Origin of the sequence: Shewanella sp. MM_2022_3, assembly GCF_022557375.1 — a bacterium.
GTDB classification, from domain to species: Bacteria; Pseudomonadota; Gammaproteobacteria; order Enterobacterales; family Shewanellaceae; genus Shewanella; species Shewanella xiamenensis.
On the sequence record NZ_JAKZGV010000033.1, the window covers coordinates 1 to 48,052 of the forward strand.

Here is a 48,052-nt window from a genome sequence, read left to right on the forward strand (position 1 = left end):
AAATTACACAATGAAAATTAATATATACACCACTTTTACCTTATTCGACCTAAGTAGAAAACAGACAGCGTTTTGAACTCCACCTTAAGGAAAGCGAGTAAAACCAACAAAAACAACAAGTTAACAAAATTGAAACACCACGCAAATTTAAACACTCGTTTAAATGTTACGTTTACGTAAACAGTAATTAGGATAGGATGAGAGTGATAGGGATCACGGGTTATGTTTCTCGATCAAAAAGCCGAGTCGATGTGGTTAACCCAAAAAATAAATCACTTTTTTATAAAAAAAATGAAACAAATTAGAAATCTGGCTAAGAGTTGCTTCAAGTTGCGCGCCTAGTGGCGGCAAAACTCACCACAGGATTAATCCACAAACCGTTAATCATACGTAAAGATGACAAACATTTAACTCCCAAGACCTATCAATCAAAGGTTGCAATGGTTATGAAAATCATTATCATTCGCGACCATTCTGTTTGGGGGAACTTTATATGTCAGTATCACAACCTATATTTCGTTTATCACTTATTGCACTCGCCTGCCTCAGTGCTTTACCACATACCGCTTTTGCCGATGACACACCCTCTGCTCGCGATCAAAACATCGAACGCATAACGGTCTACGGCAGACAAAACTCCGTAGTGAAAAACTCTGGGCTTGCGACTAAGTCAGATATGTCCTTGATGGAAACCCCTGCGGCGGTAGTTATCGTTGACCAAGAGCTGATTAACAGCCAAGGAGTCGACAATCTTCAAGACTTAATTCGTAATATCAGCGGGGTGACTCAAGCAGGCAATAACTACGGCATTGGGGATAACTTGGTGATTCGCGGCCTCGGTGCAAACTACACCTATGACGGCATGTATGGCGGAGCTGGCCTTGGTAACACCTTTAACCCCACTCGCTCTTTAACCAATGTGGAATCCGTTGAGGTCTTAAAAGGCCCAGCAACAGGACTCTACGGCATGGGCAGCGCGGGCGGTGTGATCAACCTGATTGAAAAGAAACCGCAATTTGAGTCCAAACACAAATTCACCACTGAAGTTGGCCAGTGGGATACTTACTCGCTCGCCATCGATAGCACGGGTGGAATCACCGATGATCTTGCTTATCGTTTAGTTGCCAAAACCGCCCGCAGTGAAGGCTACCGTGATTTAGGCGCCGATCGTGATGAAGTGTTCGGCTCACTCAAGTGGGTATTAAGTGATAGCCAAGATCTGATGCTATCCGGCGCGTATATCAAAGACGCCATTGCCGTTGACTCCATCGGCCATCCAATTCGCATCTACAATGCCGATTCAGTCGGCGGCAAAACCGCAGGCGAAGTCACTTGGCAAGATTTGATAAACGATCCTAAAGGGCTGGGCATACAACTGACTGACGAGCAGCGTCAGCAATTGGCGGCATCACTCGCCAGTGGTGATGGCTTAACTCCCTATTCGTTCGGTGACGCGGGATTAATTTCTCCCATGGCAAAAGATAATGAAGGTGAAGAATTAAGATTCAAGCTAACCCACAATATCTACTTTACCGATAATCTGTTCCTCAACCAGCAGTTGCAATATCGCGACTACACCACAGGTTTTGCCCGCCAAACAGGGGCTTATAACTATGTGTATTGGAAGCGTAAAATCAAGATTGGTGGCGTACCGACTGATGTGATTAACGAAGATCCCCGCGCGCCACTGGTTGAAAATGGTGTGCTCTATCCCTTTGCCGCCAGACGTCAGGAATACCGCCAACTCGATGCCGAAGAAACCTCATGGCAGTATTTTGCTGATCTGCGCTATGACTTCCAAATCGGCAATATCGACAACGAATTGCTGGTGAATGCTAACTACGAAGACCGCGATATTCGCCTCGAGCAATTCTCGATTTACGATGCGGACCAAGTCATTAAAAACAAACAAGGCGAAGTGATTTATCGTGGTTCGCTACCGTACATTTACGATATCCGCAATCCAAATTGGGGAACGGGTAAATTTGAGGACTACGATCCGCTCAAAACCGCCAACTACAATAAAAAAGTCAGCGCTTGGGGCTTAGGCGTGCAACATGTAGGCTATTTAGGTTATGGCTTTACCACCCGTGTTGGCGTGGCCTTTAACGAAATCAAACAGAGCTATGAGCACTTAGGTGTGGATGAGCGCTACAGCGCGAGTCAAGCGAGCCCCACTCCAGAGGAAGATAGCAAAGATAACGGCGTGACCTACAACTTGGGCTTAACTTATATGCCCATTGATGATTTATCATTTTTCGTCAATCACTCAAAGGGCCGCACCGCCTATAGCATTTTAGGTTCTATCACGGGGGAAAATACCGACCGCGAAGACTCAGAATCCGTTAGTAACGATCTCGGCATGCGCTTTAAAGCCTTTGATGATCAAATGTTGGCATCACTAGTGTTCTTTAAAAGCTCACGCACTAATGTGCCTTACAACAACCCAGACTATAACGCTGGCGTGTCAGGTGCCGATGTGCCCGTGTACTTTTACGATGGTAGCGAAGATACCCAAGGGGTCGAGTTAGATCTCAATGCCCACTTAAACGATAACTGGCGCATCAACCTCAACGGCATGTATCAGGATGCGAGGGATAAACAAAACCCGAATGACAAAGCCAACTACGACACCCGCCAAAAAGGTGTACCCTATGTTACCGCCAGTGCTTGGGTAACCTATGGTGCAGACTGGTTTGCCTTATCCAGCCCAATTGAGCTGAGTTTAGGCGCCAAGTATGTGGATGATAGAAGCACGCACTCAAGCTCATTTGGTATCCCAGATGGTTATGTGCCTAGCTACACCTTAGTGGATTCTGCCATCAGCTATGCCACCGACTCCTGGAAGTTACAATTGAATATCAACAACCTATTCAATAAAGACTATTACAGCAAAGCCATGTTCCTCGGCGGCATGCCAGGCGAAGAGCGTAATGTGAAACTGCAATATAGCTACAGTTTCTAAGCGTTTTCCTTAAGCCCATAAACAACAAGAGAGCCCATCGGCTCTCTTGTTGTTTTAGCTGGCAGGCTTAACTGACATTCTCCCGGTCGCCACGCATCAGCGACTCCAGCTCAGCTTTACCCTTATTGGATAAATCAATCAGTTTTGCTAAATCATGCTGATGGGCAGCACTGGCGATCACCAGCTTTTTATCGTGCTCGGCAAAAATCTTCACCCTTTCATTGGCTTGTACCTGTGATAAGCCTAAGCCCTGCAAAATCTTCTCACTGGCAGACAAAGCCGAACCAAAGGTTTCACGGAACACATCGGTCACCCCAAGGCTCATTAATCGATAGGCATGGTTACGGTCCCGCGCCCGAGCGACGATATTGATATGGGGGAAATGGGTTTTCACCTGCTGGGCAATTTCAATCGAATCCTCAACATTATCAACAGCCAGCAGCAACAGGCGCGAGCGTGCAATCCCCGCCGACATCAACATATCTAAACGTCTGGCATCGCCAAAATAGACCTCACCACCGTATTTGCGGATCACATCCACATGGCTGGCATCCTTATCTAACGCCACAAATGGAATACCCGATGACGCTAAAATCCGCCCAGTGATCTGCCCTACCCGCCCAAATCCGGCAATGACCACCTCGGATTCAGTCACATTAATGGTATCGGGTAAACGAGTATCCACCACCTTAGGTTTAGTGGCTCTAAAAAGCGTGAAAATCATCGGTGTGACTGCCATGGATAAACCGATGGCGAGCACTAAGATTTGGGCGATTTTATCATCCACTATGCTGGATAATTGCGCCTGCGATAACAGCACAAAGGCAAACTCACCGCCCTCTGCCAAGATAAGCCCTAGGGCAATACTCGGGCGCCATGTATGGTGCCGTAAACGGCCTAGCAGCATTAGCACGAGAGTCTTAATCAGCAGCATGCCCAGCAAAATCGCGAGGATAAGTAAGGGATCGGTTAAAAACAGCTTGAGATCCATACTCATGCCGACCGCCATAAAAAACAGCCCAAGCAGTAAGCCCTTAAAAGGCTCGATATCGGTTTCGAGCTGATGTCGGTAGCTGGAGTTCGCCAGCATAATCCCAGCTAAAAATGCCCCCATACCCGCCGATAGCCCCAGCCACTCCATCAATTCGGCGCTGCCCATCACCAGCAATAATGCAAAGGCGGTTAACACTTCACGAACCCCGCTGCTGGCGACAAGCTTAAGTACCCGCGGCAACAGATATTTGCCCACTAACACAAAGCCAACTAAGGCCACACAGGTCCAATACCATGGCACCGCATGGTGCTCAATCTGGGCCGAATTAGGTGCAAGGTAAGCGGTCAAGAGCAACATGGGGATCACGGCCAGATCTTGCATTAACAACACACCAAAGGCATCGCGGCCCAGCGGGGTGGTCAGTAGTCTATGTTCGCTCATCAACTGCACCGCAAAAGCCGTCGATGACAAGGATAACGCCGCGCCAACCACTAATGCTGCCTGAATGGATAAGCCAAATCCCCAGGCTAAACCGCCTATTGCCGCCCAAGAAAGGAGTAACTGACCACTACCGAGACCAAAGATGGCGCTGCGCAGCTCCCATAACTTACTCGGATTGAGTTCAAGCCCAAGCACAAACAGCATCAGTACCACACCCAGCTCGGCAAAATGCAGCACGGCGGCGGGATCAGACACCAGCGCCATGCCGCCAGGCCCTAAAATCACCCCAGCAGCGAGATAAGACAGAATCGGTCCTGCGCCAAAACGTTTGCCCAAGGGTACAAAAATCACCGCGGCCAATAAAAATAACAGTACAGAAGTGAGCAGACTCGACTCTTCCATTAGGGCTCCACAACGTTAACGAAAGGCAAAAATAGGGGTATAGCCTTAAGCAAAAAAGCTTCGGCTACCGCTGGCAATCATACTCTAGTTAGGCAGGAAAAAGTGTGAAAAATTGACCTAAAAATCATCGAGAAAACGCAAGAAATAACCGAAAAAGCGAAAGAGGAAAACCGTGTTACATTAACCTAAACAGTCAGTTACATAGGCAATACAACTCGTATCCTACTGCCTTGCCAACTGACTGGTAATATTGGTGGCGCGTTTATCGGAGGCTAAAGCGTCCTCATAACAGAATACACTGTTACGACCATTCGATTTTGCGGCATACAGTGCCATATCGGCACGGTGTAGTAGAGGGTCTAGGCTTAAGTCTTCTGTTGTCATGCCGCTAACCCCAAAGCTCGCGGTGATAGTAAATTTATGCCCTGACAGATGCGTATCAATGGCTTCAATTCGGCTTCGGCATTGTTCGGCAACTTCCATCCCCTTAGATTCATTGGCGTAAGGCAAGAATAGTGCAAATTCCTCACCGCCAATCCGGGCAAACACATCACCATTGCGAACATGGGGTTTTAATACTTCCACGACTTTTTTCAGCGCCCAGTCACCCGTTCCATGGCCGTAGGAATCATTAATCCGTTTAAAATGGTCCAAGTCGAATAAAATCACACAAAAATCGCCCCCTCGGGCAGCGGCTTGCACAAACAAGTTTTCGCCAAGATCTTGCCCCGCACCACGGTTAAGCACGCCCGTCAGCGCATCCATTCTGGCCATGCGCATAAAACGCCGTTTTTGCAAATTGCCCACGACTAACAAAATCGCGAGGAAAAACAGCCCGCCAACTAATATGGTGATAAACATCAGCATATTAGTGTACTCACGCTCTTTTACCGTTTGCTGGGCGATATAAAGTTCACGCTCTTTATTCAGCAAGTTGATTTCACGCGCCTGCTCATCGGCATTAAACTTAGCCGCTTGATAAGCAAGGGTTTTCATCCTCGACTCATCAAAAATCAGTTGATTATAATGTTGCTCTTTTCTGGAGTATTCATAGGCTTGCTCAAATTGCTGTTTTTGAGCATAAATCTTAGCGAGTACACCTGATGCACCGTGCTTAAGCTCTGTATTGCTAGAATCATCTAAAAGATTCATCACATATTGAGCATGTAACTCAGCTTTCGTAAAATCTTGCAACAACAAATAAGCTTCACTGAGCAACTCATGTACACTATTAATCTCCAGCTCAAAATTAAATGATTCATACCCCTTTAGAGAATCTAATAAGTAAGAAATAGCAAGCTGTGGCTCATTCAATCTAAGACTCGATTCTCCCATACCTTTTAATGCAATATTCGCAATTAGTGGGTAACCACTGGATTCACAATAACTACGAGTAAACTTAAATTCATCAAATGCTTGCGAATAAGACTTTGACTCTAACTGATGAACGGATAAATATAGTTTAGATATACAAACATCTTTAGCATCACTTGGAGAGGCGAGAGCAAGCGCTTTAGCTGCATATTTAGCAACCTCTTCAGTGACCCCCATCGCAGTATATAAACTAGCCAAACGCAAATATGAAGCGCGCTTAAGGTTAATATCATCAATTCGATCGATTAGCCCAAGACTCTTTCCCATCACTTTAAATGCATCATTGAAATGGTGCAGAGCAATATAGGCTGTTGCCTCATAACTATATGCAGAAAATAACATTTCAGAGTCTTTGAGTAAGGCTTCTGCTTGGCCCAATAACTCAATAGCAGTTTGATATTGTCCTGAATAAATAGAAGCTGCACCTTTAAAGAGCAAAACTCGTCCCTGCTGTAAGCGAGACATAGAACCAAATTCAGATTCAATTGTTTTAATTAGGTTTATAGCAGCAGGTAAATCAGAATGTTGTAATGTTTCAATCTTAGTTAGCGTTTCATCATAATTTGTAGTTGAAGCAATCAAGGGCATACAAAGTATGCTCAAGATTGCCAAAATGAAAACACTAAAAAACTTCAATTAATCACCATTACCATGTGAAATAACAAGGTAAGATTGATAGCTACTATCACCACTTAACGTTTTGAGCTTTTCCATATCACCAGTCATTACAGCATTAATTTCTACATCAGTTAATCCATGAGCACGCATCACTGCCTCTGGATTCTGTTTATAGTCTTCCATTAACAGCGCATCTTGACTGAGTTGGGTAAAAAAATCCGATAATGCAGACATGCTTACTCCTTTATTAGCTTAAATAATACCGACTCTAGAAAGACCTAACTTTGAGTCAACAGAACTTATAACATTTTCGTGGTATTCAGAACGGTTACCATGGTTAACTAACACGAAGAATTGATAATCTCCATCTCCGTTCAGACTTTTGAGTTTTTTCATATCCCCCGTCATGACAGCAGTAATTTCATCAATACTTAAACCATAGGCAAGCATAATCACCTGTGGATTCTGTTTATAGTCTTCCATTAACTGCGCATCTTGGCCTAACTGGGTAAAAAAATCCGATAATGCAGACATGTTTTCTCCTTATTGTTAATAATGACTCAGTATCACACTTCAATTTAGCCCAAATCTTCGGGACCGATCCCTAACTTAGCCAAAATAGCATAGTTGTACTCCAGCTTTTTTGCTGGCGGAATTAACAACGTACTAATCGGCGTTAAGTGTGCTTGGGGTAAATTCGCTAAAGGTAAACGCTCGATACGCGGGGCTTGGATTGGCAAATTGGCCGCTTCGTATATGACCACCTCATGCTCGAGCGGATACCATTGGTTTAGCTGCTCCACGAGGATCTGCAACCTATCACTCGAGGTATGAAATTGGGTTAAGGTATGCTCGCCCGCAATCGCGATTTGCCAGAGTAATAAGTGGGTCGTGGGATCCGGCACATGGTTGAAAAACATGAACTGGCTCGCTTCAAAGCTTTGATGCCCAGAGTTGCCAGGGTCAATCCCTAAGTCTGCCCACAGGCAAGCTTCGGCCGAAATCCCCGGCTCCATTTTAGCCGAAAACCCTTCGGCCTTGGCACGAGTGATCGCCATATGGGATACACAGGCAAATACCCCCGGATGACCATAGAGTGCACACACGGTTTTTTTACCCGCTCTCACCGCATCTAGAATGGCATTAACCATTTGCTCGTAGGTGTCTCGGCGATTTTTAACTTCCCCATTTTGGGCATAAAACTGCTGCAAATTGATGACATTCTGGTTGAGCTTCGTCAACCAACGCTGCGAGAAACCGTCGGGTAAGAGTGAAAATACAATATCGGCATGTTCAATATAGCTGCGGCTTAATACGCTAATTTGCCCCGCGAGCTGTAACCCCGTACCCACACAAACGAGTGATCCCAATGGTCTCTCCTAAAAAGGCGATCTCGGCGGATTAATACATAAATTCAAGCGCTGAAATAACGCTCTCTAAAACCAATACCATCGCTAAGATCATCAACACAAAAAACTTTCACAACTCTACCCACATTCAGCTAACAATGCCACAGCACAATACTGCATTTGGTAAAATTTTCTGACCTAATTAACGCCCTACACGGTACATATAAAACAAAAAGCGATACAGGTAACAATCGCCGTAAATCAGTGTTCATTATAAAAATCTTCACACACAGAGAACTAAAGCTAGCCGCTTAGGTCGAAAACTCACACAATTGCAACGATAAGCGCCGCAACGCCCAATTACCCTTGTCATAGGGGGGACAGCTTGGGTATGATGGCCGCCAGATTTTCAGAAGTAGCGCATACAATGATCAATAAAAAGCAAAGTCTTACCCTGCTGAGTGCCATTGCGCTCTCAGTTTCGCTCAGTGCCTGTAGCGTGTTTGATTGGCTGATCTATAAGCCCGATATTCCGCAAGGCAACTACATGGAACCGCAACAGGTTGAAAAGTTGCGTATCGACATGACCAAAGAGCAGGCCGAATACATTCTTGGTCGCCCAGTATTGCGCGACAGCTTTGCCGATGACACTTGGTATTATGTGTACCACTATAAGAGTGGCCGTGATGCGAGCATTACCCACAAAGAACTGATCCTGCACTTTACTGGCAACAAATTAAGCTTAGTGAAGGGCGACTATGAATTAAGCCCAGAGTTTAATACGCCGCTTGAGCAAAGTAAGTTGCCGATGGTAAACACCGCAGAATCTGCGCCGCAGGTGCCAGCACAGCGCCCAGATGAAAAGCCATTAGTGAAAGAAAATCAAACAGAAGCGCAAGTTCAAAAGCCAATCAAGTAAGTACACTGGTTTAACACTTGCCTTAAAAACAAAAAGCGCCCATGGCGCTTTTTTTGTGTGCTGGTGTTGCAGACAGATTAAGACACCCGTCCACCGGTCACTTTATTGGCACGACCTTCATCCTTGGCCTTATCGGCACGGCGACGGCGCACATCCTTAGGATCGGCAATCAACGGGCGATAAATCTCCACTCGCTGCCCAGGTAAAATCACTTGGTCATGCTTAATCACATTGCTAAACACCCCAAGCTTTACCGTTTCTAAATCAATCTCAGGGAAAAAACTCACCATATTGCTCTGACGCACTATGTCAATCGCGCTCGTGCCGGGCAATACGCTAACCGAAATCACCTTCTGCTGAGTCGGCAGCGCATAAATAACATCGACGACGAACTTATCTGCTTCATTTGTCACTGTAAATTACCTTAGCGCGGCTGGTAAATGCCGTCACCATTGACACCATAAGATCATTAAACACTTTACCAAAAGCCATATCGACCAATGAGCTGGAAAACTCGAAATTTAAATCGAACTCCACCTTACAGGCATCTTCAGTCAACTCGGTAAAACGCCACTGGCCGAATAAGTGTTTAAAAGGCCCATTTTCAAGTCTTAACTCGATACTCTTTCCCGGCACCACCTGATTGCGCGTGGTAAAGGTCTTACGGATCCCCGCCTTACTCACATCGACCGAGGCCACCATGGTTTTACCATCAAACTCAAGCACTTTACCGCCAACACAACCGGGTAAAAACTCTTTGTACGACTCAACATCATTGACTAAATCATACATTTGCATCGCACTAAAACGAACTAACACACTTCGAGAAATTTGCGGCATAAAGCTTGGCACTCTCAATCTAAGTAAACACGCTGTCTCAAGCGAACTCCGCGCGCCCTAATCTCTAGGGAAGCTAACAAAAATTGGTTTGGATTCTACCACGATACTTAAAAAACGCACCCCTCACATATCCCTATGATGACACCGCCAAAACCGTATAAAAAACCAGCAACAAACTAATGAAGGCTTGAAATAGCTCAAATAAACCCTTATATCCATTTCAAATTGATTCACCGTGCGTATAATGGCGCCACTATGGTAAAGAAAAACTCAAAAAAAGCCGCGCCTGCGACAATCGCACGTAATAAGCGCGCAACCTTCGAATACCGTTTCGAAGAAAAAATGGAAGCCGGCCTGTCCCTCATGGGATGGGAAGTGAAGTCTATCCGCATGGGCAAAGTGAACCTATCGGACTGCTACGTCTTCTTAAAAAATGGCGAAGCCTTTATGCACGGCTGTACCATTATTCCGCTCAATACTGCCTCCACTCATGTGGTGTGCGACCCGATTAGACTGAAGAAATTGCTCTTAAGTCGTAAAGAGTTAGACAAATTAGCCGGTCTTGTTGAGCGCCAAGGCTACTCGATTATCCCTATCTCCATGTACTGGCGTAAAGGGGCTTGGGTCAAAGTGGAAATCGGCCTAGGTAAAGGTAAAAAAGACCACGACAAGCGTGAAGATACTAAAGCGCGCGAATGGGAAGTCGAAAAAGCCCGCGTAATGAAAAAGGAAAAAACGCGCGGATAATGAACAAACGATTGAACTTGCAGCAAATGATACTAGGTTATCTTTACGCTACGAGTTACAATCTACTTTCTTGGGGGCGATTCTGGATTCGACAGGATTCACGAAACCCTGGGAGCATGCCGAGGGGCGGTTGGCCTCGTTAAAAGCCGCAAAGTTATAGTTGCAAACGACGATAACTACGCTCTAGCCGCTTAATGCCGCTAGCCATCTACCACACGCTTCGCACATGGGCAGTGGATTTGATGGTCATCTCACATCGTGCTAGCGAGGGAACCCTGTCCGGGGGTGAACCGCGAAACAGTACCGGACTCACCGTTTGGGATCCTGTCTTTCGGAGTTCAAACGGTTAAACAATAGAAAGACTAAGCATGTAGCGCCTTGGATGTAGGTTTTCTGGACGCGGGTTCAAGTCCCGCCGCCTCCACCAAATATAAGAACGAAGACGTCTCAGGACGTCTTTTTTCTTGCCTTTAGTAAATTAAAATCAATAAGTTACAATCCGTTACTATCCATAGACGTCCATTAACTGCCATATACTCTGGTATTCCAAATGGTATTCCAAGCGAAATATCGCTATTATTTGGAATACCAAAACGGTTTGGAGATAGTCTATGTGTGCCAGAGCGACTCGTCTTAGTGATAAGGAAATCAAATCGATCAAACCCGATGACAAGGATAAGGTCTTATCGGATGGGGACGGACTGCAACTCAGAGTCAGATGTAATGGGTCTAAACTCTGGAACTTTAACTATCGTCATCCCACTACCAAAGCGCGTATCAATATTGGATTGGGTACTTACCCCGAAATATCTTTAGCTCAAGCAAGGCAATTGACTCTCGAAAATCGAGCATTGGTTGCTCAAGGAATTGATCCCAAAGAGCATCGAAGCCAAAAGCGATTAGAAGAACAAAGTATTACCGAACATACCTTGTTTAATGTCGCATCTCAGTGGATTGAGACCAAAAAACACAGTGTAACAGCTGATTACGCAACAGATATATGGCGCTCATTTGAGCGTCACGTATTCCCCAAACTAAAAGATATGCCCATATCAAAAATCACATCACCGATGATTATTGAGCTTTTTCGCCCTATTGAGGCTTCAGGCAGTTTGGAAACAGTGAAAAGGCTCACTCAACGCCTAAATGAAGTCATGGTATTTGCTGTTAACTGCGGCCTAATTTTTGCCAATCCGCTTGTTGGAGTAAAAGCCGGTTTCAAAAAACCGGTAAAAGAAAATATGGCAACCCTAAAACCTGAAGAATTACCTGAGCTCATGTTAGCCCTAGCAAATGCCTCTATCAAACGCACTACTCGTTGCCTAATTGAATGGCAATTACACACTATGACTAGACCTTCTGAAGCCGCTTCGACACGTTGGGATGAGTTTAATTTCGAAGAAAAAACTTGGACTATTCCAGCTGAGAAAATGAAAAAAAGACGAGTTCACACAATCCCACTGACAGAGCAAATGTTGGCACTTCTTGAGACAATGAAGCCCATTAGTGGACATCGGCCTTATGTTTTCCCTTCAGATCGCAATCCTCTAGAGCACTGCAATAGCCAAACTGCAAATATGGCATTAAAACGTATGGGGTTTGCAAACCGGCTTGTCAGTCATGGCTTACGATCTCTAGCCAGTACAACATTAAATGAACAGGGTTTTGAACCAGATTTGATTGAATCGGCATTAGCACACGTAGACTCAAATCAAGTTAGAACTGCATATAACAGGACAGACTTTTTGGAAAGAAGACGCCCGATGATGAGCTGGTGGAGTGGACATATAGAAGAAGCCTCGAAAGGGTCTCTATCTGCATCAAGCTTTAAAGGATTTAAAGTTGTAAATAGCTAAATAAAAACACCGCGAGCTCGGTTAACAAAAACATCAATCGAGCTCATAAATGCTATGAGCATTGCTTACATTAAATAGTATAAAAATATCTTAGCGTTCTAATCTCAAAAAACTACAAAATTATGACATCAAACTCATTAAGACTTAACTGATTTAGCAAAACCCAAAATGGTTTGATATAGCTTAAATGTTGATTCATCCTGCATATGCTCATAAGTACTGACAAGATGATAAGCGGGAGATTTATGTTTTGGCATATATATATCAAATGGCTTAATCAAACGTCCATTAGCCAACTCTTTTGAGACTAAAATTCGATTCACATAAGCAATACCAGCACCTTGAATTGCAGCTTCTATTGCTTGAATAGAGTTTTGAAAGATAAGTTTACTCTGGCTCGATTTTCGCTCTACTCCAAAATACTGCATGACAATATCCCATTGAACTAAACGGTTGTTGGTAAAAATCAAAGTATGTTTATCGACAATCTCCTGATTAAAGCTAAGAACATCAGAATTAAAATAATTAGGATGGCATACCGGGATCATTTCTTCATGAAATAAAAAAACTGAGTAGAGATTATCCCAAGAGTCGTAGCCATAACGTATTGCCAGATCTAAATCACACTTAGAAAATTCAAGGTAATCTAATGTATCAATAAATTCAACACTACGATTAAGCTCTTTTAGCTTGTTATCTACTAACCTTGGTAGAAGCCAATTCTTTAATAATGATGGAGGTATAGCTATTTTGATTTTTGGCTTACTCCCTTCAATACCCAGGTCAACCGTAGCTTCTTCCATATTTTGCAAAATCATGGATATTCTAGAATAATATCTTAAACCACAATAAGTTAGAGTAACCTTCCTACTACCTCTTTCAAATACTTTTTTACCAATAAAATCTTCTAACGTACTTATCTGATGGCTAATTGCACCAGGCGTAACATTCAGTTCCATTGCAGCAAGTTTAAAACTTTGCAGTCTAGCTGCTGCCTCAAAATAAATAATCGATTTTATCGGAGGTATAACTCTCATGCCATCTCCTTGTGTTAAGTGAATTTTTCTATTCTGACAAATTAATTTTTTTGCTTTGTCAACATGCACCCCTGAAGCAATGATGAATGTGAATTAAAACACTAGAGAGGTAAGAGTAATGTTTAACACCAAGTTATTACCGTTAGCTATATCTGCTTTTTTTATATCAACATTTAGTTATGGACAAACGTTATCAGAATTCCATATTGATAATGGCAATAATTGCCAATCATGTCACACAAAGCCTATAAAGGTTGATGATGCAGAAAGTTATGAAAATAAGTCCTGTGAAAGTTGTCATGGTACTATGGATAAATTAGCTACTAAATCAAAAACAAAACTATCCCCACACCATAGCCACCTTATTGATGTGTCATGTACTAGTTGCCACTCAGGCCATAAACAACCGGTATTCGTCTGCCAAACTTGTCACGACTCTTTTAAAAATGAGTTCAAAATTCCCTTTTCTGATGACAAGCCCATTCTTGATAGTTATCAATTCCCTAAAGTTACTCAAGAAATGATTGATACAGCCCTTGCAAAAGCTCCAGTTGAACAACACCAAGTTGTTGTTATTGGAGGAGGCGCAGCAGGACATGCTGCGGCTATTTCAGCGAGGCAACATGGTGTTTCAGATGTCGTTATTCTTGAAAAGCAACCCTATATAGGTGGGAATAGCATGTTAGCCGCAGGCGGAATGTCTGCCGCAGAAACAATCACACAAGCCCTTAAAAATTATCCTGACAGTAAAGCACTGTGGTACGAAGATACAATGAAAGGTGGACATAACATAAACAACCCCGATCTCGTTAAAATCTTGACAGAAAACGGCAGCGCTGGGGTTGATTGGCTACAAGCAATGGGAGCAGATTTAACGTCTGCATCAAGTGCTGGAGGGCATAATGCTGAGCGTTTACATAGGCCTACAGGTGGGGCGAAATCAGGTCCTGAAATTGTTAACACCCTAAAGGAAACAGCAAAGAAACTCGGGATTGAAACGCGTACAAATAGTAAAGTCATCCAGCTAGTACAAGATAAACAAGGGGTTGTCACTGGCGTCCTTGTTCAAGGAAAACACTCGAAACTACATATACTTGGAGCTAAAGCAGTCATTATTGCTTCAGGCGGTTTTGCTCGAAATAATGAACTAGTGGCAAAATATCGCCCAGATTTGAAAGGAGTCGATGCAACAAACAATCCTGGTAACGTAGGAGATGCGCTAACTTTTGCCCCCAAAGCAGGTGCAGAGGTTGTTGATATAAAAGAAATTCAAGCCTTTCCAACGGCAGCAGCAGGGAAAATGGTTATTTCAGGGACTGCACGAGGTGCCGGAGCAATCATGTTAAATAATGATGGTGACCGGTTCTGTGATGAAATGGGGCCAAGAGATAAGGTGTCTGAATGTATTTGGGCACAAGAAGGTAAGGATGCTTGGTTAGTTTTTGATGAAACCGTCTTGGATAGACTAGGCCAACTACGTGGAATGTTGGATTTAGGTATTATTTTTAAAGGCAACTCAGCAGATGAAATAGCTAAAGCAACTAAAATGAATGCTCAAAAATTTGACCACGCAATTAAACGTTATAACGATTTTAAAATGAAGGGAAAAGATGCAGACTTTGGCCGTAAAAATATGGCAGATGATCTTCAATACCCAATTTATGCGGTCAAAATTAAACCCGCCGTCCATCACACTATGGGAGGCTTAAAAATTAACGCGAAAACTGAAGTCATCGATCACAATGGCTTACCAATAAAAGGTCTCTTTGCTGCGGGAGAAGTGACAGGAGGAGTTCATGGTGCAAATAGATTGGCAGGGAATGCAATTGCTGACACCATAGTATTTGGACGAATAGCAGGTGAGCAAGTAGCCAATTCGATTAAGTAATCAACCTTGTTTTAATGCCCCCTTCTCTTAGAAGGGGGTTATTGTCCTTATTATACCTTCCTATTTCTCGAATATAGCTTCTGACCTAGATTTAAGTAGACCATAACTACCATCAGACTTAGGTAGTAAGTTTTTTATTTTTAATCTTCTCTTCGTGTGCCATAAAGTCTTTCAGCCGTTATCCAAAGGTCTGAGGGGTGACAATTTAGCGCTTGGGCAAGTTTCCACACTGAAGCGATAGATGCCTTAGCCACACCACGCTCAACACTTGATACAAATGATCTGGCAAGTTCAGCTTTATCAGCTAGTTCCTCTTGGTTAAACCCCACCTCAACACGACGTAACTTAACCGCTCGGCCGAAGGCCATCCCCATCTTTAACACTTCATCATCATTCACTTGAGAACTCCAGGGCATTGAATACTGGATAATTCTCAAGCACAGGCTATAGACAAACCACGCCATAAAGAATACATTTAGACCTGTATAGTTGTCATTTTGATATTTAAGGTCTAAAAAATGCTTCTATTATAAGTAAGCATATTCTTTCAAGACCGGTGATGTCGTTAAACACAATTTTTAAAAGGAGTTATACATGTCTGTCGTAAAAACCATGTCAATCATAGGAATGGTGTTTTTCCCTTTATGCCTCATTCTAGCCTCTGCATTTGCAGAAGTTGATTTAGAAGCTTCTGCCGGATGGGGGATATTTTCAGCATTATACGGGATTGGATACTCAATCACCGTTTTCGTCCAAACCAAAAAGCTCACTAATAGTGCCACGTAATGATTCATCTACTCCCGTTGAAAAAGCAAAGGGCGTGAGTCTAGAACATTGAAAATCAAAAAGGTTTAAAACAAATTGATAGAGTTCAACGATACTCTGACATACAGTAAAAAGTGTGGTTTATATGATAAAAACATTGGTTATTTTAGCTTTAACTTTGATGATTTTTGGCTGTGGAAACTCGCAGCCTAACATTGAAATTACTTACGAATATCAAACAACATTTGGCTATACGTATCCAAGTATCAACGTCAAAGCGATTAGCGATACTGTAACGATAAACAAAGTCATCATTAACAGGGGAAATTGTGGCGGCACCGTAATGTCGGGACTCCCTAAATTACTTAAATTTGGAGAATCGATTTCAGTGATAGCCAATGGTGATTGTGATGTAAAACAAGTCGATGTGCTTACCGATGATGGCGATTGGTCTGTTACTTTTTGATTTGGATTATAAAAATGCATTACAACACCATATGTCCCCCGTAAGAGCATTTACTAATTGAAGAGCCAGGAAGTTGCACACCTTCGTAGCTTCCTATCTATCAGTGACATAAAGATGTGTTTGGCAGTCTGGACAGGGGTTAACCTTATTACGAATACCCATAAACATTTTGCCGCAACCCAGGCACTGGCATTTGAGCTGTTGATGTGCAGGGATAGATAAAACATGGCTTTCGGTAGTTAATTCTTTCAGTGCCTTATTGATATCTTCATCTCTCTTAGCAATACACGCCTTCTCTCGGGGATGATAATACCAATCTTTAGCCTTGATACTTGTTTGAAGCCAGCCTAATAACTGGGCTCTGGCGGTTCCAAGTTTCCCTGCTTCGACCATCGGCTGATGATAAAAAAACGTTGATAAAGCATCGATATTGAGTGTTGCTACACCAGTATTCAACTCATGTAATAATCGTCTTTCGAGTTGGCATTTGCGCCCTCGGTATTCCAAATAGATCACTAGAGAGGCTTTATTGAATTCATATAAAGCATCAACTTTATGCCCGCAAAAATCAGCGTCTACCGTAAGATTTACATCCGCAGTGAATTTTAACTCCTGCTCTTTAGATACCTTAACTTCGGGAGGATACTTTTCTCGCAAAACCTTTGGCACACTAACAGGCTTAAGATATTCAGGTAACTTGAGCGATGCGCCTTCCCGCAGCAATTGATGGATCATCATTCTCACTGAAACTTCAAAAGAAAATTCGCAATCAACAATGTCTGCTTTAGGTGTATTTCTGGTGTGGTGGGTAAAGTGCCATTCTCGCTCATCTCCCTGATGGGCGGACAAAGGCAAATGACAAGAAGGGCAAATACAACCACAGGCAAGCCCCCGCTCGACCTCTGCAACATCTTTCCACTCGCCAGTGGTTTTATCCTGCCCGAAAGGTACACCTAATTTCATCTCAGCCATCCTTGTTTAAATCAGCCCAATCCGCTAACACTGACTTGCATCAAAAAAACATTGAATCAATATATGTAGACGTATAAAAAGCCCTCACCCAAAAGGCTTAATGTTGTTAGGCTACATCAACGAAGAACAAATCAAATTTTTGCTGTTATTGATTTCTAAGCTGCCTGTAAGGCAGTGAACTGGCAAAAAATGCTGAATTTGCCTCACGTACTTTTCTAAGCTGCCTGTAAGGCAGTGAACATAGACGCGATCGCTCGCCGCACCTTTCAAGTTTTCTAAGCTGCCTGTAAGGCAGTGAACATGGCCCAATCGGCCAAGGATGCGGGATTGACTTTCTAAGCTGCCTGTAAGGCAGTGAACCTTTTGAAGATGATATTACCCGCTTCTTGGAATTTCTAAGCTGCCTGTAAGGCAGTGAACTGGGCTTTTAAGGTGTCACGTTCGCGCTGTACTTTCTAAGCTGCCTGTAAGGCAGTGAACCGCACCATCAACTAGCTCAACTGGCTTTTTGTTTTCTAAGCTGCCTGTAAGGCAGTGAACTTGCGCCTGAAACAGTTGTGCAATCAGTTATGTTTCTAAGCTGCCTGTAAGGCAGTGAACTGATTGGCGTTGCGGCTTACTTTACGGCCAAATTTCTAAGCTGCCTGTAAGGCAGTGAACACAACAACGTCTGTTGTAAGTTTTCCTTGGGCTTTCTAAGCTGCCTGTAAGGCAGTGAACTGCTGCATCGAGCTTGAAACGGTATTGGCGGTTTTCTAAGCTGCCTGTAAGGCAGTGAACTTGCCCAAGTATCGGCGCGGGTCGCTTTCGTTTTTCTAAGCTGCCTGTAAGGCAGTGAACAATATCTCAAGTTTTCTTCTAATGTTTCATTATTTCTAAGCTGCCTGTAAGGCAGTGAACTTGAGAATATTAAGTTAGTTACATTGTTAACTTTTCTAAGCTGCCTGTAAGGCAGTGAACGCAGCATTAAGACCCTTGAACGACTCTGACAATTTCTAAGCTGCCTGTAAGGCAGTGAACATGATAATCATCAAGGGGGAGTGAACGTAGATTTTCTAAGCTGCCTGTAAGGCAGTGAACTACCCAATCGCGGCGCAATCACCCAGCACACTTTTCTAAGCTGCCTGTGCGGCAGTGAACGCTTCTATATCGTCGGCAATTGAACTAGCCAATTTCTAAGCTGCCTGTGCGGCAGTGAACAAAAGCCGTCGGCGGCGCCCGCATCCTCGCGTTTTCTAAGCTGCCTGTGCGGCAGTGAACCATGGCCCAGGCTAAGGCGTGGGCATCGGTATTTTCTAAGCTGCCTGTGCGGCAGTGAACAACTCAGAAGATATCGATATCACTATCAACGTTTTCTAAGCTGCCTGTGCGGCAGTGAACAGCACAATGGTTGAGTTTAAATAAGACAGAGTTTTCTAAGCTGCCTGTGCGGCAGTGAACTTAACTAAGCGACCTGATTGGATTCGCCAATATTTCTAAGCTGCCTGTGCGGCAGTGAACACCACAGTGTGATGCTTAGCCATCAACGCATTTTTCTAAGCTGCCTGTGCGGCAGTGAACTACTATGTCAAATATCACTAGCTCACAATACTTTTCTAAGCTGCCTGTGCGGCAGTGAACGACTGACGACTTAATACTGACCTTACGCTTAATTTCTAAGCTGCCTGTGCGGCAGTGAACCATGTTTGCTGTCATTTTAGCAATCGCATCAATTTCTAAGCTGCCTGTGCGGCAGTGAACTCTTGATGCTGCTTGTTAAGCATATCTTCAATTTTCTAAGCTGCCTGTAAGGCAGTGAACTGGGAGCCAATAGCCACAGGGACTTTGAGCTTTTTCTAAGCTGCCTGTAAGGCAGTGAACTTGGAACGGCCTCGGATTGCGGCACCTGACTATTTCTAAGCTGCCTGTGCGGCAGTGAACAACGCTGGGAGGACAAATACTGGCGCTATGAATTTCTAAGCTGCCTGTAAGGCAGTGAACTATTGACTGCAACTACCTTCATAATTGCCCTATTTCTAAGCTGCCTGTAAGGCAGTGAACGAAGCCGGCAGCGAAGAAGTTTTTGCCCGCGCTTTCTAAGCTGCCTGTAAGGCAGTGAACTTTTGACGGTCTTTCCAAGTGCGTACGTAGTATTTCTAAGCTGCCTGTAAGGCAGTGAACGACGATAGTAAATACTCTGCTGGCGACTTCATTTTCTAAGCTGCCTGTAAGGCAGTGAACGGCTCTTAGATTCCCGCGCCGATACCGTGATTTTTCTAAGCTGCCTGTAAGGCAGTGAACCCTTTGTGGTGCACCGATGATAATTTTCATACTTTCTAAGCTGCCTGTAAGGCAGTGAACGCTTATAAATTGGCATTGAGGATTTGCCGTAATTTCTAAGCTGCCTGTAAGGCAGTGAACATGAAAGCTTACGATCCAGTTATTGCGGTAAATTTCTAAGCTGCCTGTAAGGCAGTGAACGAATACGCATATACCAAACACTAGGCTCAGCATTTCTAAGCTGCCTGTAAGGCAGTGAACTCCAGTATCAAATCGTTATATCGAAATTTAACTTTCTAAGCTGCCTGTAAGGCAGTGAACTGGGAGCCAATAGCCACAGGGACTTTGAGCTTTTTCTAAGCTGCCTGTAAGGCAGTGAACTGGCCGCTGGTGCTGATTCTGCTTTGGCTGCTTTTCTAAGCTGCCTGTAAGGCAGTGAACTCACAAGCTGACGTTATTCGCCGCTTAATTGATTTCTAAGCTGCCTGTAAGGCAGTGAACCTACGCGGTAAGTTACTTCTATGTCCCACTCTTTTCTAAGCTGCCTGTAAGGCAGTGAACATTGCGCTCATCGATGGCCAAAGGACTCTGACTTTCTAAGCTGCCTGTAAGGCAGTGAACTATCTCGATAGATGCGTATCACGAAAAGACTGTTTCTAAGCTGCCTGTAAGGCAGTGAACGACGGGCTGTTGATAGCTGAGCTACTGGTGTTTTTCTAAGCTGCCTGTAAGGCAGTGAACTTTGGTGCTTGCGTGTAAAAGACCTTTATCCATTTCTAAGCTGCCTGTAAGGCAGTGAACTTACGCAAAGGAGTATAGATATAAAAGTGGCATTTCTAAGCTGCCTGTAAGGCAGTGAACGCTGGCCGAGATCCGCGATTCCCGCGCTGATGTTTCTAAGCTGCCTGTAAGGCAGTGAACTAGCGAAGGGGATCTTCTTGAACTTCTCGACTTTTCTAAGCTGCCTGTAAGGCAGTGAACCAGTAAAGAAAAATATCACGGGGGCTTGTCATTTTCTAAGCTGCCTGTAAGGCAGTGAACAACGATTATTGAAACGGGTGATTCTTGGGTATTTTCTAAGCTGCCTGTAAGGCAGTGAACATCCTCGTTAGCTGAATTGGCTTTTTTCAATATTTCTAAGCTGCCTGTAAGGCAGTGAACCCTTGGCCGCAGCGTTAGCTGTGGCGGTTTTATTTCTAAGCTGCCTGTAAGGCAGTGAACCATGGGATCTTGCTATTGTCTTGGTCGCGAACTTTCTAAGCTGCCTGTAAGGCAGTGAACAACTTAATGGCATCTTTCTTGTCATTCTTATTTTTCTAAGCTGCCTGTAAGGCAGTGAACTTTCACCGGCTACACTTGATCAATGGCTCACTTTTCTAAGCTGCCTGTAAGGCAGTGAACTTGCTTTGTGACAGTGCCAGTTAGGCCAAGTATTTCTAAGCTGCCTGTAAGGCAGTGAACTACCACACTATAGAACCACCTATGTCATAGAGTTTCTAAGCTGCCTGTAAGGCAGTGAACCTAAGTTTGTTTATCCAGATGGCAGGGAGGTTTTTCTAAGCTGCCTGTAAGGCAGTGAACTGTAACCACTTCTTCCTGTCTTAAGGATAATTTTTCTAAGCTGCCTGTAAGGCAGTGAACTTACACCACTTTTAATCAGACTTTACCTAGGATTTCTAAGCTGCCTGTAAGGCAGTGAACAAGAAGTCCTCTTGATCCTTGGTGAGCTTCTTTTTCTAAGCTGCCTGTAAGGCAGTGAACAACTTACTCAGAATGCGTTGTTTGTGATGAGTTTTCTAAGCTGCCTGTAAGGCAGTGAACTGACGCCCGGAAGTGCGATCCGTCTTTCTTTATTTCTAAGCTGCCTGTAAGGCAGTGAACGGCCGAGTACCGAACCTGTAGCTACGCGCATTTTTCTAAGCTGCCTGTAAGGCAGTGAACCAGTCACCCGTTAAACACTCGGTTAGCGCACTTTTCTAAGCTGCCTGTAAGGCAGTGAACTTAAAGCGCTCTTTCGCCATGATAATAGTGTATTTCTAAGCTGCCTGTAAGGCAGTGAACATCAACTGTACCTCTTATCTAGCTAGATAAGATTTCTAAGCTGCCTGTAAGGCAGTGAACTTAATCATCGAGCCAATATTGCCCATTTGCGTTTTCTAAGCTGCCTGTAAGGCAGTGAACTGGTGCGTAAAGACACTGGTGAGTGCCAAGATTTTCTAAGCTGCCTGTAAGGCAGTGAACCTTTCACCGCATTTGCAACTGGCGCTATGACTTTTCTAAGCTGCCTGTAAGGCAGTGAACTTGGAAAGCAAACAGCAAAGAGCGAATCTAAATTTCTAAGCTGCCTGTAAGGCAGTGAACAATCACCCATTTCACAAACCGTTTTTGGTAATTTTCTAAGCTGCCTGTAAGGCAGTGAACCGTTTTGATGCGGTGAGCAGCCAGTTTAATACTTTCTAAGCTGCCTGTAAGGCAGTGAACGGCGACACGACTATTCGCACAGGCCAACGAATTTTCTAAGCTGCCTGTAAGGCAGTGAACAAAACTGGCCTCTGAAAAAGACGGTGATAAATTTTCTAAGCTGCCTGTAAGGCAGTGAACAATCCGTATTGTAACCACAGTCTCCTATTGGTTTTCTAAGCTGCCTGTAAGGCAGTGAACAGCAGCGGCGGCATCGTCGTCAGCTTTCTTAGTTTCTAAGCTGCCTGTAAGGCAGTGAACGCTTTGGCATATGCAGGAATGTTAGCAGGGTATTTCTAAGCTGCCTGTAAGGCAGTGAACCGCAAGGGCGGTAGTGATGGCCATTCTTGGAATTTCTAAGCTGCCTGTAAGGCAGTGAACGATTAAAGCCCCAAGTGATGGATCCACAATGTTTTCTAAGCTGCCTGTAAGGCAGTGAACTTTATGAAACGTTTAGCGCTGATAGCTTTAATTTTCTAAGCTGCCTGTAAGGCAGTGAACTATGTAGCCCGCGCGTTTATGTGGCTGGCATATTTCTAAGCTGCCTGTAAGGCAGTGAACAATAGACTAAATCAATAAAAATAAGTTACAACAGGCAGTTAGGATAAAAATCACTTTTTTACCTTATTAAAAACCACCCATTGTAACTTGTTGTATTTAAGCTATATTTTTAAAGAGCAAAAAATAAAAGGTTAAAGCTTACCTTTTCGTTCAATTTAAAAGTGCGGTACGGTAGCCAATACTGACTGTCCATTCGCTTTGCTACTCAAGCCATAGCAATCGAAGCACCCATCTTGTGATGTGCTTTGCTGCTGCATCTGAATAAACAGCGGAAACTTGTTGTTTTTTTCTGGTGAGCGTTGCTTGGTTTGCTGGCTATGCAAGTAAATAAACGGCAAAGAGCACAATGCTGTCGGCTTGCTTTGTTGCAAATCCGCTAAACATTCCACCAGCGGTTTACCGGATTTTGCTGCCCATAGTGCGGCTTTTTGCTGCATATCCCGCTCTATTCGTTCGGGCGATTTCACCTGCTTGCGTACAAAGCTTACGTAAGTTACATCGCTTGGTACAGGTTTGATCCCTTTGATGTGCACATAGTCTTCTAAGCGAGTTAGCCATCGGTGGATATCCAACTTTTCCAATGTCGTTTGCTCTTTAGCAAATAGGCGTAACTTATTGCCGAGCGGAAATTGCGCTTGGCGATAATCAGGAAAACCGACCGCAACGAGCGATTGATTGCTCGCCACTTTGTGCTCCACCAAAGCAATGTGCACTTGTTGAAAGACGTTTTGCCAAATGTAGCCAAGGTTAACTTCTTGGTCTGGCAAAAGTTGAAGCTCAGTATAAAAATTCATAGTGGCTCCTTAATTGTCTGCATCGCCATCGCCTGCACTTTCACCAAACACACCGCCACGGATTAACATTGCTGCTACAAAGTGCTTATTATATGACACCGGTTGAACACTATCGTCAGCTTCGTTCAACCAGGCTAACAATAAGGTTTTGAAGTCATTACGACTCGAACGATATGCAACACCACGTTGTGTCACTGTCCCATACGCTTCAACTGCGATAGGGCTAGTTGCATTTGGATACCAGTCGTCAATAGTTCTAAGTGCGTTACCTATTTTCTCGCAGTGCATTGCTGCTTGGCCATTCAAGTTGAACAAATGTCGACTCTTAGAACCTTTGGGTGAATTCAAAACCATTTCTTGAGAAGGCCAAACTCGTTGCTGATCACCTAATTGAACAAACGCATTTATTTTTAATAATATATTTTGAGCGCCACTCAAACCTTGGTGAATTAAATTTGCTAGCACTGCTAGTTGGGGGTTATCGCTGGTTGTTTGATGTAATGAAAAGTCATAAGCGTTAAATACAAGCGGATTTTCAAGACTTGGATGAGAAACAATTATTTTAACCCCTAAAGCGCCTACACGATTACGCCATAAAAATCGACCATTAGCGATGTTATAAGCATAACGGTTTGCCAGTTCACCTAACCCTGTTTCTACATAAGCAGAAATCTTTTCTCTGTATCTAGCTTCAAAATTTGTATCATTACAAACTGATGGTTTCGTGAGCCCGGCTATAACGCGTAAACTAAAACTGACCTTTAACGTATCTTGATTTTCATTTAACGCGGCATCATCTCCCCACGATAGATTTGCTTCTGTTATTTGTTTTTGTAATTCTTCTTCATCATTTAGCACTTCCTGACTAAAGTTACTTTTTACTGCTCGATTACGGCGCTCAAAAAGCTTTATCGGAGCCCACTTTTTGTCATCACCCGTGTCACACCAACACCCAGAAAACATCAACGCATCAGAGGGTTCTAATTTACGATCAAAAGCTAAAACGCTGGGTACATTTGAAATTGTCATTTTGTATTCCTTACCAATTATTTAGTGCATCTTCAAAATTAAGAGTTTGAATTACTTCACTAGTTTGAGTTAAATCAGTAGCTTGATTATCTGTCGCGACTACGTTTGAACCTTGCCGACAAAGATACCACTGCCCATCATGGTGGTACCTCCACATAGCAGAACTTATTGAGGTTAGAGAATGCACGCCTTTCCATTCTCCGACTGAATGAATAGCTTCGACAAAACAGCATGGCGTAGTGTTGTCTCGCGTATTTGCAACTTCACCAGCTTCATAAACTTGGCTAATTGCCTTATAGCCTGTCATTAATGGCACTAAGTAGCCATTTTTTGGTTTAGGCTGATAATACCAGTCTGCATCAGTCTCCATATCTGGTTCGGTTTGACCTTCAGCCAGTTTTGGTACCGCTTTACTTTTTAATGCGCAAAAATCTAACCAAGCATCAAACAAAGTAGGTTGTTCATCATCTGAACAATCGTTAGTAGCTAACAAGTGTTGATACTGTTCTTCTAAATCAGCACTACTGTCAAGCAATACAAACCCTGGCATAGTTAGGCGTTTGATTTTTTTTAGCAGCATGGCTTGCTGTTCGCTTGTACTTGCCGACAACAATTTAGCCTGCTTGATATTCAAAATAGAACCACCAGCCAAACGCAGCTGATAAGAATAATCTAAAGCCGTCTGCTCAAATTGTTTAACTAGTTCGTCAGTTAGTAATAACTGCTTATCTAATTCAATAACCAGACTGACGGTTAGATTCATTTTTCCTTCTTCGATAACAGGAACTTTCTTTCCATTTTTATTTTTTTCAAGAACTGGGGGGTTACGGCTTTGTATAAATTCAAAGTCAGCATATTGCTTGGGTTGACAAACTTTATTTTGGCATGCGTTTGATATCACTACACAACCGCTTAGAGCGGTATCATATTCTCCACCAAACTTCTGTGAAATTTTCCTGCTTAACGCATGTGTAAAACCTAAAAATCCAGTTATTGCTGGAAAGCCCCATGTAAATCCCGCGATAGAATTAGCATTCTGCACTTCAATATGGCTTAACACTAAATATTGGCTCATAGTTCAACCTCCTTTATTGCAAAAAATTCCTTGAGGTCAAGAAAAAAGCAATCAGACCACAATGCAGCCTGAATGGGTGTAAGCTTTAGTTGCTTATTTTTATTGAGCTGTTGATTGAGCCAACGACCAAAATCTTGACTAATTTTATTTAGCCAATCGTTATTTTTTTTGAGGCCTAAAGCAGCGTCATCATCACGCCAAGGTTCAAACAATACTTGATACTCAATGTCTAATTTGCTAGTTAGCGTCCAACCTACCTGTGATTCAGAATTATTAATTGACTCAATAAAGTTGAAAAATTGATCATTAATTGCACTCAGCTTTGCTAATACTGCAGCATTTCGTTTAGGTTCACTCACACTCAGTTCTTTGTTCTTAAGCAAGTGTAAGTAGCTAGATAACTCGCTTATTTCGTCCCTTAACTCATAGGCGAGTGACCGAGTAAATATCGATTGATGTTCTGCATAGGAAGGTAGCTTTGCATTCCATTGTGGCGGTAATGCAGCCATTAATGAAATACGCCCCCCTCGCTTACCGTTTAACGAAGAAGCATTTGAGTGGTTCGAGCCAGTAACATGCAAACTAGCTTTATTAGGATAAGTAGCAACTACTTGATCGGAATATTTTTTACTACCTTTCTGTTCAAAGGCCTTTTTGTAAGGTTCATCCCAACGTTTCTTATGCTCTAAATGTAATTCATGAGCCAATGACGATGAGGTTAATGGTAGCAATAGGTGATACTCATCATGAGCAATTGGAAAATAAACTTGCTTGGATAGGAAATAACTTTGTTTACTAGAACTATCAAACGCCTGTTTAAATTGAATGAGCCAATTTTCAATTAAACTTTGATTTTCCGTAAATAACCTAAAAAATGAACCATCTCCCTCTTTAATCCGGTCTAGTAAACTCACACCCGCTACACTTAAATTTAATACATCCGCCACAGGAAGTGACGCTGCATTAGATGAAGCGGTATCAATCGCAAGTGACTTAAGTGTGTTAGTAGATAAATATCTGTTATCTATATCGGTCGTAGTATCAAATATACTAGAACTTTTACTACTTGAATGTGTGAGCTTACCAACATGTGTTGCAAAACTAATATCTTTAGCTTTTTGCGCCCAATTATTCAACCACTCAACAGGTTCGTGATCTTTTGAATTTTTAATGACAAATTCAAAAAGCTCTTGTTTTAAATTAATCAATAATGGATCGGTTAGAACTTCACCACTCCATTTTAAAAGATCTTCTAGTTTTTTCCTTTGAAACTCTAAAGCTGTTTGTTCCTTAGATTTTTTTATCTTTTTTATCTCTGCTTTTAATGTTTTAACCTTATCTTCTGGCAGCACCTTTTCAAGTTGAATAATGACGCGCTCAACTATTGCTCCATTGGTAACTTTTCCTTGTTTATTTCTTTTAATCTTCGATTTTAAAAATGCTTCTTCTTTTGAATCTCTGCGTTCTGCCAAATAAACTATGAATTTATCAGCAAGTGCACTCGAAATGTCTTGCTCACTCAACTCCATATTCATCTCCTTTTAAATTTTGATAAACGCCCAACACTGGGTGACATTGCCATTGATCCCCGTTATCAGCATTTAATATTCTTAACGACAAATGCGTAAATTTTTCCAATACTGTACTGTCAACCATGTTTAGCCGTTCACTTAATAATCCTACCTCTTCTTTTAAATCAAAGTTTCCCCAAAAATTATTACCTAATGCCATATTTATTTTTTCAGGCTGCTTGGCAAAATCATCGGTATTTATAAATTCTGCGGGTGAAGATTTAGCGACTTTTTTTTGCCAAACAGGTTTACCACTTCTGTTAAACGTGATTTTGTAATCCGCTGTTGGTTCGGATTTACGAAAAGGTTGAATTCGCTGAATTTCACCACACCAGGTCGCTTCATTTTTCCACCACTGGGCCGCACAATTTTGCTCATTTGCACTCCCTTCTAACCGCAAACTCTGTGAAAAATGCTCTAATTCATTAAACACTCTAAATTTAGGTTTATCGCCTGTTTGTTTAGGTTTTTCAAAAAGTGGAGCGCTCGTCAGCGTTTTAATTCTGGAGATTGCTGTGACCTGTTTTAATTCAGCCTCGCAGTTCAATTCCAATAAATCCCGATGCGCATATAACAAGGGTTTAGCTTCAAAACCTGGTTTTTCGAAACAAGGAGTTTTCCCTTTTAAGCCCTTATAGTTTTTTGACAAGATATGAATGTTTTCAGTGTTTGGAATGTTTTGTCGATGTCGTTGCACACGCCCTGCTAATTGAATAATTGAACGCATTGAACTTGGCTCGACGACTGCCCAATCATAATCATGATCACGCCCTACCTCAGCAACCGCAGTTGCTAGCACAACAAAAATATGATTATTTTCGACCGATGACTCGACTAATTCTTTAATACCACTGTTATTGAGCCAATCGGCTTCGTCATGTCGTGTCAATGCCTTATCAAGTTGATGTTCAATTTTTGAGCGCTGCAACAATGGAAATTGACTGTGATAGACACAGTAGTGGATAACGTAATCACTTGGCGCATCTTGTGCGAATAACCATTTTGCTACTGCGGCCAAGGGCGAAATATTGGCCAAACGAACTAAGCCAATTGATACATTTTTGCACTCAACCTTCACGGAATGTTGATCATGTAGTGCGATAATGGATTGCCTGACTTGCTTTGCTATAAATTGACTTGGCAACAATTCTTGAATTGGTTGCATTGGAATGATTGCAGACTTACGCAGCGGTTTTGTTTCAGTGGTCAGATTCTTTATACGCTTTTCAACAAATTTATTATGTGTTTCTTGATACGCTTTTACATCTGAAATGATTGCAGAACTTGGCTTATTAAATTCATCAAACCAAGCACAGCAAATTTCAGCTGTTTCTCCTTGCTCGCCATTCACTTGTGTGTAATGTTTGCGGCCCGCTTGATAAGCTGTAAAAAGTGATTTTGCTAAGGCGGGTGAAATGGTGGCAGTAGATAATAACACTCTTGCGCCGAGCATACCGGCCCAATTAACTAATCTGCATAAAGCGGGTAAATCCTCTAAACCAAAATCATCAGGCTCATCTAGCACTAAATCTGAAGATAACAACCGTAGCATTGGTGCAATTTGGCGACCACCTCGGAGACCTTCGGTTGCTGGCATTAAATAGTCGATCGTACTGACCAATACAGGTGCTTGAATAAGTTTGAGAATTTTAGGGTCATGTTCAAGCCATTTCGCTAATACTCCAGTGTATTCTGGTAAATTTTCTTTAAGTGCAACTTCATCTTTTAACAAAGGTTCGGCTGAGCCGCTACCATAGCTTTCCTCAATACTCATTTCTGGTTGGCGAGATTGCTGGTGTAATTCTTTAACAGCTTGAGAGCCAATTAACACTGCAAGTTCCTCTTTGTTAAGTTTTAAGTCCTTCTCTAAAGAATCACCTGTTTGTAGGGTCAGTGTTCTTAAACCTAGCGCAATGCTAAACCTGCAATTCGTTTCTCCTGCCACGCCATACATAATCCGAGCATTAGCACGTGTCTTCCCCTTACCCGTGGAGGCCATGCTAACACCAAAAAAGCCATACTTTTTAGAATCTTCATGCAATGATTTAGAAAGTTCATAAGCATAATCTTGCCAACCAAAACTAGCTTTATATTCTTTCGGCACTTTGCTTGATAGCTCTTTATTCCTGCTCAATGCAGGCAAATCATCACGTAGTTGAGGCAAAGCTTTTGCAATTCGCTTAGCGTGATGTCCGACGGCTATATTATGCTCGTCAAGCTTCTGTTTTCGATACTTTTGACCGTTTTCATCTTTATCTGTGTTGGCATATGCATGATAGTTACGGTCTTGCCATTCTGGCGTTGTGTCTTTGAGGGATGAATAATAATGATCGGCCAACATGAGTGAGAGCCTAGATAAGTGCATCGTATAGTGCTGGCCAAACCAATCTGTAAAACAACGGTCGTCTTTTAATATTTCTTTAGCAACAATACTGACTTGTGTTTGCCATTGAGCACTTTTAAATGGTGTCCCATATGGAAAACGCCAATTTTCTTCGATGTTTGCTTTAGACCAATCAGTGTTTAAGCATTGAGGTGAATTCCAGCAGGCTTCAAATAACTTTGATAACCATAATTGCGAATTTTCAAATACTGGCGGGTTATCCCCTCCCTTTGGGTACTGGGGCAACTTGTGATGTGAGACTATTAGCCATGCAACCAACTTTGCCAAAGGCGGTAGGTATTCAAAAGGATTCTTAGGGTTCTTAGCAATTCCATCACTTAGCCCATGTAAATTTTCAAGTACAAACGACTCGGTACTGAGATCAACATCTGCAAGCCTAGATAACCAATTCTGGTCGCTATCCTCGTTAACAAATGCCTGAAAAATTCTTAATGATACCCATTCATGTCGATATGGCTCATAAATTTTTCCATACCTGTCTGGCATGAGCTTCTGTTGAAACAAAGCGATTGCTTTTCCCACATCATGAAAATAGCCTGCTAATTGAGCCAACAGCGCTATGACATTGGTATTTAAATAAAAATGTTGTTTTATGTTCAAATCAGTAGCAGTACTATTGACCGGCACATATCCCTCTGCATTAAATTTCTTCTTGTTACCCACTACCCATAAAAACTGACTACGCGAACGGGAGCGCAGCCAGTGGCAACTGACGGCGGTGCTGCGGCTGGCGGTTTGACGTAGCATTTTTTTCACGGTCAACAAACCATCTTCGGTGATGAGGGTTTGCCAGGTGTTATCGCCAATCCGGTTGGCGAAGGCATCGAGTACACGGCGGGTTTTGTGGAGAGCGTTTTTCTCGCATTGACTGACAAAGGTGACCATCATCGTGGATTCACCTCACTCTCTTGCTCGATCTTTGAGTTGCTCTCTAGGTGCTTTTCTGGCTTGTTCTCAGGGTCATTCTCTCGCTGATTTTCGAGCTCTGTCTGGCCTTGCAGAGCAATACTTTTCACCGTATCGAACATAAAATCGAGTGCTTTATGCTCGATAAAAGCTTGCAGTATTTGTTGGCGAAACTCTTGTTCGGTGGCGTTTTCTTTAGCGCAAACAAACGCCCACGGCAGCACAATGGCATCTTTGATTAAGTCCGCCACATCGAACACTAAAGCTCCCCTTCGGGTTTTGCCATGCATGACGGCAAAGCCGTGCGGAATGCCAAGCACCCATAAGCAGCTTGCCGCAAGCCCATAGGCTAAGTAGTTGCCATGATTCAAAAAATCATTGGCTTTGTCGGTGCATTTTTTATCCGGCTGATGCTGACGCGTAAAGCCTTGTTTGCCTGTGTTATTGGCGGCGTATTTGTATAAGGCTTTGGTCAGCTGCGCTTCCGTAAGCAGCAGTTCGGCTGGTTTACTCGCAGCTTCAGTACGTTGGTGAAAGGTATCAAGGGATTGCTTTATCACTTCATCTTGCAGATTAAATTTCTCAAGCGTTAATTCTCGGTCTGATCGCCAGACGCGCTGCAAGTAATCAATCCGTGCATTTTGAAATTGTTTAGCGGCGGCCAAGCGCTTTTCATCATCAAACCAGAATGAAAGCCAGCCATGTAAATATTCTGTTGGGCGATATTCGCTCTGAGGCGTGAACCATTCCACCTCACAAGCCATGTGCAGTGGCGTGCCACCTCCACCACAAAACCCAACCAATACCCCAGCCTGTGAGAGCATGCGCATCGCGGCTTGAGTAATTGAAGTACCGTTGCCGAGCATGAGTACGGTGGTGTTGGCAATCGGAATATTGAAGTAGAGGTTTTCTTTATCGGCTTCGGTCAAGTAGAGCACTCGGCCATCTTTTTGCATCACACGGCAATATTCCAAGTAATACATGTTGGCGCGCTTTGAGTGCAGAATTGTTTTTAGATCAGAAGGTGAAAAATCATCCATAAAAAACCTTACTATGCTCTCCGTTTCAAATACATACTACATTCATAAACGCTTACTCACCATAACCTTGTTGTGACACCTACGTCATATTTAGCAACTAAATCATCTCTAAACGGATATTCATAATCGCTAATTCCATTTAAGACTTAACTTATTAAGTAGTGCATTCAAACTCTTTAAGTTAACAATCTCTTGCTTCTATCCTTTCTAAAATCCACTCCTGCACTTCACTTTCTACCCATGCAACTGCTCTATCGCCTAGCGAGACCGACTTAGGGAAAGTGCCTTCATCAATGTATTTGTAGATGGTTGAACGGGCAAGGCCTGTGCAGTCGATAACTTCTTTTAGTCTGATTAATCTCATTTTTTGAATCCTCTGGTTTAGTTCAAACCATGAGGAGTGGCGGTTATCTTTAACTGTGAAATTTAGCGGTCTCCAACCTTTTTCACATCTATATCACTGACATGCAGTAACCCTTTTACTGTCACATCCGGCTACCAGAAGCGATTGCAACCAGTGGCCAATCTATCTATTTAAACTAAGGAGGCTTTATGCCTATCGCATTTATCGCCGGCTTTATGCTTGGCGTTGGAATTTACCGCAGCCTAAAGGAGAAGGATTATGTTTAGCCTGCTCATCAATAGGCCCGTAGCTGAGTTATTTATTCTCGGCGTGATTGCTGGTTACGACTGGGCGAAAAACAAAGGTATGTAGCCTAGGTTACTCATGTCCTCACAAAGCCAAGGTGCCCACAAGCACCTTGGCTTTTATGTCTGTTTCGAACATTTTTTAGCTATATATCACTCCAGTGCATAAGCCCATTAACGCTTTCAAGGAGCCTGATATGTCAACAAAACCTATGCACACCAGAACAACCATTCGACCTGTAACGCTATGGCCGCCCTCGGATGACGTCATCCTCGCCTCTGCCGCCAATATCATTGCCGAGCGTTATGTGAAGAAATACGCCTATACCAATCCACAGGCCACTAAGGATTTTTTAACTTACAAACTCGGTGGTTATGAGCGGGAGGTATTTGCGGTGATGCTGCTCGATAATCAGCATCAATTACTCGAGTTTAAAGAGCTATTCTTTGGTACGTTAGATGCTGCCAGTGTTTACCCAAGAGAAGTGGTTAAGGCGGTATTGGCCGTTAATGCGGCTGCGGTGATTTTTGCCCATAACCATCCATCCGGCGAGTCTGAACCCTCAATGGCAGATAAGCACATCACTCAACGGTTAACCGACGCACTAGCCCTTATCGATGTGCGCGTGCTTGACCATATCGTGGTTGGCCGCACGCCAGTGTCCTTTGCTGAGCGCGGCCTACTCTAGCCAGCGTTTAAACCTGCCACACCAAATCAAGGAGTCCATCATGATTGAATTTACCGATAGCTTTTCACAGGCCTGCGTTGCCGAAGCCTGCGCCGCGTTTCCTGAACTGCGTAACCGTTTAGCGGTTGAACTCATTTTGCCTATGTTTGTGCGGCCACTTAATGCCATGGGCCAAGTGATTGGCAAGCCAATTGTCGCACCTAATCCACTGTTACATAAAACCGTATTGAGTGTGTTTCACCGTGATGTGGTTGAGCACTTGCCCAAGGAGATTGCCTTTTGCCGCTATGTTTGCCCCTGTAACAGTTATGGTGTACCTACAGGTGAATGGCAGCGGGTCATCAATGGTGTGTACTTTAACCATGGCAGTAATGAACAGCCTAATTGGAGTGTGCATACTTAAAGACCTTTACCTGCTGGATATACAGCGGTATTCACCACTTGTACTCAACTAGATATTCATCACCGCTCTCGCTAGTCCACTAACAAGCAAGCCATTCCCTTAGTTTCATCCTTCAACCATTGAGGTCACTATGACAACCCTAAAACTTTTCGATATTGAGCACGCCTGGGGCCTACCCCGTAAAGTGTCTCCCCGCTTTGGTGCGAGACTAATTTTGCGCGGTCTGCACTTGGATTATCTCCATGACCGCGCAAGCTTTGTCGGTGAATTTCCACCAGCAATTAAACAACAATTTGTCGAAGCCTTTCCCGCTATGGTTAAACAGCTTGAACGGCTGGTGGCCACTGGCGAGATTGATGCCACCAAGCAGCACTGCGTGAGCATTGAACACGCCGGCTTTACCTGTGAGGCTGATACCTTAGGTAGCCACGGCTATTTGTATATTGCGATTTATCAAACCGAAGCTAAACCAAAGCTAAGCCACTGACCACCAGCAACTTCGCCCTCACTCGATAACTTGTTCGAGTTCGTAAGCCTGCACCAATTCCCTAACCGTAAGCACCTTTTCCTAAACCCTAGCTTTAGAGCTCTATCAAGCAGCCCTTAGCGACTCACCTTAAACAGCTCGACCAACCACTGTTTTATTAACCCAACCGCATAGACAACAAGAGCCAAGGCGTGACTGCGCCTTGGCTCTTGCGTATGCACGTTTTTAAATAAGGAATATTCCATGACATTAACTATCAAGCGTAACCAACTGCCAGCGATGCCCGATCGTTTTTACCAAGTGATTGAAAAGGAGCTGGCTAACGTCACACCAAAAGACGCTAACGCCATCACCCTTAATTTTCGAGACCCAGATTACAGCGCCGAAGATGGTGGCTTTCATCCCGTCGAAGTACGGCTTGAGAAACAGCAAGATCACTGGCGTTTCGTCTACATCACCGACTTTGCTTTTCGCGGCCATCCTTTCCCTGAACTGGTTAAAGACATCGATATCTGCTTTAACAGCAAGCAAGTCTATAGCCTGTTTAGCGGTTGGATTGGAGAGCGGGAATCACAGGGACTGATTAAGTTGTTCAGCGATAACTTTGTCAGTTACTACCAGATGGAAGTCTATCAAGTAGAAGTGAGCTTGGATTAACCCACATCGTTACTTCAATGTTATTGAACGCCCGCAAGTTCCCGTAACCATAAAACGGGAACACTCAACCCCTTGCCCCATAAGGCTTTCAATAACGCAAGTACCCAAAAACACGCTATAGCAAAAAAGAGGAACATGACCATGCCTGAAGTTCAAGCGGTTAAAGATCAAGACACCGTTAAGCTTATCAGCTATCTACTCGAAAGACAGTTTAGCCAGCAACTGGCCGATGTGTGGAATATCGGCCTTAATCTCGCCCTGAGGATTTCTGACTTACTCTCGATTAAGTTCAGTGATATCCACGGCGATAGGCTTATCATTAAGGAATCCAAAACCGGCAAAATCGCCAATATCAAACTCAACTCAAAAACGCTGGAACGGATACAGCGTATTGCGCGCGAGCATCCTAACCATATCTATCTATTTCAGTCCTACCGTAATCAACGAGCGAAAAACACCAAACCCGCGCCTTTGTCACGCCGCTATATTTGCCGAGCACTAGCAATGATTGGAGAAGAGCTCAAAATCGCCTTAGGCACCCACTCAATGCGTAAGACGCGAGGCTATCTGCTGTATCAACAAACCAAAGATATTGGTCGAGTAATGAAGATGCTCAGACACAGCGCCGAAGAAACTACCCTGCGGTATATAGGTATTGAGCAAGACGATATCGATAAGGACTTTGTCGAGCTAGAAATCTAACAATAAGGAGGGATTACCCTCCTTATTTTTTTGTCTTTGCAGGGAAATTATCTAAGGTGTATCAATGAGGTCCTTGGAACTTGGAATGTTTATTCTGGCATTCATCTTTTTTAAAGCTTCAATACACTCAATCGGATCAAGCTCCAGCGCCTGGCAGTATACAACAAACTCCGCCACATCCATTCTACGAGACATATTTTCAACATTACCAATGATGGAATGATGGCGGCCTATAAGTTTGCCCACATCACGAAGAGTCAGCCCTTTAGCTTCCCGAGCATTTTTCAGCCAAGAAACAAATGCCTCGTTGATAGGTGAATATAGTTGTTTTTGCATAGTGTTTAAATGATAGATGCAAAAACACTTGTCTCGATTATCGAGACAAACTATACTCAACTCCGAGCTTGGATTTCCATGCTATTGCATAAAAAGCCTTTGATATTTTACCCAATGGTTTAAGAAAGCATCTACTAGGTAGGTACAAGGCAAATTGATTGAACAGGAACGTCTCGGCTAAATAAAAGCTTACTAAGGAGAAGTAAATGAAGTTTTTAAGATTTATCCCTATCAAAACAGCCTCAATGCTCAAATGCCCAAATTGTGGTTCATCTGATGACATCATCCGTTATGATGGTGGTTGGTGCTGCCGTGACTGTGGGTATGAATGGGACTAGTGTTTTACGCAATAACGTCATCGTTTTAAAACCACATTTTTAACAGCCAATGAGTTTGGCAAAATTTGATGACACAGGAGGGTTACCCCCTCCTGTCAATTCATTTTAAATTTTATTGCCAACCAAAAATGTTATCCGCCTACACTTTGCTACACCCAAATGAATACATCCTATCTTCATAGTGCTTAGTCCCTAGTTTGGCTAAATAGCTTAGGTGAAAGAATGCTTTGTCAAAAGTCAGAGGGAATTTTTTAGCATTACGATTGAGGTAGTAAACAGGTGTATCCTCAGGGTAATCCACTAGAAACTTAGTACTAGCGCTATCTAGCTCCAATGCGCAGGCCCAAGCTTCAACAATCTTAGTATTCAGGTTATATCCATGGACACTGAAATCCCCCAAGTGACTGCAAACATCATGATTAAGGAAAATGACAACATGATAATGGTCTGTATCTGCATCTGAATAGTGTTTTGACCATGCATAGAACATTTTACTGGGATAAGTTTGCTTACCCTTGCAGCCCTGTGGAAAACTTCCCTTTTGAATAGTGCCTTTTAGGTAGTCAATAAACCGGTCTATTATAGCTGAATCATAAATTTTTGGTGAATATTTTAAATTCAACCCTGGTAAATGCACATCAAACCGGACCATAAAAACTCTTGAATACTTATTTAGAGCGGCTCTCATGGTTTGTGAAATTAAGTCGAGTTTATCTAGCGCCAAGCAATAATATTGGCTATTTAGATGTAGTTGTAACTCTCTGTGACCTATATCCATTTTGACATTCCTTGTGGGTTAATTTCATAACCTTAGAGTCCTATGTAAATTTTAACCGCAAACTATAGTTATTGCTGCGTGAGAGTGAGGCTAAGGGATTGCTCACGCAGCAATAATCCACCAACTCAAATCTATTGCCTATTCGCTATGAATATTCGTCTAATAAACATACTGACACTTTTTCTGCTGGTGGGTAACATACTTTGGTATGAATACCGCCAATGATAATGGAGCTAAATCAAATATAATTTTTGGCTAGAACCAAAATTTCGGTATCCATCATTAATGTCTTTCGTTTTATCTTTAGCAAGATAACTAAATCGTTCCATTGCCAAGGCTAGCTGTGAAGGAAAATCCGCTGAACGCTGATCAAGCCAGTACACCCCGTTCTTACATATATGAACTAAACCTATAGCCTGTTCTACAGGAATGGGAATTGCACTCGCCCATGAGTCTAAAATTCGATTGTAGATACTGTCATCACCAAAAGTATTACTTCCAAAGCCACATACGGCATCTTTATTAAACAAAAAGATCAAATGGTAATGCCAGTTTGGTGAGCGATCTCTTTCGCGACACCAGACATAACTAAAGCCGATGCTATGAGAGCCCAAGCGTTGACTCATTTAAGGCTCGTAAATGAGCCTTAAATGAGTCAATAAAACGCGAGATCACTTTAGGGTCTTGATAAAACATGTTGTCAGGAAATCTCAAATCAAAGCGCATTGCACAAACTCGATTGAAGTTACTAAGTTCTAATTCAAGTGTGCGTTGTATGATAGCTTGATACTCTGGTACTAGCGGATATTCGCTAGTCATCTGTAAGAAGCTTGGATTGAATGGTGTCATGGTGATACTCCTGTGATTAATTCACAAGATGTACCCTGTATGTTTATTTCTACACGACATCACAGTATGGCAATCGCAGCCTACAACTGGTCAAACAGCAACAGACCTACCCTATATTACTAATCCGAAATCCTGTTAGGCTTGAAAGCTAACCTTTTCCAATAAAATTAACCTTTTTATACGCTGAATTCGCACATCTTCAACTCTGGAGTTAACCGTAAGCAACTTACGCCCTAAAATCATACAATCATCATCTTTAACTTGTTTTGGAATGCTCACACTCAAAACACAAAAAACTATCGTATTGATATCGTTCACAATATCTTGTTGAACATCCTGGTCATCCTTACACTGCTGATGAGCTACCATTTCGTTGATTTCGGTGGCTATTGCGACCATTTGATGATTCGGAAGATAATCGATTAGTTTTGCGCTATCGCCGTAAACATTCTTAAAAAGCAACCATGACTTTGAAAGCTCTAGTATTAGATTAACTACTTCTTCGGTTAACGCATGGAAGGTAAAGTCTTTTAAGGTATCAATATCCTTCTGTTTGCTATTCCTGACTTTAGGCACTGCCTGTGGCTCATATAAAAATCCTTCGGACAGCAGCAGCGTAACTCGAGCCTTCAACGCATCAATTGCTTCTGGTTTAGCTAGCCCTTTTGACAAAGAGCCTGATACATACAAAGGTACCAAAGATAAAACCGTGGACATGCACATATGATGAATCGAGTCGGTCAATTCTTTATTGTTAAATCTTTTGGATAGTGCCCAATATTGCTCATTAGACAGTAATGAATTTTGATTTGGATATCTATTTTTTTTAGTTTGCTTAAGAGCAAGTACGCGACGGTGAAACAAAGCTAAATTTTCAGTGAACTGCAGAGGTAGTAGACGTAACCTAGATAGACTCACCCCAAGCTTAATAGTACACATGGCGGGGATTTTAGGACGAATTTGATAGATTGGTAATATGCGGTTCAGTAGTTCTGAACGAGCCGCGCCCTTGGTAGCGATTGTAATTGAATTAGCTTTAGCCAGTTTGTCGATCGTCTGGCGTAATTTCGCCTCACTCATACCTAACTTTTTGCATAAAACCTTACTGTTACACCCAATGACGTATCCTGCATTATTCGACATTATGAGCAAAGCAGCCCTTACCAAGCGCATAGATTCACTAATAACAGTCAGTTGGCCAGATTGATAGGTACCATCCTTACCTGCATCAAGAAGAGCAAAGCGTAGTTCATCCATCCATTTGCAAGACGCAGCAAGTTCACTCCACATCTTCCAACATTCGTCAGTTAAGCCACAATCAAAACGTAATTTAGACTTTTTCACGCCATGTTGTTCAACAATACTCTTACACTTCCAGATATATCCCTCCCGCACGAGATATTTAAGCGCAGACCTAATATGTCGCTTAGAGACTTTTAGAGTACTTGCAAATTCATTCATTTCTCCCGATTGGTAACTGTTCCCGAAGTGCGCAGCCCAGGCGAGCAATACTAACCGAATCTCAGGAGTCGCCCCCGTCATTGAATTCAAAAGTAACATATCAGACCTTATATGAACTTGGGTAATACACTACTTTTTACCACAAAATACACGCCATACCATGGCTTATGAAGAATTAAAAAACATGTTACATTACATGTAATGATAAAATAGAGCACTTATTTTATGTCTAAAAATTATTCAATTTCTCCTGACGTCATCGCAAACCTATTCGATTTCCTAGACTCAGAAACGATAACTGAGCGCCAGTGGATGACGAATTACTTACACAAGAAGGCAATTCCAACTCCTCACCTTTTCTCTTCAATAGGAGGATTAAAATGCCACTTAGTCGATTTTTTTATTGAGCATCATACTGACCTAGCAACAATCAAGTTATTAGCTGGTGCAATGAGGAATGCATGGAGAGTGAGAAAACATCGTCAAATAAACGGTAAAACTTCATTATCGATTAGTCTCGACAAAGCGACGGCTGTTAAATTCTCGCAAATGTGCAGCAAACAAACACAAGCAGAAGTCGTAACGCAGCTTATAACAGGAGATTATGTGGAGTTTTCAAAACATAAAAATGACTTGGAAGCTCGGTTGAAACAAGAGAGACTCGCTCTGAAAGCTGCTCAGGTCGCTTTAAAATTCGAAAAAATGCAAAGTAAGTTAACTACAAGCATTAAAGAGCCTAATGCAACGGTAGATAACAAACTAATAGAAGAGCTCCAAAACGGTATAGCGACTTTGTACGACTTGATAGTTACCACTCATGATCAGAGCGGCAAGGTAGATGACAAGCTTTTGCTCCAAGCGACAAAAATCTACAACGACACGTTCTCTAGATGATAATGAAATCAGTAAGAGTCAAGAACGTCATATTTTGGTATTCCAAAAGGTATTCCAATAAAAAGTCAAATCAATAAAAATAATTTAAATACAAAAACTTAAAACACAGATTCAAATGACGCCGCCCCACCAAATATAAGAACGAAGACGTCTAAGGACGTCTTTTTTCTTGCCTTGAACAACGCAAAATCAATGACTTACGGCACATTAACGTCTAATTACCTCCAACTACAGCTTTGATTTTTGGGTACACCTGAGGGTACACGGCCTTGACTTCGAAACTACAGTGTACCCATCATGACCATTGTCACTACTCGCCTAACAGATAAAGAAATCAAAACGGCAAAACCAAGGGATAAAGAATATAACCTATTTGACGGTGACGGACTCCGCTTAAGAATTATCCAAACAATGGATTTTGAACTATTACAATCCCCCCATGTTTCGGGTATTTGTGCGCAATTGTAGACGATGCATCATAAGCTGTTTAGATAAACGCTCAATCATTGAACAAATGGATTCAGAAACACTATCAACCTCTTGTGTCTTGATATATTTACTCCGCCAAACCTCAGCTAAAGTGAAAATAAGTTGTTCCGCTTGACTTAGAGATTGATGTGATAACTCTCTGATAAATAAAACTCTACAGCATTCAAAAAAGCAATGTAGCACAATATTATCCGGTAGTTTCTGCTCATTCATTGTTTTATCGAGAACTAACCATTGTGGCTGACCTTCAATAAAAATAATCGCAGACATAATATTAGTGACTGACGCTAATGACGTACCGCCACAACATAAGTCGTGAATATTTTCACAAGCAGCCAAACTCAATTGAAGTCGGTAGGCAAGCTGGGCTTTTAACCATTGATGACTCACTGCTGTCACAAACGTCATGAACTAACCTTTAGCGATAGAGTTTTACGGTTTGAGGTATCACGTTAAACTTCGTACCTAAATGTGCAAAAAACACTTGAGCAAGCATAGATATGCCACGATAAAAATCCGTCTTTGCATGAAGCTCTGCTAATGCCAAACAGCGCCCCGCCCAAGGTAAAGTATGTTGTTGCAACAATAGCGTGCAGACTCTCACCTTTTGTGTGTCATTGGGGTTTAACGCTAATTCATCAAACAAGTATTGCAACACTAATAAAATCAAGCCTAAATGGTCTACGGGTTCATTTCGCGTCAGGGATAACTCGATACCATGGGTGTTATAAAAGCTAGCCAGATTTTGAGTCGAAGCCTCATTCAGTAACTGCCCCTCACTGGTGTATACCGATCCCCAGGGGGCAGCTTTAGGATCGCCAGGGCCAAAAAATAGCTGCCCATAATCTAATTGAAGCTCGATTAATTGCGATTCATCATCCTGCCATTGAGTCAAATAGCTACTTAGCAAAGCTTTTCCTGACTGTTCACCTATCGAGAGTTCAAGCTCTGGCCACTGTGTTGCTAACTCATCTCGCTTAAATTGTGTCAGTAACGGCATATTAGGGTACGAGTACAAAATGTTATGTAGCACTTTTGCCATTGCACCCCAGGTTTGGTAATCATTCGTGTTGATTGTTGACATAGTGTTCCTTTTACAAACGAAGAAAAATGAGGGGACTAAGCCCCCCATTTTCACTATTACACTTCTGCGGGGTTTAATAATTGCCCACTACCACCAACTGGTTGACCATTTCGATTGGCCTTAATAATCAAGTTTGGTGAAGTAATTGAGGGCGATGGTAAGGGGGCAATATGACCATCACCCTCTCCATATTTCGCTCGTAAATTATCCATAGTGTCAAAGTCGAGTGCCCGTAAAGGACAAGAATCAACGCAAATAGGCTTTTTACCTTCCGCGAGTCTATCGCTGCAACCATCACATTTAGTCATCACCTTACGCTCAATATCTAGCTGTGGAGCATCATATGGGCAGGCTCTCGCGCAACTTTCACAACCAATACAAAGTTCAGTGGCAACTTGGACTAATCCATCTTCACGGCGCTTATGCATTGCACCTGTTGGACAGGCTTTAACACACACAGGCTCACTGCAATGGTTACAACCAATAGACATGTAGTAAGCAAAGACATTTTGCTCAAAACTACCATCGACGTTTTGCGACCAATTACCACCACCATATTCATAAACACGGCGCCAAATAATACCGGGCAAATTAGCGACACCATTATTCATCACATCATCTTTTGCGCGAACCAAGCCAGTCATGCGATCCTTACAGGCAATATGACAGGTTTTACAGCCAGTACATTTGCTGCTATCGAAATAGAAACCATATTGTGTTTGTTGAGTCATTTTCATCTACCCCTTATGCCTTGACGATCTGCACGCGATTGGTGTGTTGTGGGTTTCCCTTTGCGAAAGGGCTTGGTTGGTAACGAGTTAACGTATTTATACAGCCACCAACATCAATTGGGTGCCCGCTCCTTCCAATCCGAGCGATATCAGGTTGATACCAAGCACCCTGACCTAAAGCCACAACACCTGGGGCAACCCTTGGGGTAATCCGTACAGGTAATTCAACTGTGCCACGATCGTTCCACATCTGTACTTTATCGCCACTTCTTAAACCACGACCTAAGGCATCAGTTGGGTTCATCCATACGGCATCTTCTGCGGCTTCGCGCAGCCACGGCACGTTATGATAACTTGAGTGTGTACGCCCCTTGGTGTGATAACCCATTAATTGCAGAGGATAATCATCCTTAGTATCTTCATCGTCGTAGCCTTCCCATGTGGGTTGATACATGGGGATTGCAGTGATGTAGTCGCCTTTAACATTAGGATTAAAGATCCAGTCTTTACCCTTTTGCGCCATCGACAATGAGTAGATCTCTACCTTACCTGACGGTGTGCTCACCGCTTTACCACCATTGATATAGCTATCGAGTGCAAGTACTGGCGTCTTACTAAACGCACGGAACACACCAATCCTTTGTGCTTCAGCGTAACTATTAGGGAAGGCAGGTTGAGCATTGGTATTCGCGCTGTTTGTTCGAGTCTTTTGGTATAGTTCCTCTAACCAAGCGGCTTCATCTTTACCTTCTGTGTACTCAGCTTCTTTACCCATTTTGGCAGCAATTAAGCGTCCCATTTCAAACATTGAAATGCTTTCCCACATTGGCTTAACAGCAGCCTTCATGGCAACGAGATAACCCATGATCCCGGATGCGTAGCTATCATTGACTAGGTCATTCGACTCTAACCAAGTAGTATCGGGCAGTAAGATGTCTGCATAACGTGCGCTCGGTGTCATCCAACAATCACACACGACTATAAGCTCACACTTGGTGTCATCTTCGAGGATTTTAGCGGTACCGTTACAGTCGGAATGTTGGTTAATTAATGCGTTACTGTTAATCGCAAATACCGCTTTAATATCTGCGCCAAGTGGAGTATCTAAATCAGCTGTACCACGGATCCCATCTTTACGCGCCGTCATTTCATGGCCACGCTCTATCGCTTCTGCCCAAGTAAAGAAAGAAATTGATTCTTTAACAGGATTACTACCGCCGCTCATACCTGCACGGTTTAAACTGCCTTGATAAGGTAGTGCGCCGTTGCTTACGCCTGACTGCCCTACTTTACCGGTTAGGAACGAAAGCATATAGCAAGCACGCATGGCTTGTTCACCATTAGCATGACGGTTTACGCCTGCACCAGTCACAATAAACGGTGCTTTAGCATTCATAATCTTGCTAGCGACAGATTTAATATTTGCTTCTGATATTCCGCAAATTTTAGCTGCCCAAGCGGGGGTTCTTGGTCCATTATCGACAAACTTACCTTCACCAAGAATGTAGTTGCGATAGTTGTCTTCAACGTCGATATAAGGCAAATATTGAGTCTTTTTAGGATCGCCACTTGCGGTAAATTCAGCGACAAGTTTTTCAAGAGAGGCCTTGTCAAATCCAACGCAATACTTATCTAAAAATGCCTTGGAATGCGTATCAACCCATCCAGAGCTAATCATTTCATAGGCAATCGCTTCTGCAAATGCCGCATCGGTTCCTGGTCTAATCGGTAACCATTGGCTTTCTTTACCCGCCATTGAGTCCGTATAACGTGGGTCCACCATAATCACTTCAAGGTTCGCATTCGCCTCAAGTGCTTTTAAGAAATCATATCCTTCACCCGACCCACTTTGACGCATTTCACTTGGGTTGTAGCCAATACCGAGGAACAGGTCACTATCGTATAACGCCGTTAAAGAAGAACCCGATGTGCTACCAAATCCAGTTGCTGCGGCCGCTTCATTTTGCTGTGCCCAAGAATAGTTACCATAAATCTTCAGGAATCCACCGTTCAGATTGAGCACACGATCAAAACACGCTGAGCTAGCAAACCCATAATAAGCCCCTGTTCCGTAGTGTTTCAAAATCGACTTATTACCGTAACTACTTGCGATACGTTGAATTTCACTCGCAATCGTTGAAGCAGCCTCATCCCATGATATTGGCACAAACTTAGCTTCTCCACGCTTACCAACACGCTTCATAGGTGTACGTAAACGATCAGGAGCATAAGTACGGCTACGCAGCGAACGTCCTCGGGCACACGCTCGGATCTGGTGGTTGCCGTATTCATCGCTAGTTTCATGATCAGCTTCAATACGGGTAATGATGCCATCACGACTAAATACTTTGATGGGGCAATTTGAACCACAGTTAACCAAACAAGATGACCAAGTTTGTACTTCATCGCCTACTGGCGGCTTAGGTGGCACCACATTCACATCACTTGAACCCGAGTTACAGCCAGTGACCGTTGCTGCACAGCCCATGGCTGCACTCATTTTTAGAAAACTTCTGCGTTCCATTGTCTTTACCTCTTATCAATCAAGGCAGCAGGTAGCTGAAGGTAAACATCAGCAAGTGCGCGTTGTAGTTATGGTTTAAGTCGCCTAGGGTGATTAACCCAGGAATGCTATTGACTGCGGATTGGCTATAGTCAGTGTCGTAATAACGCTCGTACTGATAACTTAGCTTGAGCCCCATACGCTCACTCAGAGCGTAGCGACCATAGAGCTCGACACTGTGGTTATAGGAGTAGTAATCACCGTATGGCTGGACCTCGTTATAGGTGATTAAGGTATCGCTTTCGGAGTTGGAGAATTGATAATTCCCACCAAGTGTCAGCCTGTCATCGAATAAACCACTATAGGTAAACCCTGCACCTAAATTGATAAATTCATCAGCAACATCGTTATACCAGTCTGGTGAGGAAAACGATTGGCTACCCGCGATGGCGGAGTCTATCCATTGTTGGCTTGCTGAGGCATAGAGGTGCAATTGCTCAGAGAGTTGCATCCCCAATTGCAGGTCATAACCATAATCGGTCGATTCAGTGAGGCCTATAATGGTTTTAGCGTAATCATCCTTGGCATAATATCCATTTAAATCAATAGTCAACCACGAAAGTGGTACATAATTCACCTTCAGATCAACCGCCTGACGCTCACGGTCTGCGAGATAAAACTTACGCAATAGTGGATTTTCTTCAATCGAGGTATTTTCGACAGCGTTGTAGACCGAGCCGCTGCGGTTCTCATAGCGCCCACCAAAATCAATCACAGTGTTTGCCAAGGATCTGATATTCAGCTTGGCCCAAAATGCGTCATCATGGGTTTGTTCTCGCTCAAGGTAACTGCGTTCTACCTCTTTACGGTCGTAGCCTCCCATGAGGCGATACTCACTGTTAAAACGGTAACTGCTGTGGAGTTTGTATGTCAGCCTTTCGATGTCCATGGGGACATTTTGCTTAAACGCACCACTGACATTATCAAACTCTAATTGCGCAAACTCCCATACAGAGCTTTTATTATCGCGTTCGCTATAATCAACCTGACCGTTAACACGCCATCGCGGGCTTAACATATTGCTGAAGCCAATCCGCGCATCTAAGGTATCAACCTGACCATCCCAGCTTTGTAACGGATTACCACTGACTTGGATTAAATCGCCATCTTGAAGCATCCGTCCAGCGGCGAGACGGCCATTGACGTTGCCACGTCCAAGCATGTATTGCCCAGATAACGAGACTTGATGGGCATCATTATCAGGCGTAGCAGCATACACATCGGGCGAATAAGGTAAGCTTAAGTTATCAATATTATTTCGGTAAAAACTGCCATGGTAAGCCAGCTCGCTTAACCAATTTTCACCCGAAATATTCAGGCCAGCATTGAGGTTTTCAGTGTTAGCATCAACAGGCAGTGCAAAGTTAACAGGGCGAGGAGTTACTAAACTACTGCGACGATTACCCGTTTTTTGTTCGTGGTCGTAGTTAATAAACGCCTGCATGACGCCATATTGCGCGGCTAATCCCAAGCCCACCTTTTCGCGTTCCAGCTGTAAATCGACATCTCGAGTCGCAGTGTCTGGCAAAAGTAGGCCATTGTTGTGCCACAACTGCGTTTGCGCTCGGCTGTCGTATCGAGTTAATAATTGATAATCAAGGTTCAGGGCATACTGTCCAGACCGACCCGCATCAAGGTGGGCATAGCTGTTCTCTAGTCCCAATTGATATGCTTGAACATTAGCTTCATAACCCGCATTGCGATAACCTACGTCCGCATCCATAGCCGCGCGCAATCCATCGCTGGCATCGCCAAAAGTATTCCCCGCATGAATATCATCATTCTCGGCCCAGCCTGCACTTAACTGCAGCTCACCTTGATAACGCTTCTCTCCTATGCAGCTTTTACACTGATAAGCATCCAACTTTAGCCCTTGCAGATTAGCTTTGTGCACAGAAAAGTCTGCAGCACTCACACCACTGGTAGCAGCAAGCAATCCCAAGGTAATGATATTAAGTTTAAAAGACATGGCAGACTCCTTAATCAACGGGCAAAATTGCTGCTGCTAGGGTGGTTGGAGCCATGGATTTGGCTATGACAATTGAGGCATCCCATACCAGCACCAAACGCGTCAGAACCTGGTTGAGTGACCACCCGACTAGCATGTCCATCATCGGCATGACATTGTTGGCATAGTTGAGGGACGCGTTGCTTGACGAGCGCGTCATTCACACTGCCGTGGGGATTGTGGCAAGTGGAGCAGTTTTCGGTCACAGGAGCATGTTCCCACAGGAAAGGACCGCGTTTTTCCGCATGGCAGCTATAGCAAGTGTCATTAACTGAGGTCTTTTTTAAGGCACTCTCATTAAATGAACCGTGGGGGTTATGACAATCGATGCAGGTCATGTCATTCCACTTTAATGGATGAGATGAACGCTTATTCATATCGGATTTCTGCCGAGTATGACAAGAAGTGCACACTTGGCTCACCTGTTGCTTTTGCAGTACCGGATCTTTAGCTGCATGGACTTTATGGCAATCCGCACAGGCTATTTCTTCCATGTTATGTAAGCTGCTATGCCAGCCACTTTGCTCAGTTTTTTGATGGCAACCTAAACAAACGGTATTTTGGCTCGGTGCTGACAATGGACTGTCAGAACCAAAGCTAATCATTGGCTCCTTGCCTCCTTGATTGTGCTGTCCGAGTGGCCCATGGCATGCCTCGCATTGCAATCCTGCCATTGGGGATTTGCTATTATTGATATCGCCATGCACCCCATCAAAAATAGCCATAACGGTGTTATTTTTACGATGGCACATTAAACAAGTATCTGCGCCTTTAGCAGAATATTTACCTTCAGCAAACTTATCTGTGAGTATTTTTTCTATTTGCTCTCCCAGTTTGGGACTTGATGAAATTTCTTGAGCTTTAACGGATGGAGATAATATAAGGAACAGGCTCGCTCCCATTATCAGAGTTTTAATTTTACGCCATCTCATATTTAATGCCTTATGGTTAACATGACTTAGCAGTGGAAAATCCACTTTTATAGTAACCACAAAGAAAGCAAGGTTAACGATTGTTAATAATAAACATCCAATAAGCCAGCCCACATCTAAAAACCACTAAAAACCTGCCTTAGATCACTAAAAAAAACAAAAGAAAATCATTCTCAAAAATTACACAACACATTGAAATAAATAAGAATGAAAAAAATAAAACCAGAAGAAGAAACTGAAATAGTTAATTTATTGTATTAAAGTTGTTTTG

The 48,052-nt window shown here is 43.0% G+C and carries 40 protein-coding genes, 1 other RNA gene, 1 pseudogene and 1 CRISPR repeat array; of the genes and pseudogenes, 15 read left to right on the forward strand and 27 right to left on the reverse strand.

Features of this window, described 5'->3' with window-relative positions; genetic code table 11:
* The first annotated feature begins 493 nt into the window (after nt 1-493).
* Nucleotides 494-2,965: a TonB-dependent receptor gene (locus tag MMG82_RS15135; protein ID WP_172591653.1), complete on the forward strand. Its 2,472-nt coding sequence runs from the start codon at nt 494-496 to the stop codon at nt 2,963-2,965.
* 67 nt (nt 2,966-3,032) lie between these two features.
* Here MMG82_RS15135 and MMG82_RS15140 read toward each other — a convergent pair whose 3' ends face one another.
* The 5 genes and pseudogenes from MMG82_RS15140 to MMG82_RS15160 form a co-directional block, all read right to left on the reverse strand.
* Complete coding sequence (locus MMG82_RS15140; RefSeq protein WP_241407042.1) at nt 3,033-4,802, reverse strand: monovalent cation:proton antiporter-2 (CPA2) family protein; 1,770 nt, start codon at nt 4,800-4,802, stop codon at nt 3,033-3,035.
* 222 nt (nt 4,803-5,024) lie between these two features.
* A complete protein-coding gene (locus tag MMG82_RS15145; protein ID WP_241407043.1) occupies nt 5,025-6,764 on the reverse strand; it encodes a GGDEF domain-containing protein in 1,740 nt (579 codons plus the stop codon).
* 48 nt (nt 6,765-6,812) lie between these two features.
* A complete protein-coding gene (locus tag MMG82_RS15150; protein ID WP_037425540.1) occupies nt 6,813-7,028 on the reverse strand; it encodes a hypothetical protein in 216 nt (71 codons plus the stop codon).
* Nucleotides 7,029-7,121: 93 nt separating this feature from the next.
* A pseudogene (locus MMG82_RS15155) lies at nt 7,122-7,328 on the reverse strand (hypothetical protein); the annotation flags it as partial.
* Nucleotides 7,329-7,372: 44 nt separating this feature from the next.
* Entirely contained in the window at nt 7,373-8,164 is a 792-nt protein-coding gene (locus MMG82_RS15160) for an SAM-dependent methyltransferase (protein ID WP_241407044.1), read from the reverse strand.
* A 406-nt stretch (nt 8,165-8,570) separates the two neighbouring features.
* Between MMG82_RS15160 and bamE the strand changes: the two genes are divergently transcribed.
* Nucleotides 8,571-9,062 carry an outer membrane protein assembly factor BamE gene (gene bamE / locus MMG82_RS15165; protein ID WP_037416135.1) on the forward strand — a complete coding sequence of 164 codons (492 nt, stop codon included), beginning with the start codon at nt 8,571-8,573 and terminating at the stop codon, nt 9,060-9,062.
* Between the two features lie 77 nt (nt 9,063-9,139).
* On the opposite strand, the gene MMG82_RS15170 is transcribed toward bamE, so the two are convergent.
* A complete protein-coding gene (locus MMG82_RS15170) occupies nt 9,140-9,475 on the reverse strand; it encodes an RnfH family protein (RefSeq protein WP_037415988.1) in 336 nt (111 codons plus the stop codon).
* Complete coding sequence (locus MMG82_RS15175; RefSeq protein ID WP_011623526.1) at nt 9,465-9,902, reverse strand: type II toxin-antitoxin system RatA family toxin; 438 nt, start codon at nt 9,900-9,902, stop codon at nt 9,465-9,467. The genes MMG82_RS15170 and MMG82_RS15175 overlap by 11 nt, the downstream gene beginning before the upstream one ends.
* A 255-nt stretch (nt 9,903-10,157) precedes the next feature.
* Between MMG82_RS15175 and smpB the strand changes: the two genes are divergently transcribed.
* From smpB to MMG82_RS15190, 3 genes are all read left to right on the forward strand, one after another.
* Nucleotides 10,158-10,649 carry an SsrA-binding protein SmpB gene (gene smpB / locus MMG82_RS15180; protein WP_011071661.1) on the forward strand — a complete coding sequence of 164 codons (492 nt, stop codon included), beginning with the start codon at nt 10,158-10,160 and terminating at the stop codon, nt 10,647-10,649.
* A gap of 72 nt (nt 10,650-10,721) precedes the next feature.
* Nucleotides 10,722-11,076: a transfer-messenger RNA gene (gene ssrA / locus MMG82_RS15185) on the forward strand.
* Between the two features lie 184 nt (nt 11,077-11,260).
* Nucleotides 11,261-12,505, forward strand: coding sequence for an integrase domain-containing protein (locus MMG82_RS15190; RefSeq protein ID WP_241407045.1), 1,245 nt, complete (start codon nt 11,261-11,263; stop codon nt 12,503-12,505).
* Between the two features lie 137 nt (nt 12,506-12,642).
* On the opposite strand, the gene MMG82_RS15195 is transcribed toward MMG82_RS15190, so the two are convergent.
* Nucleotides 12,643-13,542, reverse strand: coding sequence for a LysR substrate-binding domain-containing protein (locus tag MMG82_RS15195; RefSeq protein ID WP_037415844.1), 900 nt, complete (start codon nt 13,540-13,542; stop codon nt 12,643-12,645).
* A gap of 118 nt (nt 13,543-13,660) precedes the next feature.
* Between MMG82_RS15195 and MMG82_RS15200 the strand changes: the two genes are divergently transcribed.
* Nucleotides 13,661-15,430 (forward strand): flavocytochrome c, encoded by a 1,770-nt coding sequence (locus MMG82_RS15200; RefSeq protein WP_241407046.1) that lies wholly within the window; start codon nt 13,661-13,663, stop codon nt 15,428-15,430.
* Nucleotides 15,431-15,570: 140 nt separating this feature from the next.
* Here the strand turns inward: MMG82_RS15200 and MMG82_RS15205 are convergent, their stop codons facing one another.
* Nucleotides 15,571-15,828 carry a helix-turn-helix transcriptional regulator gene (locus MMG82_RS15205; protein WP_203432020.1) on the reverse strand — a complete coding sequence of 86 codons (258 nt, stop codon included), beginning with the start codon at nt 15,826-15,828 and terminating at the stop codon, nt 15,571-15,573.
* 196 nt (nt 15,829-16,024) lie between these two features.
* Here MMG82_RS15205 and MMG82_RS15210 point away from each other — a divergent pair, with 196 nt between their 5' ends.
* Both MMG82_RS15210 and MMG82_RS15215 read left to right on the forward strand, forming a co-directional pair.
* On the forward strand, nt 16,025-16,216 hold the full coding sequence (locus tag MMG82_RS15210; RefSeq protein ID WP_241407047.1) for a hypothetical protein: 192 nt from the start codon (nt 16,025-16,027) through the stop codon (nt 16,214-16,216).
* A gap of 124 nt (nt 16,217-16,340) precedes the next feature.
* The gene (locus tag MMG82_RS15215) at nt 16,341-16,661 is read left to right on the forward strand and encodes a hypothetical protein (RefSeq protein ID WP_144375450.1); all 321 of its coding nucleotides are present in this window, start codon (nt 16,341-16,343) and stop codon (nt 16,659-16,661) included.
* A gap of 93 nt (nt 16,662-16,754) precedes the next feature.
* Here the strand turns inward: MMG82_RS15215 and MMG82_RS15220 are convergent, their stop codons facing one another.
* The 8 genes from MMG82_RS15220 to MMG82_RS15255 form a co-directional block, all read right to left on the reverse strand.
* A complete protein-coding gene (locus tag MMG82_RS15220) occupies nt 16,755-17,624 on the reverse strand; it encodes a hypothetical protein (RefSeq protein WP_241407048.1) in 870 nt (289 codons plus the stop codon).
* Nucleotides 17,625-17,785: 161 nt separating this feature from the next.
* A CRISPR array of direct repeats spans nt 17,786-22,913; the repeat unit is 28 nt; unit sequence TTTCTAAGCTGCCTGTAAGGCAGTGAAC.
* Nucleotides 22,914-23,068: 155 nt separating this feature from the next.
* Nucleotides 23,069-23,707, reverse strand: coding sequence for a type I-F CRISPR-associated endoribonuclease Cas6/Csy4 (gene cas6f, locus MMG82_RS15225; protein WP_241407049.1), 639 nt, complete (start codon nt 23,705-23,707; stop codon nt 23,069-23,071).
* A gap of 9 nt (nt 23,708-23,716) precedes the next feature.
* Nucleotides 23,717-24,736, reverse strand: coding sequence for a type I-F CRISPR-associated protein Csy3 (csy3, locus tag MMG82_RS15230; protein WP_241407050.1), 1,020 nt, complete (start codon nt 24,734-24,736; stop codon nt 23,717-23,719).
* A 10-nt stretch (nt 24,737-24,746) separates the two neighbouring features.
* Nucleotides 24,747-25,811, reverse strand: a complete 1,065-nt coding sequence (csy2, locus tag MMG82_RS15235) for a type I-F CRISPR-associated protein Csy2 (RefSeq protein ID WP_241407051.1) — start codon at nt 25,809-25,811, stop codon at nt 24,747-24,749.
* Nucleotides 25,808-27,340, reverse strand: a complete 1,533-nt coding sequence (gene csy1, locus MMG82_RS15240) for a type I-F CRISPR-associated protein Csy1 (protein ID WP_241407052.1) — start codon at nt 27,338-27,340, stop codon at nt 25,808-25,810. The genes csy2 and csy1 overlap by 4 nt, the downstream gene beginning before the upstream one ends.
* Complete coding sequence (cas3f, locus tag MMG82_RS15245) at nt 27,327-30,674, reverse strand: type I-F CRISPR-associated helicase Cas3f (RefSeq protein WP_241407053.1); 3,348 nt, start codon at nt 30,672-30,674, stop codon at nt 27,327-27,329. The genes csy1 and cas3f overlap by 14 nt, the downstream gene beginning before the upstream one ends.
* A complete protein-coding gene (cas1f, locus tag MMG82_RS15250) occupies nt 30,671-31,732 on the reverse strand; it encodes a type I-F CRISPR-associated endonuclease Cas1f (RefSeq protein ID WP_241407054.1) in 1,062 nt (353 codons plus the stop codon). The genes cas3f and cas1f overlap by 4 nt, the downstream gene beginning before the upstream one ends.
* Before the next feature lie 181 nt (nt 31,733-31,913).
* Nucleotides 31,914-32,096 (reverse strand): AlpA family transcriptional regulator, encoded by a 183-nt coding sequence (locus tag MMG82_RS15255; protein WP_241407055.1) that lies wholly within the window; start codon nt 32,094-32,096, stop codon nt 31,914-31,916.
* Nucleotides 32,097-32,577: 481 nt separating this feature from the next.
* Between MMG82_RS15255 and radC the strand changes: the two genes are divergently transcribed.
* From radC to MMG82_RS15280, 5 genes are all read left to right on the forward strand, one after another.
* Complete coding sequence (gene radC, locus MMG82_RS15260; RefSeq protein ID WP_347154945.1) at nt 32,578-33,069, forward strand: DNA repair protein RadC; 492 nt, start codon at nt 32,578-32,580, stop codon at nt 33,067-33,069.
* 40 nt (nt 33,070-33,109) lie between these two features.
* Nucleotides 33,110-33,472 (forward strand): hypothetical protein, encoded by a 363-nt coding sequence (locus MMG82_RS15265; protein ID WP_011626009.1) that lies wholly within the window; start codon nt 33,110-33,112, stop codon nt 33,470-33,472.
* 130 nt (nt 33,473-33,602) lie between these two features.
* Nucleotides 33,603-33,959 carry a type IV toxin-antitoxin system YeeU family antitoxin gene (locus tag MMG82_RS15270; protein ID WP_241407056.1) on the forward strand — a complete coding sequence of 119 codons (357 nt, stop codon included), beginning with the start codon at nt 33,603-33,605 and terminating at the stop codon, nt 33,957-33,959.
* A 243-nt stretch (nt 33,960-34,202) separates the two neighbouring features.
* The gene (locus tag MMG82_RS15275; RefSeq protein ID WP_241407057.1) at nt 34,203-34,616 is read left to right on the forward strand and encodes a DUF2787 domain-containing protein; all 414 of its coding nucleotides are present in this window, start codon (nt 34,203-34,205) and stop codon (nt 34,614-34,616) included.
* Nucleotides 34,617-34,757: 141 nt separating this feature from the next.
* Nucleotides 34,758-35,318 (forward strand): tyrosine-type recombinase/integrase, encoded by a 561-nt coding sequence (locus MMG82_RS15280; protein ID WP_126511665.1) that lies wholly within the window; start codon nt 34,758-34,760, stop codon nt 35,316-35,318.
* 51 nt (nt 35,319-35,369) lie between these two features.
* On the opposite strand, the gene MMG82_RS15285 is transcribed toward MMG82_RS15280, so the two are convergent.
* A complete protein-coding gene (locus MMG82_RS15285; RefSeq protein WP_241407058.1) occupies nt 35,370-35,654 on the reverse strand; it encodes a helix-turn-helix domain-containing protein in 285 nt (94 codons plus the stop codon).
* Nucleotides 35,655-35,860: 206 nt separating this feature from the next.
* On the opposite strand from MMG82_RS15285, the gene MMG82_RS21605 reads away from it, so the two are divergent.
* Nucleotides 35,861-35,992: a hypothetical protein gene (locus MMG82_RS21605; RefSeq protein ID WP_277622231.1), complete on the forward strand. Its 132-nt coding sequence runs from the start codon at nt 35,861-35,863 to the stop codon at nt 35,990-35,992.
* Between the two features lie 139 nt (nt 35,993-36,131).
* On the opposite strand, the gene MMG82_RS15290 is transcribed toward MMG82_RS21605, so the two are convergent.
* From MMG82_RS15290 to MMG82_RS15300, 3 genes are all read right to left on the reverse strand, one after another.
* Complete coding sequence (locus MMG82_RS15290; protein ID WP_241407059.1) at nt 36,132-36,770, reverse strand: inovirus Gp2 family protein; 639 nt, start codon at nt 36,768-36,770, stop codon at nt 36,132-36,134.
* A gap of 233 nt (nt 36,771-37,003) precedes the next feature.
* Nucleotides 37,004-37,396 (reverse strand): inovirus-type Gp2 protein, encoded by a 393-nt coding sequence (locus MMG82_RS15295; protein ID WP_277622232.1) that lies wholly within the window; start codon nt 37,394-37,396, stop codon nt 37,004-37,006.
* Nucleotides 37,397-37,754: 358 nt separating this feature from the next.
* Nucleotides 37,755-39,179: a hypothetical protein gene (locus tag MMG82_RS15300; protein WP_241407060.1), complete on the reverse strand. Its 1,425-nt coding sequence runs from the start codon at nt 39,177-39,179 to the stop codon at nt 37,755-37,757.
* A gap of 126 nt (nt 39,180-39,305) precedes the next feature.
* Here MMG82_RS15300 and MMG82_RS15305 point away from each other — a divergent pair, with 126 nt between their 5' ends.
* Nucleotides 39,306-39,974, forward strand: a complete 669-nt coding sequence (locus MMG82_RS15305; RefSeq protein WP_241407061.1) for a hypothetical protein — start codon at nt 39,306-39,308, stop codon at nt 39,972-39,974.
* Between the two features lie 426 nt (nt 39,975-40,400).
* Here MMG82_RS15305 and MMG82_RS15310 read toward each other — a convergent pair whose 3' ends face one another.
* Genes MMG82_RS15310 through MMG82_RS15335 form a run of 6 tightly spaced genes read right to left on the reverse strand, consistent with a single transcriptional unit; the run spans nt 40,401 to nt 47,781 of the window.
* Nucleotides 40,401-40,871, reverse strand: coding sequence for a hypothetical protein (locus MMG82_RS15310; RefSeq protein ID WP_037425527.1), 471 nt, complete (start codon nt 40,869-40,871; stop codon nt 40,401-40,403).
* 10 nt (nt 40,872-40,881) lie between these two features.
* On the reverse strand, nt 40,882-41,547 hold the full coding sequence (locus tag MMG82_RS15315) for a molecular chaperone TorD family protein (RefSeq protein ID WP_037425523.1): 666 nt from the start codon (nt 41,545-41,547) through the stop codon (nt 40,882-40,884).
* Nucleotides 41,548-41,603: 56 nt separating this feature from the next.
* On the reverse strand, nt 41,604-42,278 hold the full coding sequence (locus tag MMG82_RS15320) for a DMSO/selenate family reductase complex B subunit (RefSeq protein ID WP_037425569.1): 675 nt from the start codon (nt 42,276-42,278) through the stop codon (nt 41,604-41,606).
* 13 nt (nt 42,279-42,291) lie between these two features.
* Nucleotides 42,292-44,802, reverse strand: a complete 2,511-nt coding sequence (locus tag MMG82_RS15325) for a DMSO/selenate family reductase complex A subunit (protein WP_047538079.1) — start codon at nt 44,800-44,802, stop codon at nt 42,292-42,294.
* A gap of 19 nt (nt 44,803-44,821) precedes the next feature.
* Nucleotides 44,822-46,810, reverse strand: coding sequence for an MtrB/PioB family decaheme-associated outer membrane protein (locus MMG82_RS15330; RefSeq protein ID WP_241407062.1), 1,989 nt, complete (start codon nt 46,808-46,810; stop codon nt 44,822-44,824).
* Nucleotides 46,811-46,824: 14 nt separating this feature from the next.
* Nucleotides 46,825-47,781 carry a DmsE family decaheme c-type cytochrome gene (locus MMG82_RS15335; protein ID WP_241407063.1) on the reverse strand — a complete coding sequence of 319 codons (957 nt, stop codon included), beginning with the start codon at nt 47,779-47,781 and terminating at the stop codon, nt 46,825-46,827.
* Between the last annotated feature and the right edge of the window lie 271 nt (nt 47,782-48,052).

Excerpts from the sequence above, each read along its gene's own strand:
- MMG82_RS15310 (WP_037425527.1), bottom strand. The coding sequence starts at position 40,871 with ATGACGTTTGTGACAGCAGTGAGTCATCAATGGTTAAAAGCCCAGCTT.
- csy3 (WP_241407050.1), bottom strand. The coding sequence starts at position 24,736 with ATGACAATTTCAAATGTACCCAGCGTTTTAGCTTTTGATCGTAAATTA.
- MMG82_RS15215 (WP_144375450.1), top strand. The coding sequence starts at position 16,341 with ATGATAAAAACATTGGTTATTTTAGCTTTAACTTTGATGATTTTTGGC.
- MMG82_RS15145 (WP_241407043.1), bottom strand. The coding sequence starts at position 6,764 with ATGCCCTTGATTGCTTCAACTACAAATTATGATGAAACGCTAACTAAG.
- MMG82_RS15285 (WP_241407058.1), bottom strand. The coding sequence starts at position 35,654 with ATGCAAAAACAACTATATTCACCTATCAACGAGGCATTTGTTTCTTGG.
- MMG82_RS15280 (WP_126511665.1), top strand. The coding sequence starts at position 34,758 with ATGCCTGAAGTTCAAGCGGTTAAAGATCAAGACACCGTTAAGCTTATC.
- MMG82_RS15190 (WP_241407045.1), top strand. The coding sequence starts at position 11,261 with ATGTGTGCCAGAGCGACTCGTCTTAGTGATAAGGAAATCAAATCGATC.
- MMG82_RS15220 (WP_241407048.1), bottom strand. The coding sequence starts at position 17,624 with ATGAAATTAGGTGTACCTTTCGGGCAGGATAAAACCACTGGCGAGTGG.
- smpB (WP_011071661.1), top strand. The coding sequence starts at position 10,158 with ATGGTAAAGAAAAACTCAAAAAAAGCCGCGCCTGCGACAATCGCACGT.
- cas1f (WP_241407054.1), bottom strand. The coding sequence starts at position 31,732 with ATGGATGATTTTTCACCTTCTGATCTAAAAACAATTCTGCACTCAAAG.
- MMG82_RS15315 (WP_037425523.1), bottom strand. The coding sequence starts at position 41,547 with ATGTCAACAATCAACACGAATGATTACCAAACCTGGGGTGCAATGGCA.
- MMG82_RS15255 (WP_241407055.1), bottom strand. The coding sequence starts at position 32,096 with ATGAGATTAATCAGACTAAAAGAAGTTATCGACTGCACAGGCCTTGCC.
- MMG82_RS15210 (WP_241407047.1), top strand. The coding sequence starts at position 16,025 with ATGTCTGTCGTAAAAACCATGTCAATCATAGGAATGGTGTTTTTCCCT.
- csy2 (WP_241407051.1), bottom strand. The coding sequence starts at position 25,811 with ATGAGCCAATATTTAGTGTTAAGCCATATTGAAGTGCAGAATGCTAAT.
- csy1 (WP_241407052.1), bottom strand. The coding sequence starts at position 27,340 with ATGGAGTTGAGTGAGCAAGACATTTCGAGTGCACTTGCTGATAAATTC.
- MMG82_RS15275 (WP_241407057.1), top strand. The coding sequence starts at position 34,203 with ATGACATTAACTATCAAGCGTAACCAACTGCCAGCGATGCCCGATCGT.
- MMG82_RS15150 (WP_037425540.1), bottom strand. The coding sequence starts at position 7,028 with ATGTCTGCATTATCGGATTTTTTTACCCAACTCAGTCAAGATGCGCTG.
- MMG82_RS15290 (WP_241407059.1), bottom strand. The coding sequence starts at position 36,770 with ATGGATATAGGTCACAGAGAGTTACAACTACATCTAAATAGCCAATAT.
- MMG82_RS15140 (WP_241407042.1), bottom strand. The coding sequence starts at position 4,802 with ATGGAAGAGTCGAGTCTGCTCACTTCTGTACTGTTATTTTTATTGGCC.
- MMG82_RS15325 (WP_047538079.1), bottom strand. The coding sequence starts at position 44,802 with ATGGAACGCAGAAGTTTTCTAAAAATGAGTGCAGCCATGGGCTGTGCA.
- MMG82_RS15320 (WP_037425569.1), bottom strand. The coding sequence starts at position 42,278 with ATGACTCAACAAACACAATATGGTTTCTATTTCGATAGCAGCAAATGT.
- MMG82_RS15200 (WP_241407046.1), top strand. The coding sequence starts at position 13,661 with ATGTTTAACACCAAGTTATTACCGTTAGCTATATCTGCTTTTTTTATA.
- radC (WP_347154945.1), top strand. The coding sequence starts at position 32,578 with ATGTCAACAAAACCTATGCACACCAGAACAACCATTCGACCTGTAACG.
- MMG82_RS15195 (WP_037415844.1), bottom strand. The coding sequence starts at position 13,542 with ATGAGAGTTATACCTCCGATAAAATCGATTATTTATTTTGAGGCAGCA.
- MMG82_RS15135 (WP_172591653.1), top strand. The coding sequence starts at position 494 with ATGTCAGTATCACAACCTATATTTCGTTTATCACTTATTGCACTCGCC.
- MMG82_RS15295 (WP_277622232.1), bottom strand. The coding sequence starts at position 37,396 with ATGAGTCAACGCTTGGGCTCTCATAGCATCGGCTTTAGTTATGTCTGG.
- MMG82_RS15265 (WP_011626009.1), top strand. The coding sequence starts at position 33,110 with ATGATTGAATTTACCGATAGCTTTTCACAGGCCTGCGTTGCCGAAGCC.
- MMG82_RS15335 (WP_241407063.1), bottom strand. The coding sequence starts at position 47,781 with ATGAGATGGCGTAAAATTAAAACTCTGATAATGGGAGCGAGCCTGTTC.
- MMG82_RS15330 (WP_241407062.1), bottom strand. The coding sequence starts at position 46,810 with ATGTCTTTTAAACTTAATATCATTACCTTGGGATTGCTTGCTGCTACC.
- MMG82_RS15305 (WP_241407061.1), top strand. The coding sequence starts at position 39,306 with ATGTCTAAAAATTATTCAATTTCTCCTGACGTCATCGCAAACCTATTC.
- MMG82_RS15300 (WP_241407060.1), bottom strand. The coding sequence starts at position 39,179 with ATGTTACTTTTGAATTCAATGACGGGGGCGACTCCTGAGATTCGGTTA.
- MMG82_RS15270 (WP_241407056.1), top strand. The coding sequence starts at position 33,603 with ATGACAACCCTAAAACTTTTCGATATTGAGCACGCCTGGGGCCTACCC.
- MMG82_RS21605 (WP_277622231.1), top strand. The coding sequence starts at position 35,861 with ATGAAGTTTTTAAGATTTATCCCTATCAAAACAGCCTCAATGCTCAAA.
- bamE (WP_037416135.1), top strand. The coding sequence starts at position 8,571 with ATGATCAATAAAAAGCAAAGTCTTACCCTGCTGAGTGCCATTGCGCTC.
- MMG82_RS15175 (WP_011623526.1), bottom strand. The coding sequence starts at position 9,902 with ATGCCGCAAATTTCTCGAAGTGTGTTAGTTCGTTTTAGTGCGATGCAA.
- cas3f (WP_241407053.1), bottom strand. The coding sequence starts at position 30,674 with ATGATGGTCACCTTTGTCAGTCAATGCGAGAAAAACGCTCTCCACAAA.
- cas6f (WP_241407049.1), bottom strand. The coding sequence starts at position 23,707 with ATGAATTTTTATACTGAGCTTCAACTTTTGCCAGACCAAGAAGTTAAC.